Origin of the sequence: Streptomyces sp. CCM_MD2014 (genome assembly GCF_000772045.1) — a bacterium.
Taxonomy (GTDB): domain Bacteria; phylum Actinomycetota; class Actinomycetes; order Streptomycetales; family Streptomycetaceae; genus Streptomyces; species Streptomyces salinarius.
Genome location: NZ_CP009754.1, coordinates 1,196,887 through 1,254,557 on the forward strand (window position 1 = coordinate 1,196,887; position 57,671 = coordinate 1,254,557).

Here is a 57,671-nt window from a genome sequence, read left to right on the forward strand (position 1 = left end):
GAGTGACCACCGCAGATCAGTGGCTTGCTACAGCGCCCGCTCACTGGACTCGCGGGCGACTCAAGAACCTTATTGCCGTGGCGACTAACGGCACGTGGGGCAGTGATCCGGTTGAGGACGATACCGACGTCCGCTGTGTCCGAGCCGCAGATTTCGATCGTGTGACCCGACGCGCAGACCTCTCGAAGGCGCCACTGCGCTACGTTGAGCCATCTTCGCTTCGCCAGCACCTTCTGAGCAATGGTGATCTCGTCCTTGAGAAGTCGGGGGGTGGTGAGAAACAGCCTGTCGGTATGGCTGTCCTTTTCACCGGCATCGACAAAGCTGTCTGTTCCAACTTCTGTGCGCGGATCAAGCCATCCATCGACGTGGACCCCCGGTTCTTGACCTATGTTTTCGCCGCGGCATACGGGCAAGGTCTAACGCAGGCCGCGATTAAGCAGACGACGGGGATCCAGAACCTCGACACCGGAGCTTTCTTCGCCTCACGCTGGGCTTACCCAGCGGCAGAGGAGCAGCGTCGCATCGCCGACTTCCTCGACGCCGAGACCGCTCTCATCGACCGACTCCTCAGAGCACGTCAGCGCCACATTGGGCTTGTTGAAGAACGTTGGGAATCCAGTATCTATCAGGAGCTCATTCAGTCTGGAGCGCCCGAGATCGAGCTACGCAGGCTTGGTGTCGAGGTAACGACTGGACCGTTCGGTACGGTCTTCAGCGCTTCGGAGTATCAAGAGGGTGGGATCCCCATGGTGAACCCACTCCACATCAGGAATGGCGAGATCACTCCTGACTTCCACCATGCCGTGGCTCCAGAGACAGCTGCCCGCCTGACACGTCACCGGTTGCGTTCCGGCGATCTCATTGTCGGACGTAAGGGCGACTTGGGGAGAGCTGCACTCGTTCAGGCGTCTCAGGACGGATGGGTTTGCGGGAGCGACTGCATCGCCCTGCACCCTGGTGAGGGCATCCGTTCGCATTTCCTGGACTACGTCCTGCGTTCCCAGTACATCCGATCACAACTGCTCGCGAGATCGCTTGCAGCAACGATGCCAAGCCTGAACGAAGGCAACCTTCTCTCCCTTCGAATCCCATGCCTGACGCTCAACGAGCAGGACTCCATTTCCAGCCGTCTGGATCTAGCGCACGACTGGCTTGTGCGCGCCCGGCACAGCATGCGCAGGCAAGTAACCCTACTCAGGGAACGCCGCCAAGTTCTCATCACCGCGGCCGTAACCGGCCAATTCGATGTATCCACAGCCAGCGGGCGCAACGTAACCGAAGGAGTTGCTCTATGAGCCCTGTCGACGAGGCGGCCTTCGGGTCTCACATCGTTGCCTCCCTCTGCGAGCGAGGATGGCGGGAGGCGAATGCCGAGGATTACCAGCCCGACCTCGGCCTCGATACCAACGAGTTGTTCACCTTCATCGGCGCCACCCAGCCCGACGATTGGGACGAACTGCTCACCGTCTACGGCGGCAATCCCAACGAGGCCCAGCGCGGCTTCGCACAGCGCCTCGACCGGGCCATAGCCGAAGACGGCCTCCTCCACGTCCTCCGGAACGGCGTCAAGGACCGCGGAGTCCGCCTCCGCGTCGCCTATTTCAAGCCCAACCTCGTCTCCACCGACTCCGTCCTCCACGGCTACCGAGCCAACCGGCTCACCGTCGTCCGGGAACTCCCCTACGCCACCAAACAGGCCGACTGGGGCCACCGCCTTGACCTTGCCCTGTTCCTGAACGGCATCCCCGTCGCCACGGCCGAGTTGAAGAACCCGCTCACCGGGCAGGGCGTCGAGCAGGCCAAGGAGCAGTACCGGACCGACCGGGACCCCAGCGAGCTGATCTTCACGCGCCGCGTCCTCGCGAACTTCGCCGTCGACCCGGACCTGGTGTTCGTCGCGACACAACTGCGCGGCAAGAGCACCCAGTTCCTGCCCTTCAACACCGGATCGAACGGCCCCGGCCAGCCCGGTGGCGCCGGCAACCCAGCGCCCACGGCGCACGGCAAGTACGCCACCTCCTACCTATGGGAACAGGTCTGGCAGCGGGACAACTGGCTCGACCTCCTCCAGCGCTTCGTACACCAGACGAAGGAGAAGACGCCCGGCGGCGGCACCACCAAGAAGACGATCTTCCCCCGTTTCCACCAGTGGGACGTGGTCCGGAAGCTCACCGCACACGCCTCCGTCCACGGCGCCGGCCAGAACTACCTGGTCATGGCCTCCGCCGGGTCCGGCAAGTCGAACACCATCGGCTGGCTGGCCCACCGCCTCAGCGACCTGCACGCACGCATGGACCCGGCTGTTCTCCCACCCGACGCGCTGGCCGAGGGCCGTATCAAGCCCGGCGAACCCGTCTTCGACAAGGTCATCGTCATCACGGACCGACGCAACCTGGACGCCCAGCTCCGGGAGACCGTCGGCAGCTTCAGCCAGACCGACGGCCTGGTCGTGAAGGTCGACGAGAAGCACGGCGCGAAGAGCGAACAGCTCGCCCGCGCCCTCTCCCGCGACTCCGGGAAGATCGTCACCGTCACCCTGCACTCGTTCCCGGCGCTGCTGGACTACATCAAGCGCAATCCCACCGAGATCAAGGGCACCCGTTTCGCGATCATCGTCGACGAGGCACACTCGTCGCAGTCCGGCGACGCCGCCACCGCCGTGAAGTCCGCCCTGCGTGACCTCGGCCTGGACTCCGACTCGGACGACGAGGGCGCGACCACGGTCACCGTGGACGACAAGCTGAAGGCGAAGGCGGTCGAGCGCTCGCACGCCGCCAATCTCTCCTACTTCGCCTTCACCGCAACGCCCAAGTCCAAGACTCTGGAACTCTTCGGCACGGAAGGCGTGGAGAACGGCAAGTCCGTCTACCGGCCCTTCCACACCTACTCCATGCGCCAGGCCATCGAGGAAGGCTTCATCCTCGACCCACTGCGCAACTACGTCACGTACAACACGTACTGGAAGCTCGCGAACCTCAACCGCGACGAGAAGGAGGTCGACCCCTCCAAGGCGAACAGCCTGCTCGCCCGGTTCGCGCTCATGCACGAGCACACGGTGTCCCAGCACGCCCAGGTGATCGTCGAGCACTTCGTCGCGCACACCCGCGGCCGGCTCGGTGGCCGGGCCAAGGCCATGGTGGTCACGGCTTCCCGCCACTCCGCCGTGCAGATGGCCCGTGCCATCAAGAGCTACATCGCCGACCGCGACTACGACACCAAGTACCCGGACCTCGGTGTCCTGGTCGCGATCTCCGGCTCCCTCACCATCGACGGTGAAGAGACCACCGAGGTGAAAGAGAACGGCGGTCTGTCCGAGAGCGCACTGCCCAAAGCCTTCGCCTACACGCGCGCCGACGACAAGGCCGTGAAGGCCGGCGGCAAGGGACAGCAGGAGTACCGGATCCTGGTCGTCGCCGAGAAGTACCAGACCGGCTTCGACCAGCCGCTCCTCACGACGATGTACGTCAACAAGACGCTGACCGGCATCGCCGCGGTGCAGACCCTCTCCCGCCTCAACCGCACCGCCGAGCGCAAGACCCAGGCCGACCTGGCCGTCCTGGACTTCGTCAACGAGGCCGAGGACATCCAGGACGCCTTCCGCCCGTACTTCGAGGAGGCGCACACCCTGCCCTCCGACCCGAACCTCCTCTACACGGCCCAGAGCCGCGTCATGTCCGCACCGATCATCTCGGAGCAGGACATGGACGAGTTCGTCGCCGCGTACTTCGAGGCGCAGGAGAAGGCGGGCGGCTCCCAGTCCAAGTGGGAGAAGCTGCACGCCGAGCTGTACCGGCTCCTCTCCCCCGCCGTCACTCGCTTCACCGCCCTCCTGGAGAGCGAGGAGGAGGACGACGTCGAGACGGCCGAGGAGTTCCGGGCCAACCTCAACGACTACGTCCGCAAGTACGGCTTCCTCGCGCAGATCGTGCCGTACCGCGACGCCGAGTTGGAGCGCCTGTACCTCTACGGGCGTTACCTGCTCAACCGTCTTCCCCGCCTCGCCGACGGCGGAGTCGACATAGGCGAGGTCGACCTCAGCCATCTGCGGGTCGAGAAGACCGGCGAGCACGACGTGTCCCTCAACCCCGAGGGTGCCGCCGAGCTCAAGGGCTTCGGTGACGGGGTCGGTGGTGCCACGGACGCCGAGAAGTCACTGCTGTCGGCGCTGATCGAGAAGTTCAACGCCAAGTTCGGCACGGAGTTCACCGAGGAGGACGTCCTCCCGGCCTTCAACGCGACGAAGGACGACCCGAAGGTCCGCGCCGCCGCCGTCGTCAACGACGAAGAGAACTTCGGCATCGTCTTCGACAAGAAGTTCGAGGAGAACATGATGGATCATGTCTCCACGATCGACACGCTCGGAAAGCGGTACTTCGGTACCGACCGTGACTTCAAGTCCAACCTCGACCGCAGCGCGCGTCGTGCCGCCTGGCGGATGATCCGTCGGGAGGAAGGGCTGGACGACATCTGACGCGATCGGGGCGCGGTGCGCACCTCGCGCATCGCGCCCCGCCGGTCTTCGATCAGTTCAGCGCCCTGCGGTCATCCGCACGAACCCGTCCCAGGCATCAGAGCCGAAGGCGATCCTGGCTACTGCGGGTCGCTTCGAGTCCCTGACGAGAATGGCTCCGGAGACTGCGGCGACCTCGACGCATTCACCACCGTTGCCCGTGCTGTAGCTGCTCTTGATCCAAGCGGCCTCGGGCACAGCCGCCTTGCTGTGCTGCACGCTCATGTGTCTCCCATCAGTTGCTCAATGAACGACACTGACTCGCTCGGTGTCAGCGCCTGTGATCGGAGGATGCCATAGCGCGCTTCCAGGGTGCGCACATAGGCAGCGTCGGTGTAGAGCCGACTGTGGTCCTGTACCTCCGCGTAGGCAAGGCGCTTTCCGTTGTCGGTGTCGATCAGCGAGAAGGGGCCGCCCAATGCCGCGTTGTCCTCTCGGTCGATCGGCATGACTTGCACCTCGACGTTCCTCGACTGGCCCGTGAGGAGGACTTGTTCCAGCGCCTCACGCATGACCTTCCGGCCGCCGATCGGCCTGCGCAGCACCGCTTCTTCGATCACGAAGCTCATCAACGGAGCAGGGCGCCGACGAAAGATCTCCTGCCGCACCATACGCGCCTCGAGCCGCTGTTCGATCACATCGTCCTCCAGCAGCGGCCGCTGCATGTGGAATACGGCTCGGGCGTAGTCCTCCGTCTGCAACAGACCCGGCACTGCGTACAGGGCGTACACGTTCAACGCTGTCGCTCTCGCCTCAAGCCGAGCCATGTCCCGGAAGAACGCCGGATACTGAGCCCGCCCCACCTCCTCCTTCAGCGCCGTGAGCACACCCCCCGCCTCCAACACCTCGTCCGCCTTCTCGATAAACCGAGCCTGCGGAATTCGCCGCCCCTGCTCGATCGACGCCACCGTGTCCGCCGAGTAGCCAAGCCTCTTGCCGAACTCGGCCCGCTCCAGTCCCGCCCGCACGCGCAGCAGCTTCAGCTGCCGTCCGAACGCGGTCACCACGCCCGTCCCCGGCTCGTCCTCCGGCCGCTGCTGCCGCTGCGCCGTCGGCTCCTCGTCCCTCACGGTCACCGCCCCGCCTCCTGTCCTCTCCCCGCGTACCACCACGTACAGCGCCCGCGTCCGCGCCGTACGACGACCCGACGTCAGCGCGTCACCACTGGTCACGCTAGGCCACGAAGCGCCACCGTGAGTGCATGACCGCAACACAACCACCCCTGACGGTGCACAGGTTCGCGATGTGCTTCAGCTCCACCCCGCGGGGCGCCCGCCTGGCCCGGCGCCTGTGCGCGCACCGTCTGGACGCCTGGGGGATCCCGTACGGCACCGACGCGCACGACGTCGTCACGCTCATCGCGTCGGAGCTATGCGCGAACGCCGTACGGCACGGGCACGTCGCCGGCCGGGACTTCCACCTCTCGCTCACCGCCGACCCGGCCACCGGCACCGTACGCATCGAGGTGACCGACACGCGGGGCGAGCGTCTCCCCCGCCTCCCCGCCGACGTACCGGAGGACAGCGACGGCGGGCGCGGACTGTTGCTCGTCGAGGCGCTCGCCGACCGCTGGGGATACTCGCCCCGCGCCGAGGGCGGCCCTGGCAAGACCGTCTGGGCGGAGTGCGCCACGCCCGGCCTGACCTGATCGTGTAGCTCCCCGGCGACCTGGCTGGACGCACGCAGACACGCCCGCGAGACTGATCTCTTCGGACACTCGACGGGGCGGGAGCGGGGACCAGGTGCCGGACGTACGACGGGTCGCGGGGCGTTACGAGCTGCTGGAGCAGTTCAACAACGGGGGCATGGGGGACGTCTGGCGCGGTTACGACGCCGTACTGGACCGGCCGGTCGCCGTGAAGCTGATCCGCCCGCAGGTCGTGACGTCACCGCACCTGGCGGAGGAGTTCGAGAAGCGGTTCCGTCGCGAGGCACGGGTCACCGCCCGGATCCAGCACCCGGGCGTACCGCAGGTGTACGACGCGGTGCTGGACGAGTCGTACGAGCAGCTGTTCCTGGTGATGGAGCTGGTCGACGGCGTTCCGCTCACCGCGTACGTGCACCCGGACCACCCGCTTCCCGTCAGCTGGGCGGTGGCCGTGGCGGCGCAGGTGGCGACCGTCCTCTCGCACGCGCACGACGTGCCCGTCGTCCACCGTGACCTGAAGCCGGGCAACATCCTCGTCGCCCGGGACGGCACGGTGAAGGTGCTGGACTTCGGCATCGCGGCGATCCTCCAGACGGACGTCACCAAGCTGACCGCGACGGGCAGTCCGATCGGCACGCACCAGTACATGGCGCCGGAGCAGGTGCGCGGCGCGCGGGTCACGCCGCGCACCGACCTGTACGCCCTGGGGTGCGTGCTGCACGAACTGCTCTGCGGACGGACGTTGTTCAGCGGGGACAGCGAGTGGCAGCTGATGACCCAGCACGTCAACGCGACCCCGACCCCGCTGCGGCAACTGCGCGACGACGTACCGGCGGGTCTGGAGGAGCTCGTCCTGCACCTGCTCCTGAAGGCACCCGAGGCGCGTCCGGCGGACGTGCAGGAGGTGTACGAGCGGTTGCGGCCCTTCCTGCCGGGGCCTGGCGATGAGTCCGCGCCGGAGGAGGCAGGGCCCGCCGGGGCGCCCGACCCTACGGGGATCTTCCGTCGGCCGTACGCGCCCCGCTCGCGCACCGGTGCCGCGGGCGGCACGCGGGCCGCCGCCCCAGTCGTCGGCCCGGACGCACCGCCCGTCGTGCCCGCGGCCGAGCGGGAGGCGTTGCGGGAGCAGATCCGCGAGGTCCACGCGCACTACGTGGCCCTGATGGAGGAGGAACGGTACGCACAGGCCGCCGACGTGGTCGGTGAGCTGATCGAGCCAGCCGCACGGTCCCTCGGCTCGGAGAACAGGGCGGTGCTGCGGCTGCGTTCGTGGCGGGCGCTCAGCCGGCAGTTGGCCGGCGACCATCGCGCCGCGCTGCCGGAGTTCGAGACGCTGGCCGACGCCTACGGGCGGGTGAGCGGACCGAGCAGCGAAGAGGCGTTGGAATGCCGGGCTCAGGCGGCCCGCTGCCGCGGCGAACTCGGCCAGGTGACCGAGGCACTGGCCGGGCTGAACGGCGTCCTCGAGACCGTCCGCGCCATCGACGGAGACGTCAGCGAGAACGCGGTGGAGCTGCGCCGCGACATCGGCATGCTGCTCCTCGCACAGCAACGGGCTGCCGAGGCCTTCGACGTCCTGGAGCCGCTGCACGAGGACCTGTGCGTGGTGTTCGGGCCTCACGACGAACTGAGCGCCGAGGTGGCCGAGACCCTGGCGGTGATCCGCCTCGATCTCGACGGCGGCCCCTCCCCCTCGCCCTCCTGAGACAGCGGCTCCGCGTGACGGGTGTGGGGCGTGCCGGAGGCCATGAGGCTGGGCGGTCGGCCGACTGCCGACAGTGACCTCATCCCGTCAGCACGGCGCCCAGGCCGGTAAGCCGCAGGACGAACCAGTGCTCGCGCACCAGGACGTGCACGCGGTCGGGGGCGGAGGTCGTCAGGTCGTCGGGCGACCCCGGCAGCGGAATGGTGATCGGTGCGCGGCCGGGCCGGGTCGGGTTCCACACACGCAGGGTGTCGTCCGAACACGTGGCCACGACGAGGTCCTGGTCGGCACGGGCCAGCCGAGCCAGGTGGGTGAGCGGCGTGCCGTCGTGGTTCAGTTCGTGGACGGCGTTCTTGCCGTCGTCGCCTTGCAGGTCCCAGATCTCCAGCGCGGTCCGGAAGTCGTCCGGGTCCTGTACCGGCACCGCCAACTGCCAGTGCCCGGAGGGTGTGCTCACCGCCGCGGGAGGCAGGCCCGGTACCGTCGGGCGGCTGGTCTTGCCCACGCCGTCCGCCCAGTCGGCGGACGAACCGTGCAGCAGGATCAGTCCGTCGTCGGTCATCGCCGCCAGGAGCGCCTTGGCCTGTGGTCGGACACACGGCACCGCGGTCATGGCCGGCCCCTTCCCCAACGCGTCGAGGAGGTGAGTCCGGTCGCCCGGCAGCCACAGCAGCGCCTTCGGCGCGGACTTGTCGTAGTTCACGACAAGCGCCGTCATCCAGCCGGGTGCCGTGGCGGTCCGCAACGAGGCCACGTGCCCGTCGAGTCGGCGCAAGGCCTCCACGGTGTCGCCCGAGGTGATCTCCTCCCGGGTCCCGGCATCGACGAGGTGCAGCCGCCGACGTTCGTGCTCCACCACGACGACGACAGGCCGGCCGTCCGGCAGTACCAACGGAGCGACGTGGTCGACCAGCCGATGGGGCGGCCACAGCCCGGCCCTTTCCCGCCCCCTCGTGTCGGCGAGCCACGCCCCGCCCGTGGCGCCCGCGACCGCCAGGCCCCAGGGCAGGCCGTCGGGTTGCTGCGCGAAGGCAGCGACACGGCGTGCCCGCCTGCTGTCGTAGTCCGGTTGCGTGGGAGATCCACCGCTGTCGGAGGTCCACAGGCGCACCGCGCCGTCCCACCCTGCGGAGGCGAACAGGTCGGGGCCCCGGCCGGGCCGCACCGGGGTGAGCGTGTACGACCCGCCGACGTACGGGGAGTCGCGCCGCCCGCCCGACGACTGCCCTTCCAGGTCCACGGGCACGACCTGAGTCCCGGAAGCGCCCCGGGAGCCCGGCTCCTCGGGCAGGGCGGACATACGGTTCGTGAGCAGGCGCCGTACGGAGCCGGTGTGGGGGTCGAGGACCGTGATCCGCGATCCCCCACCGGCCACCGCGAGGAGGGTGCGGCCGTCCGGCCCGGTGAACGGCGACAGGGCCCGGACTCCACGCACCTTGCCGGGAAGCACGTGACGGAGGGCGAGCCGCTCCACGTCCCACAGCCGCACCGTGCCGTCGTCCCCGCCGGAAGCGGCGAACGTCCCCTCGTCCGAGGTGCCCAGGGACGCGAGCGCGTAGACGGTGCCGGTGTGCCCGCGCAGCACACCGGCGGCCTCCGGCCCCTGCTGCCTGCCCAGGTCCCAGCGGCGGACGGAGCAGTCGGCGCCGGCCGACAGCAGGTACCGGCGTCCGTCGGCGAGCGGTACCGCGGCCACGGCGGTCACTCGTCCCACGTGTCCCGTCAGCACGGTCGAACTCCAGTCGTCCGTGCGCCACAGCCGTACGGACCGGTCTTCGCCCGCGGAGACCAGCACGGTGTCAGGCCCGTCGTCGAACGCGGTGAGGCACAGCACCGTGTCGGCGTGGCCGCTCAGCACGAAGGGGGTCCCGCCGCCGTCCACGTCCCACACGTACAGGTCGCGTCCGGCCGCGGCGACGAGGAGCGATCGTCCGTCGGAACCGGTGAGGCCGGTCAGTGCCGTCACGGTCTCCGTTGGACCGGTCAGCACCATCCTCGTCTCGCCCGTGTCCGGTTCCCACAGCCGTACCGTCCCGTCCCCGCCGGCCGAGGCGACCACGGCCCGCCCGTCAGCGGTGGGGAGCGCCTGGAGGGCCAGCACCGGTCCCGCGTGCCCGTGCAGCACCACGCTGAAGTCGTCGGGGGGCGTGGAGGCGCCCTCCAGCATCGCCTGCACGGGGGTGTGACCCCGTAACCAGCCGATGAGGGCGGGCTCCTCGAACGTGGCTGTCATCAGCAGCACGCGCAGCCGGCCTCGCGGTGACAGCGGATGGAGACGGTGCGCGGCCCGGAGATACAGCCTGGCCACGGGCAGGGTGAACCGTTCGGGCAGAACTCGGACGGCCGCGGCCAGGCGCGTGGGATCGGCACAGACGAGGAAGCCGGGATCCCGCATCACCTCTGGCAGTCGGCGCGCCGCGAGCGCGTGTGCCGGGAGGTGTCTGCGCAGGTAGGGGTGGGCGGACTCCCAGACGGCCGGCCCGCGTCCGGGAAGCGTGGCCAGCAGGGCACGGGTGATCCTGGCGTGCGCGTCCCAGGGTGAGGTGCGGCGGACGTGGTCGATGAGCGCCTGATGATGGAGGCGGTATACGGTCTGGCCGGATTCTCCGGACTCCACCACGTGGAACCCGGCGTGTTCCAGCACCCAGGCGATGTCCCCGTCCCCGTAGCGCGCGCTCCGGTCGGACAGTGCTTCGGCGACTTTCGGCCACAGATCCCGGCGGGGCATCCCGGCGCCCTCCGCCCAGGCGAGGGGGCGAAGGAGGTCACGCAGTCGTTCCGGGTCCGGAGAGCGCTCGAACTCCTCGTCCAGGACGGCTGTCAGATTGCCGGCCAACAGCCGGTTGAGGTCCGGGCTTTCGTCCGGACCCGTGCGGGCCAGCACGCGCAGCAGGGCGCCGGTGGCGACCCGTGCGTAGAGGAAGATCCCGCCGCTGGCGTCGGCGATCCGCTGTGCCCATGCGGCGGCGAGTTCCTCCCGACCGCGGAGCGGGGAGTGCTCGGCGCCCAGCAGGCGCCGCCGTGCGTACGCGGCGAGGTCGGCGCGGGTCTCCGGCTCGTCGTCGAGTACGACCGTCTCGTCGGGTGCGAGTGCCTGCAACAGCGGGCCGGCGCCCGCCGTGACCGCCTTGCCGCCCGCTCGGTACGGACGCGTGCCGACCAGGACGCGTACGCCGGGGAGGTCCGCGAGCGGGCGCAGCAGGTCGGCGGCGATCGGGACCGCCTCGGCCGGTTTCGCCTCGTCGAGCCCGTCGAGGACGACCGTCACCCGTCGGCCGAGTTCACCGACCTGCCGCACCACCTGCACGGCCGGCAGCCAACCGTTCCCGTGCCTGGGCAGGTCCAAGGCGTCGGCGACGGCGCGCAAACAGTCGTCCAGGGTCTTGTTCCGGCAGGACAGCGCCAGATCGACGGAGCCCAGCGGCGGGAGTGCCGAGGTGGGCGTGTCGTGGAGCGCGCCTTCCTCCTCGGCGGCGGCGCGCAACGCGGGCACCGACAGTGTGGCGATCCGGCCGAGCAGCGCGGACTTGCCCGTGCCGGGCGATCCGGTGATCGCGAACAGACCGCGCTCGGCGTCCTCCAGGTAGGCGATGACGCGCCGCAGCAGCTGCTCACGGCCGCAGAAGTACCAGCCGGTTTCCCCCACTTCGATGCCTCGGGCGGAGAGCACGAGGTGCTGGTCCACGTCGGCCGAGCGCAGTCGGCGCAGGCGTTTGGTCTCCACGTCCTCGTCGGGGACGATCGCCGACGGGTGCAGAGGATTGCGCAGTACGGGGACGGGTGCGCCCAGCGCGCGGAACGTCGTCGCGGCGTCGTGGACCGACAGGACCCCGGTGATCGCGTCGGCGAGTTCGTCGGAGCGGATGGTCTCGTCGTGTTCCGTCCAGCGCCGGTCCTCCGGCCCGTGTCGTACGACGTGCTCCAGTGTCTCCGCGAACAGCCCGTCCTCGGCGGTGTCGTAGCCGCGGGCCGACGCGATCACCGCGAAGCGCCGCTCCGGTCCGGCGGCGGTGGTGCGGTCCAGTACTTCGCAGATCTCCGCCGCGACCCTCGAAGCAGCGGTTCCGCCGGCACAGCAGTCGAGGAGGATCAGGACCTCGTGGAACTCCCGGTGGGCCAGGAAACGGGCCAGGGCCCTCGCGGTGATCGCGGTCAGCTCGTCCAGGCGCGCACCCGGGGAGTCGGCGGCGACCAGGAAGTACTCACCCGCGTCGACGCAGCCGTGTCCCGTCCAGTACAGAACCAGCCGTGAGCCGCCGGCGTCCCAGGCGCGCAACCGCTGGGTGATGGTGGCGAAGTCGCCGCCGACCGCGAGATCCGGCAGCTCGTGACCGTAGCCGAGGCCGCGGAACAGCCGGTAGAGGCGTTCCACACTGGATGGCACATGGCTCAGCCTCGGCCAGCTCGTGTCCTGATAGTCACCGATGCCGACCAGGACGAAACGGCCGTCGTCCGTCATTCACGCCACCGCACTTGCCGCTCCCCGTCGCTGTCCCCCTGGTTCCCGACGGCGTCCGTGCGCCGCTGAACGGGGCGGACCCGTGGGCGCGGTCGTAGCATGGGCCTGCCGTCGGCCAGCCGCATGGTAAGGCCGAATGAACAGCGGGGGGAATCGGTGCCGACACTTCCGGTGACGGACCTGGTCGTGGTCCTGCCCGGCATCATGGGCAGTGTCCTGGCCAAGGACGGGCGCGAGGTGTGGAACCACACGCTCGCGGTGGCCGGACGGCACGCGCTGAGCCGGTTGGACGAGGTGCGGGCACTGACCCTGCCGCGCGACATCGGGGACGCCGACCCCGAGGACGGGGTCGAGGCGGTGGGGCTGCTCAAAGGGCTGCACATCCTGCCGGGTGTCTCCGCGATCGACGGCTACGGCACGCTCCTGGCCTTCCTGGAAAGGCGGTTGCGCGTGTCCGAGCGGGACGGCAACCTCCTGCCCTTTCCCTACGACTGGCGGCTCTCGGTCCGGCTGAACGCGCGCAGACTCGCCGCCGACGTGGAACCGGCACTCGCCGCGTGGCGCGAGCGTATCGGCGACCCGACTGCGCGAGCCGTCTTCGTCGCTCACTCGATGGGGGGTCTGGTGGCCCGCTACTACCTGGATGTCCTCGGCGGCAGCCGGCACGCCCGCGGTCTCGTCACCATCGGCACCCCCTACCGCGGTTCGGTGAACGCACTCACCTCGCTCCACGGGGGTGTGGCACCGCGTCTGGGCCGGCTCTCCGAGCCGTTCACCGGGCTGGCACGTTCCCTGCCGTCGCTGCACCAGCTGTTGCCGACCTGGCGGTGCCTGGTCGGCGCGGACGGTACGCGATCCGCCTTGGACGGCGTCCACGTCGACGGCGTGGACGGGTACCTGGCCGTCGACGCGCTGCGGTTCCACAAGGAGCTGGACCGTGCCGGCGGTGACGGCTACGCGCTGCACGTCTTCGGGGGCTGTCGTCAGCCCACGCGCCAGTCCGCGCGGCTCGGCGACGGTCACCTCGACGGCTTGCGGGACGTGGACGGCACCGACCATTTCGGTGACGGCACGGTCCCCCGGTTCTCCTGCTTCCCGGCCCAGTCGCCCGACGACTCAGCCGTACGCTTCTTCGCCCAGAAACACGGGGCGCTGCAGAACGAACGGGCACTGCTCAACCAGGTGGAAGCCCTGCTCACCGCGCGCGATCCGCGCGAATTTCTCGGCGGTGGGGTGGAGTTGACGGTCGACGTGCCCGAGGTCGTCGACGGGCCGGACTGTCCCGTGGAGGTGACTGCCGACGACGACCGGCTGCTGCTGTCCGTCGCGGCCGAGGACGTCGAGACGGGCCGGACCGGCGCACGCAAGACCCTGCGCAACCATGGGGACGGCCGCTACAGCACCCGTCTCGAACTACCCGCCCCCGGAACCTGGCGGGTGGGCGTGGGAGACCCGGTGAACAGCGGACGGGTGCACGACGTGAGCAGCGTGGTGCTGGCAATCCAGCCATGACATGTGCCAACGGGGTCCGATTTTCCTTCACTAGGATTCACCCATGCCGCAGCTCGCCTTCGACATCGGTTTCTTCGCCGAGCTTCCCAAGCTCCAGCCCCCGGTCAGGAAGGGCGTCCTCGACGCCTGGGAGAAGTTCAACCGGCTCAGTCTCGATCAGCTCTTCAAGGATCAGGGGCTGAAGCTGGAGAGCCTCGTGAAGGCGAAGGACAAGCAGATCCGGACGATCCGCATCGACCAGTTCTGGCGCGGTGTGGTGCTCGCGCCGCCCACCGGGGACACCTTCGTCCTGCTGCGGGTGATGCAGCACGACAAGGCCATCGCCTGGGCGATGAAGCAGAAGTCCAGCATCAACGAGGTGACGCGGGCCGTCGAGATCAGGGACGCGGCGACCCTCGACGAGATCACACCCGCCTACGAACGGGTCGCGGACCACTCGTCGAAGGTACGGCTCTTCGCGAAGTTCTCCGACGGGGACCTCAAAGCCCTGGGCATCGACGACGAGACGCTTCGGCAGGCGCGGTCGCTCGTCGACCAGGAACAGCTGGACGTCTTCGCTCCCCTGCTGCCGCAGGACCAGCGGGAGGTGCTGCAGTACCTCGCCTCGGGCTGCACGGTGGAGGAGGTCTGGCAGGACATCGTGGCGCCGGCGCTTCAGGCGTCCACGAAGCCGGTGGACACGGGGGACTACGAGACCGCGATCCAGCACACCCGGGCACGGATCGCGCTGGTGACGGCTCCCGAGGAGCTGCGGGACATCCTGGAGAAGCCCTTCGCCGCTTGGCGGGTCTTCTTGCACCCTTCGCAGCGGAAGGTGGCCTACCGGGCCTCCTACTCCGGCCCCGCTCAGGTCACGGGCGGGCCGGGCACGGGCAAGACCGTGGTCGCACTGCACCGGGTCAAGCATCTGCTCGGGTATCTGCGGGACGGCGACCGAATCCTGCTCACCACGTACACCAACGCGCTCGTCAACGCGCTCCGTTCGGGTCTGGAGTCCCTGGTGGAGGATCCGGAGCTGCGCGAGCGGGTCGACATCTCGACCGTGGACGGCTTCGCGGGCCGGGTCGTCGCGGAGGCTCCGGGCGCGGTGACGCTGCGGCCGCTGATGAGCAACGAGGAGGTCAGCCGCTGGGGCAAGGCCGCCAAGGCGACGGGCTTCACGGGCAGCGCGCAGTTCCTGGCGCAGGAGTACCGGCATGTCGTCCTGGCCCAGGGCATCGGCAGCCTGGCCGAGTATGAGGCGGCTGACCGGCGGGGCCGGGGCAGCAGGCTGACGGCGGCCGAACGGCCGCTGGTGTGGGAGACGGTGGAACGGTTCACGGCCGGTCTCGCGGCGGACGGGTGCCGGACCTGGCTGCAGACGTGCGTGGAGGCGGCGGGGCTGTTGGAGGCAAAGGGGCCGCCGTACCGGCATGTGGTGGTGGACGAGGCGCAGGACCTGCATCCGGCGCAGTGGCGGCTGCTGCGCGCGGCCGTTCCGGCCCGCCCTGACGACTTGTTCATCGCGGGCGACCCGCATCAGCGCATCTACGACTCGAAGGTCTCGCTCAAGTCCCTCGGCATCAGAGTGACGGGGCGGTCGGTGAAGCTGCGGAAGAACTACCGCAGTACGCAGGAGATCCTGCGCTGGTCCACGGCCCTGCTGATCGGCCGGCCGATCGCCCAGCTCGAGGACGAGGGCCGCAACGAGACCCTGCTCGGCTACCGCTCCGCTCTCCACGGCGACGGGCCCGCCGTACGGGGCGCGGTGAGTGAAGAGGCCGAACTGGACGCTCTGGTCGACCAGGTGCGGGCGTGGATGGACGCGGGCGTGGGTGCCGGGGAGATCGGGGTGAGCGCCCGGTTCAACAAGACGTGCGCGAAGGCCGTGGCGCACCTGAAGGACGCGGGTGTCCCCGCAGTGTCCTTGCGCAACGCTTCGGGCGACTCCGCAGCGGGCGAGGGGGCGGCTGTGCGGGTCGGAACCATGCACTCGTTCAAGGGGCTGGAGTTCCGCTGCGTCGCGGTCGTCGGTGTCAACGACGAGGCGCTGCCGTTCGCGAAGGCGGTCACGCCACCCGACGTGGACCCCAAGCAGCACGAGACGGACATGATGTCCGAGCGCTGCCTGCTGTTCGTGGCCTGCACGCGTGCGCGGGACAGTCTCTCCGTTTCCTGGTCAGGTGCGCCGAGCCCCTTCCTGACCGAAGCCGGCATCACCACCCTCTGACCTTCGAACCTCGGAGCATCCACCTGGAACCACTGCACGGCCACGATTAATTGATTGACACCGCTTTCACCGGCATGGTTGAGTACTCACGCTTCCGGTGGTGCCTGGGGGGACATCGCCGGAGGCACCTGACCCGCATGCCCGGAGGTCGGTCGGCGCCTCGCCGCCTCGGTTGCTCCGCATCGTCACACTTCAGGATGACCATGAAGATCAAGCGCGTTCGCATCGAGAACTTCTCCTGTCTGCGCAGCCTCGATGTCTCCTTCGACTCCATCACTTCGCTCATCGGGCCGACGGGTGTCGGCAAGTCCACCGTGCTGCGTGCGCTGGACTGGTTCTTCAATGGTGAGAAGGGCGGCATCCTCAGCGAGGAGGACGTGCACTCCGCGGCGGAGACGAAGCGGATCCGTGTGGAGGTCGAGTTCGACGGACTCACCGCTTCCGACCGTTCCATGCTCGGCCACTACGCGCCCGACGGGCTGGACACGCTGAGCATCTGGCGCACCTGGGAGAACGGAGAGGACCGGATCACGGGCAAGGCCCTGGCCTATCCGCCCTTCGAGCAGATCCGGGACGGCGGCGGCAGCCGGGAGAAGACGGCCGCGTACAAGGCGTTACGCGACCAGGACCCGGCACTCGGCCTGCCCGCCGTCCGTAGCTGGGACGCCGCCGAGACGGAGATGCGGTCCTGGGAGGCGAGGAACCGCGGCCGTCTCGCCGAGGCCGAGGTGGAGGGCACGCACTTCTTCGGCTTCGCCGGCCAGGGACTGCTCGGCAAGCTCATCGACTTCGTCTTCATCTCGGCCGATCTGCGGGCGTACGAGGAGACCGACGACAACAAGACGACCGTGGTGGGGCGGATCCTCGAGCACGCGGTCGACCGCTCGGAGGCGGAAGCCCAGTTCACGGCCATCGACGAGAATGCCCAGGCGGCCCGCGAAAAGGTGCACAGGGAGATCTACGAGCCGGTGCTCGCGAGGCTGTCCGGCGCCCTGTCCATGGAGGTCGGCCGGTTCACCACCGGTCGGGACGTCGTCGTCACCCCGACGGCCCAGGTACCCAAGCGGGCCAAGACCGCGTTCGCGGTCAACATCCGTGACGGGGCGGCTCTGACACCGGTCCGTCGTCAGGGACACGGATTCCAGCGTGCGCTGATCATCGCGGCGCTCAGGTACCTCTCGGAGTGCCGCCGCCCCGAGAACGGCACGCGCTCGCTGTGCCTGGCGATCGAGGAGCCCGAACTGTTCCAGCACCCGGCGCAGACCCGGGTCTTCGCGCAGGTGCTGCGCAGCCTGGTCGCGTCCGCCGAGGACCAGACACAGGTGATGTACGCGACGCACAGCCCGGTGTTCATCGACCCGAGCGACTACCAGCAGGTCCGCAGGCTGTATCGGGTCAGCGGTGGCGAGCATCCGGAGGTGAGCCTGCGCGCCCTCACCGAAACGGAGCTTCGGCAGTCCCTTGAGGACCACGTGTCGGAGAAGGCCATCGCACGTCGAGGCGCCACGCGGTACGTCAAGGAGCTTGCCGAGGCACTGTTCGCCGACGTCGCCGTCCTGGTCGAGGGCGCCACGGACGAGAGCGTCCTCCTGGCCTTCGCCGAGCGCCAGAGCTTGAGCCTCGGTGCCGAAGGCATCTGTGTGGTGAACGCCGAGGGCAAGGGCAACATGATCCTCTGCCACGCCATCCTCACCGGGTTCGGCGTACGCTGCCACCTCGTCTTCGACGCGGACACCGGGCCGAGGAAGGTGGCCGACGCGGACACCGAGAAGAAGACGGCAAGTCTTCGGGACAACATCGCGAAGAACGCGAAGATCCTCAGCTATCTGCGGGCCACGGGCGCAGCCAGCCCCGCGAGCGCGAGCGAGGCGACGCACACCGTCTTCGAGGACGACCTCGACAGCTACCTCAAGGACGACTGGCCCGCCTGGAACGCCCGCCGCCTTGAACTGATCGCGCGGGGCGAGGGCTACGTGGACGGCAAGCACGGGCCGACGTACGCGGAGGCCGCACGCACCGCCGACGGTGAGCCGAAGTTGTTGCACGAACTGATGGAAAACGTGAGGGCCATGACGGGACCGCCGACGCCTCACGCCTAGCACGTACGCACAAGGTTCATGCCCTTCCGGTCGGCCTCCGACCGTAGGCTGTCGCTGGAGAAAAAGGGGAGACGATGACTGACGACCGCAAGGGGATCGTTCCGGTGTGGACGCTGGCGACCGGTGATGTCCGGGTGCCCGCATTGACCGGGGACGGGCCTATGACGGCTGAGCGCCTGGCTGAACTGCGCGGGGCACTGGCCGCCCTGGCCGACGAGCCGATCGCCACACTTGAGGCATATCCGCTGCCCGACAAGCTCGACCGCGGCCGCGGCATCCCGCTCGATGCCGCGAGCCCTTTGGCGCAGCACCTGTCGCAGCTCATCACGCAATCGGCGCGGAGTTCCTCGTCGGCTACGGCGACAGCGGCCGGCGAAGGCCTCTACCGCATGGTGATCCCGGCGAAGCTCGCCGCCCAGGTCGGCCAGGGCTGTCTCAGCCCGATGGTGGCGAAGGGCACGTCCGGTGCCCTCCGAAGCGCGCTCGTGGACTCTTCGGGGAAGATCGCCGGCGCCGCGACGTTCGTGCCGGTCGGTCAAGCGGCAACGGCGGGCGCGGTCGGTGGAGCCGGTGCGACGGCGGGCGTGGCGGTCGGCGGCAGTGCGATGCTCACCGTGGCCGCGCCGCTCGTGCTCATGGCCGTGGCGGTGGGGGTGAGCGCACACGCCGACGGCAAGCGTCAGCAGGCCATCGAGCACATCACGGAAATGCTGGAGCAACTGCAGGAGCAGGAGCTCGAACAAGAGCACAGCACACTCGACGGCTGCCGGGACGCCATCGACAAGGCCACCGCCATCCTGCTCGACCAGGGCAGGCCCGGGGTCTCGCTGGGCCTGGACTCGGCGGTGCACGCCATCAACTCCGCGCTGGGCGCCGTCGATCGCCGCCTTGCCAAGTGGCAGAGCGCACTCGACAAGCTACCCGAGGGCCAAGCCGTCGATCTCGGCACGCTGACCAAGTCGTTCCCCGGAATCGACGACCAGGGTGGCATCTTCCGCGCCCACCTGGAACTGGCCACCCTCGCCATCGCGTTGAAGCGGCGAGTCGTCGTCCTGCAGGCCGTCGAGCACGCCCAGGGCGACCCCAACAACCTGTTCCAGAGCTTCACCCGTGTCCTCAAGCGCGACCAGCAACGCCTCGACGCCCTGGAGACGGGCCTTGCCGGCGTCCTGGTCCGCCTGTCGACGCTGGAGCTGGCCCGCCCGCACGGACTGCGACCCGTCTTCACGAACGCGGAAGTCGATCGTCTGATGCGCGCTGCGCATCGGGTTCGTCAGTTGGGTGACGGCGTCGTGGTCGACAGTCGCCCGACGGACGTGGCGATCGAAATCGCTCGCGAGGAGAACGGTTCGGTAGTCGTGTTCCCTGCGCTTCCCGCTTCGGCGTAGGCGCGACGGACTTCACTGTCCGGCGAAGTACTGGGCCTTCCTGATTCAGGCCTTTGTGATGCGTGGCGAGCACCACCGCCGGGCAGCGCGACCGCTAGGTTTTCGCGCTGCCCGGATTGCCCGCAACGGGTGGTCGGCACTTGTATCCCTGGCCACTCCAGCCGTCCGCCCTACGGGTACTACACCGCCAGCGCGTGCAGCTTCTTGCCGTGCAGGGCGAAGACGTGCTTGCCGTCGGTTGCCACCAGCCAGGCGTGGTAGTCGCCCGTCCTGTCGTTGAACGTCCAGCGCACCGCGCCGGTCCTCGCGTCGATGGCGATGATGCCGCCCTGCTTGTCCAGGTCCGTGGCGCCGTAGAGGGTGTCGCCCGCCTTGACATACTGCCGCGGCACCTGGAGTCCCGCGTCCGCGAGAGCCTCGGACTTCCAGAGCTGTCTGCCGGTGCTCGGGTCCACGGCCCACATGGTCCTGGCGCTGTCGGCGACGTAGAGCACGTCCGCCAGTGCGGCCGGTTCCCGGAAGAGGGCCGTGTCCGACGCTTCCAAGGACCACTTCTCCTTGCCGTCGGCCAGGTTGAAGGCCTGGAGCACGTTCCCTTGGGGGACGATGACCAGGTCCTGGTGGACGGTGAAGAAGCCGTAGTTCGTCTTGGTCGTCTTGTGCGTCCACACCTGCCCGCCGCTCACGGTGTCGCGCACGGTGAGGTTCTTCTTGAAGTCGGTGTAGACGAGGTGGCGGCCCCGGACCGCGGCGTGGATGCCGTTCTGCTCGGTGCCGACGTCGCGCTGTTCCTTCCAGGCGATCCTGCCCGTGGTGCTGTTGAGGGCGGCGATGACGTTGGTCTTGGACGAGCCGTCCTTCTCGAGGATCTCGGCGACGACGTACACCTGCTCCTCGTCCACCGCGATCGGTCGCGGCTGCCGGTACTCCTTGCCCAGCCGGCTGCGCCAGGTCTCCTTGCCGGAGGCCGGGGCGTATCCGATGACGGAGCCGTCGTAGTCGCTGCTGGCCAGGTACAGGGTGTCTTCGCTGAGCAGCAGGGGTGCGCCGGGGATCGCTCCGCCCGGCAGGGACCACTTCTGCCCGCCGGTCGCGGCGTCGAGGGCGGCCAGCGGGCTGCCACTGGCGATCACGACGCCGCCCGCGGCCACCAGTTCGTCGTTGTCCCCGTAGGTCTCGGCCGAGGTCGGCTTCGTCCACAGCGGTTTCGGAGCCTGGCCCTTCTCGCCGGCACCGGCGCCCGCACCGCCACCGTCTCCGGAGCCCTCGCCGCCGCCCTTCGGCGCGTCGCCGCCGGCGTTTGCCGGCTCCTCGACCTCCACGGCGTCCTCGTCGCACCCGACCGTACCGGTGGTCAGCGCCGCCAGCGCGAGACCGCTGCCGGCCAATCGCAGTACCCGCCGCCGGGAAGGTGGACCGGACGCCTCCGGTGTTCTGTCGTCCGACGTGCTGTCTCGCCCGGCCATGTGCCGTACCCCCGTGATGCGTCAGTGCAGGAACCCGAACCGGAAGGCCCACGCCGTACCGAACATACGGACGTGGGCCTCCGCGACCAGGAACGTTAGCCGGGCTACCGTGCCGCCCACACCGCCAGATCCCAACCGCGACAGCACCGTGAAGCAATCGAGACAACTCGTCGCCGATCACCCCACGTGCCTCACGACGGTGCTTCGGGCGGCCGCGCCGCCTGGTCTCAGGCCTTCTCCTCAGCCGGGTCGAGGGCTTTCCCCAGGAGATGCACCAGCATGCGCAGCTCCTCGTCCCCAAGCCGTGCGAAGGGCGTCAGCGCCAGCGTCGCCTGGATGACCGCCGCCCGCACGCGGCGCCCGTCCTCCGTCAGGACCACGACGCGTGAGCGGCGGTCGGCAGGGTCGGCGGAGCGTTCGACGAGGCCGCGGTGGGTGAGCTGGTTGATGACGAAGCTGAGGTTGGGCGCGTTGCAGTACAGGCGGCCGGCCAGTGTCTTCATCGAGGGCGGTGCCTCGTCCGGGTCGATGGCCCACAGGGCCTGGGCGGTCGCGGGGGTCAGGCCGTGCTCCGCCAGGACGCCCTCGATCCGGTCGCCGGTCCGCATGAAGAGCTCGTGGTTCGCCGCCACCGCCGCCTCGAGGGTGCTTCGCGTCATGGGCCCATCGTACGCCTATTTACTTCGAGACTCGAAGTGTATGTTGGGGGTCAAGGGATTGCTTCGAGGCTCGAAGTACCTGTCCACGGGCCGCGCCATGCCTTCTTGCGGTCGCACTGCCTTCAGTCGCACCGCCTTCAGTCGCACTGGCTTCAGCCGCACTCCCACCAGCCGTACTTCCTCCAGCCGCACAGAAAGCACTCGCGCATGTACGACTACACGAACACCACTGCCCTGGTCACCGGCGCGTCCAAAGGGCTGGGCGAGGCCTACGCACGGGAACTCGCGTCCCGAGGAGCGCACTTGGTTCTCGTCGCCCGCTCGGCCGACGCGCTGCACGCCCTCGCCGACGAGATCCGGGCCACGCATTCCGTCCGCGCCGACGTGATCGCCGCGGACCTGTCCGACCGGCGGTCGCCGCAGCGGATCCTCGATGCCCTCGACGGGCTCGGCCTCGACGTGGATCTCCTGGTCAACAACGCCGGGATGGGGGCCGTAGGGCCCTTCCTCGGCCGGCCCCTCGAACCCAATCTCCAGTCCGTCGACGTGAACGTCACCGCCCTGGTCGGACTGGTCCACCTCCTGGGTGCCCGCATGGTCGCACGCGGCCGCGGCGGCATCGTCAACATCGCGTCCACCGCCGCCTTCCAGCCCATGCCGTACCAGGCGAGCTACGCCGCCACCAAGGCGTTCGTGCTCTCGTTCACCGAGGCGGTCGCCGAGGAGGTCCGCGGCACCGGCGTACGCGTGATGGCGGCCCACCCGGGAGCCACCGCCACGGAGTTCTTCGACCGGACGACCGCCTCCATGAACCCCAGGTTCACGGATGCTCCCGCCGACGTGGCCGTCAGGACGCTCGACGACTTCGCCCGGGGCCGGGCCGTCTCCTTCCCCGGGCGGGCGTCCCAGCGCGTCGGGGTGTGGGCGTCGAGGGTGCTGCCTCGCACCACGGTCACGCGTGTCACGGGCGCCCTCAATCGCCGACTGGGGTTCCACGACGTCAGCGATCGCGACCCCGCCGCCGCACCGGGGCAGTGATGATCCTGGGGGGCATTCGGCGCGCGGAGCCAGGGGTGAGCGGCGCGCAGTGCCTGTGTGCCCCGTTGCCCCCGGCCTTCGCCGACGCGACCACGGAGCGAGACGTGTGGTACCGGATGGCGAAGACGTCACCGCGCGCCCGATCCGGACAAGCATCGGTGATCCGGACTCAACGACCGTTGCCTCTCGGCGCGTTCATCACATAGGGTCCCGTCAGCGACACCGGGCGTCAGCCCCCGAACCGGGAGTGCAACGGTGGCATCACCCTCTCCCCTCTCCGAAACCCTGCGTCGTCTCGACGGGGTCGTGCAGGAGAAGGAAGTCCGCTCGAAGCTGCTGGACGCGGCGGAGCTCGCCCGCCGGACGGCGCTGCCGGTGTCCACCGTCCGCACCCTGCTCCGGGGCGGCACACCACCGGACGACTCCGTCAACGACCGGGTACGGACGCGGATCGCCGCGCTCGCCGAAGCCGAGATGGCCGCGACCGGCAAGCGCATGTCCGACCTCGCCGCGGACATCTCCGAGCGGCTCGGTGTCTCCGGGTACTGGGCCCGGCAGGTCTGCGGCGGCAAGAAGGTGCCCAGTGTCGAGCTTCTGCACGGGCTCGTCGAGTACTTCGGGGTCGAGGACGGAGAGGCGTTCTTCACCGCGTCGGCCGCCGACGCGCTCAACCGCGTCCTGCTCCCCGCCCTGCACGCGCTGGAACACCCCGAGAACGATCCCGTGCTCGCCCTGATGGACCGGTACGGGGTGAGGTCCGCCGACCTGCGCGCCCACGGCTCCCTGACACGTGAGCAGTTGGAACGCCTTCTCGAAGGAGTCCTGCGGTCCGTCGTACCCCCGGACGGAGGTCGCGAGCGGTGAGCACCAAGGCGATGAAGTCCTTACTCTCCGTCCTGGGCCGGCACACGGCGGGGGCCATTCAGCGGCCGGCCGAGCCACGGGAGGTCATGGAAGCCTTCTGCGCGGCCATGAGCGCACGCACCGGTCGGCCGATCCGCCTTGTCTTCCGGGGGTTCCCGCCGGACATTCCCGTCTCCGGCATGCGCCTGGACTGCGGGGACCACTCCATCATCGTGGTAGAGGAACACACTGTTCCCGAGGCGCAGTTGGTCATCCTGGGGCATGAGCTGTGGCACGAGGAGCAGGGGGACTGCGGACACCACGTGGCGGGGATGCCGGCCGCCGCCCGGGCGCTGCCCACCGAGCAGGCCGGGGAAGTGGTCGAGCGGGCCGTCGAGCGGATCCTCGCAGCGCACGAGGTGCCCCCGGACGCGCTCCTCGCCGTCGCGGCCCGAGCCGGGTCCCGCGACGACCACGAGGCGGACGCCGAGACGTTCGGGCTCCTCTTCGGCCGGGAGGTCCGCACCTGGGTGAAAGGCCGTTACGCGCAGGGCCCGGTCAGTGCGGACACCGTGGAAGGCCGCATCAATCTGTCCCTGAGCAGCCGCGGCGGGCACCTGCGGTCATGAGCCCGTCCTTCCACATTCCCTACATCCTGCCCACCGCTCTGCTGGCGCTGGCCCTCGTGCTGAAGCTCCCCACGTTCGTGCGGGCCTCGCGCGACCCGGACGTCAGGGCGACCACGCTCCTGCTGATCTGGGCCACCGCGGTTCTGGTCGTGATCACCCCGGTCAACATAGAGCGGCTCAACGACCTCACGGGTGTACCGAACATCGCCTCCCCTTGGGCCTACTCCTTCCTGACCGCTTTCTGCGCCACCGGCCTGACCATGATCGTGCGTTGGCGCGAGGCACCGTCGGTGAGACGGCGGCGGAGGATCCGCCGCATCTACTGGATCTACGCGGGGATCGTCGCCGTCCTGTGGCTGACGTTCATCCTGGCCGACGTCCCCACGGCGCGCGTCTACGACCTGGACACCTACTACGCCGGCACCCCCTGGATGCGCGAGCACATCCTCCTCTACATCGCCGCGCACACGGTGTCGTCGCTCGTGGCGGTCTCCATGCTGTGGAAGTGGTTCCCCGAAGTGGCCAACCGCTGGCTGAGGGCAGGAGTGGTGTTCCTGCAACTGGGCTTCGCGTCGGGGCTCGTCTTCGATGTCGCGAAGACGGCCGCGATCGGCGCCCGATGGTCGGGGCACGACTGGGACGTGCTGAGCACCCAGGCCGCTCCCCCGTTCGCGCTCCTGGAAGCCGTCTTCGTCGCGCTCGGCTTCATCGTGCCCCAGGCCGGGCCCTTCCTGCAGAAGTGGATCCGGGACCAGAGCGAATACCGTCGGCTCGGCCCGCTGTGGCACGCGCTGCGCGGCCTCGCCCCGGCGGCGGCCGAGGCGCGCTTCGGCCCCTGGACCCCGCTCGACCTGCGCCTGCTGCAACGCCGGCAGCGGATTCACGACGCCCTGCGTCTGCTCGGCCCCTACGTCGACCCGGCGCTGTACCGGCGGGCATACGAGGCCGCGCGGTGCGGGGACGGGGTCCCGGACGCGGACGGTGTTGCCGGGGCTCTCACGATCAGTGCCGCCATCGGCGCCTACCAGCGGGGCGGGCCTTCCGTCGCGGACCCGCGGGAGCCGCAGGCAGGGGTGGTCGTGAGCGGTCGTATCGAAGGCATCGCCTCCGCCCTGCACCGGCCCCGCATCCTCGAAGACGTCCGCCGACGCATGACCAGCACAGAAAGCGCTCATCACCATGGCTGAAGCACTCGTCACCCGCCGGCCCACCGCAGTGGTCATCGGCGCCGGCGCCTCCGGCCTCTTCGCGGCGGCGGCCCTCACGGACTTCGCCGACGTCACGATTGTCGAACGCGACCGTCTCCCCGGCGGACCCGAACCGCGCAGGGGCGTGCCCCAGGCCCGTCACGCCCACCTGGTGTGGAGTGGAGGGGTCAAGGCCTTCGACGATCTCGTCCCCGGCCTCACCGGTGACATCGTGGCACGCGGCGGGCGCCTGGTTCACATCATGGGCGACATGGTGTCCCGGGCGCCCAACGAAGTGTGGTTCCGCCGTTTCACCACCACCCATCACCGCAACCTGGTCTGCTCCCGCGACCTCCTCGACTTCGTCCTGCGCCATCGCGTCCTGGCCGACGAGCGGATCACACTCCGCGAGGGGACCACCGTGCTCGGCCTGGAAGGCGACGCCGCGGCGGTCACGGGTGTCCGCATACGCACCGACGGCGAGGAGAGCGTCCTGCGCGCGGACCTGGTCGTCGACGCCTCGGGCCGGGGGTCCCGTGCCCCGCAGTGGCTCACCGGCCTGGGAGCGCCGAGCGTCACGGAGCGCGAGGTCAACGCCGGTGTCGTCTACGCCACCCGCCTCTTCCACGCCCCCGAGGCGACCCGGGGCGTCGGGTTTCCCCTCGTCAACGTGCAGGCGACCCCGGCCAAGGCGCCGGGGCGAGGGGGCATCATCCTGCCCGTCGAGGGGAACCGCTGGATCGTCACGCTCGCCGGCACCCGCGGTGGTGAGCCCACCGACGATCCCGATGCCTTCGTCGACTTCGCGCTCGCACTCGACGATCCCGTCATCGGCGAACTCGTCAAGGGCCTCGAGCCGCTCGGAGACGTCATGACCACTCGTGCCACGGCCAACCGTCGTCGCTACTACGAGCAGGTCAAGCGCTGGCCGGACGGCTTCCTCGTCCTCGGCGACGCCGTCGCCGGCTACAACCCGGTCTACGGCCATGGCCTGACCGTCGCCGCCCAGTGCGCGCTCGCCGTCCGCGACACGCTCAGCGCCACAGGGCTGGGGCAGCCGGGCCTCGCACGCCGGCTTCAGCGCGTCGCCGCACGGCCGGTGGCCGGCGCATGGGATTTGGCGGTTGGCCAGGACGCGCTGTATCCGGGAGCGACCGACACCCGGCCCAACGCCGTCGAACGGCTTCTCGCCCGCTTCGTCGACAAGGCCGTGGAGACCGGCGCACGCAATCCGCGCGCCATGGGTGCCCTGCTGGACGTCATGAGCCTGGAGCGACCTGCCACTCGGCTGTTCTCGCCCGACATGCTCATCCCCATGGTCATCGGTCCCCGAAGGCCGCATCTGCAAGGCCCGCCCCTCACCGACGCAGAGCGAAAGAGCGCCATGCCGTAGCGCCGGACTACGAGGGGCTTCGCGCCTGGTGTGGTGGGACGAGCGGACGACACGGCACGGCTCGCTCCTCGGCACCGCCCTGCCCGTCCGGTTCCACCCGGTACAACCGGGCACGAGGCAGGCGCGTCACGGAATCCGTCAGCCGGCCCTCGGTGAAGAGGGCGCCGACGCCGTCCTCCAGGGCCCAGCCGGAGGGAAGCGCTCGGCTCGCCACGGCCGCGCGATAGGACGCGCGCCTCCCCTGCTCACTGTCATAGTGCGGACAGACCGAACCGGGCAGCAGACCGAGCCCGTCGGCGAGGTGGGTCAGCGGCCCGAAGGAGTCGGTGTGCGAGCCCTCGGCCCAGCAGTTGGCGCCCGCGCTGATGCCGCAGAGCAGGGTCCCGCGGGCGAAGGCCTCGCGCAGGAGCCGGTCCACTCCGTGCGCGCGCCAGACGGCGAGCAGGTTCGCCGTGTTGCCGCCGCCCACGTAGATCACATCCTGGCCGAGCAGGAACGTGCGCAAGGCGTCGTCGTCGAGTTCCCGGCGAAACATGGGCAGGACACCGGGCTCACACGAACGTGGCTGGAAGGCGGCGAGGAATCGCTCCACACAGGCCGGGGCGTCGCCGCTCGCCGTCGGAACGAAGCACACCCTGGGCCTGGGGACCCGCACCTGAGCGAGCAGCCAGTCGTCCAGCAGGCCGTCCTCGTCGTCGGAGAATCCGCCCCCGAGGAGGGCCAGACGGGGTTTCGGGGCGATGGTCACGGGGGTGCCTCCTCAGTCAAGGAGAGCGCAGCCAGTCCAGGCGCTCCTCGGCGGCCCGCAGCCGGGGGTGTCCCGGGCCGTGCAAGCGGCGGTAGTCGCGTACGCAGCGGTCGAGCAGTTCGGCGGCCTCCGCATGGTGGCCCGCGTCGATCAGCACGTTGGCGAGGTTGTCCCGGGTGCCGACCGTGATCGGATGGTCGTCGCCGTGGAGTGCGGCATGCCCGGCCAGGATCGCGCGCAGGATCGGCACCGCGTCGTCGTAGCGTTCCTGGGCGTGCAGGACGGCTGCGAGGTTGTTCCGCGCGGCGAGAGTGGTTTCGTGGTCCGGCCCGAGGGTGGCCTCCGTCGACCGCACGAGGGCACGGATCTGCTCTTCCGCCTCGGTGTGGCGCTCCAGTCGGACCAGGACGGCGCCGAGGTTGCTCCGGGCCGCGACCGTCTTCTCGTGGTCGGGTCCGTACCGGTCCTCCAGTCGGGGCACGAGGGCGCGCAGGACGCGCTCGGCCTCCTGGTGACGGCCGCACTTGAGCAGGGACGCGGCGTGCGCGTTGGTGGCGGAGAGGACCTCGGGGTGGTCGTGGCCGAGCTGCCGGATACGGCGTTCCAGGACGTCCCGCACGAGCGGCTCGGCCTCCGGGGCACGGCCGAGGTCCTCCAGGACCGCCGCGAGTCCGGTGGCGCTGCGCAGCGCGTCCGGGTGGTCGCGGCCGAGTGTCTCCCGCTGGGCGCGGAAGGTGTCGCGCCACGCTGTTTCCGCGAGGCGCAGTTGACCGGTGGTGTGGAGGGCGTCGGCCAACTCGGCGGAGACGCGCAGGGTGTCCTCGTGGCGGTCGCCGAGGGTGGTCCACCGGGTGCGGGCCACGTGCTGGAGAAGCTCGACGGCCTCCTCGCCCCGTCCGGGGACCGACAGCAGGACGTGGGCGAGTTCGCGCAGGGCGGTGAGGGCGTCCGGGTGCTCGGGGCCCAGGCTGTCGAGGGCGGACCGGGCCCGCATGGTGTGGATCTCCTCGGCGGAGAGCCGCACGCGGGCGATCTCCCGCCCCGGCCCGCCCTCTGTGACCTCCGTGATGGTGAGGTGTCCCCCGACCAGTTGTCGCCCGGTCCCGGAACCTCCCGGGGGCTGTTCCTGCGCGTCCGGGCCCGGTTGCGGCTGTTCGGCGCCCTCGGCGGGGCGGCCCCGGTGTCCCTGCCGGGCTTCATGTACCTGCCCGCTCGCTTGTTCCTGTCGGGGCCCCCGCGGCTGAGCGTCGGCGGCCTCTCCGTCTTCCGGGGTTCGTCGCCGCCACCATCGGACCATCGTGACCGCCTCCTCGTCGCTACCGGTGTCGTCAGGCGCCCGCGTGCACGTGTGCCGCCCACAGACTGGGACTGGCCGCGAAGGCGGCACGGCATCCGCGGACCGCCTGGTGCAGGGCGTGGGCCGTCCTCGTGTCGTCCAGCTCGGGACCGCCGTCGGCTCCTTCGGCGCACAGCTCCCGGTAGAGGAGGCGTGTGACGCGGACGGCCACCGCGTCGTGCACCGGCCAGAGTGTTCCGACGGCGTTGGCGTACCCCGCGAGCTGGAAGGCGGAGGTGATGTGGATGGACTCGTCGGCCAGTTGGCCGCCTCCCCGCGCCGTCTCGCAGGCCGACATCACGGCGAGTCGTGCCGCCGGCAGCTCCAGCCGGGAGATCGCGCTCACCGTGAGGGGCCGGGTCGCGTGGTCGTGCACCAGGAGACGGCCGTTCGAAGGGTCGGCGGGCTCGCTGACGCCGTGGCAGGCGAAGTGCACGCACGGGTGACGGGGCAGCGCGTCCATCACCCGTTCGAAGGTGGCACGTTCCTCGGACAGTACCTCGGTGGGGAGGAGCCCGCGCAGGACCTCGACCTCGCGCCGTGCGCCGCCGAGCGGCCGGGCACCGGGCGTGTCGGGCAGCGCCACGGCGAGCACCGGGCCGTGCGGGCGGGGGGCGGCGGCGCGGGTCCGGGCGTACCGGAGAGCACCGACGGTCGGCGTGTACGACGAGACCACCCGGTCCATGACCGTCCGTGGTCCCGGTACGGCCGCCAACCGAGCCGGCACCCGAGCCGGCACCCGAGCCGCCGCCCGAGCAGGACCCGGAGCCGGCTCCGGCGCGGGTCGGCCGTCCGGTTCCGCTGCCGGGGCGGTGTCGTGGTGGCCGGCCGCGTGCAGTGGCAGCGAGGCCAGCGCGCCTCCCGGAGACCACCACAACCGCTGCCACTCGCCGTCGGACGTGGGCCCGTGCACGCCGAGCCGGTCGAGCACGGGCCCGGTGACGTGATCCCACGTCCAGGCCAGCACCTCACCGACGGTCTGCTGGGCCGCCCGGTCGCGGGCGGGGTCGGCCGCGTCGGCGAGCGCCCGTTCGAGCCGGTCCGCCTGTTCGCCGACGGCCTGCGGGGTGGCGTGCGGCAGGGGGACGAGGAGGACTTCGCCGTCCCTCAGCACCAGGGCGTCGCTGCGGAACTCGCTGCAGTAGGCGAGCACCACCGGGCCGTGGTCGGCGCAGGACAGCACCGCCCGCAGGTCCGGCAGGCCGAGGAAGTCGGCGAAGCCGGGGCGGGTGCGGATCTCGGCGACCAGGTGTTCCAGCGCGGCCGCGAGGGTGTGCCGCAGATCGGTGGTGCCGGTCGGGAGCCCGCCCCGGTCGGCGTCCGCGGTGTCGGTGGCCTCCAGCGCGTCGAGCCGTTGCCGCAGGCCGGAGAAGCGGTCGGCGAGGTCCGGGTGGGCACGGCGCAGTCGTCCGAGCCCGTCGCGGGTGGCCATGGCCCGGCCCAGCAGGACGCCCCGGCCCTGTTCCAGCAGCAGTACCGCGTGCTCCGGACGGCCGGCGTTGACCGCGCAGGCGGCGGCTTCGGCGGCCAGGCCCCGGACGCGCGACAGGCCGCGTTCCTGGTCGCCGCGGACCAGTCGGCCCGAAGTGGCGAACGGCAGGAGCTCCAGGGCCAGTTCGTAGCCCGGCAGGGCGTCGTCCCAGCGGTGGTCCGTTCCGGCGGCGGCGCCCCACTCCCAGGCCGCGAGGACCCGTTCGTAGGCGGGCAGGGACCTGGTCCCGGCGGCCTGCCGGTAGGCGTCCTCGGCGGCACGGAGCACTCCCGGGTCACCGTCTCGGTGATGCAGGGCGCGCAGCGCGTCGCCGTACGACTTCAGGTAGGTGCCGTGGGACGACGTTCCCTCGGTGACGGCCCATACGGCGCGGCCCAGTTCGCTGACGGCCTGCTCCAGTTCGCCGGGTTCTCCGGTGGCGTGGTGGTGCCTGGTGAGGCGGGCGGAGCCGAGGTTGGAGAGGATCACCGCGAGCGACGGGTCTCCGTAGGGAACCTGCCGGGCGGCTGCCTCCAGCAGTCCGATGGCCTCGTCGAGGTCTGTCACCTCCGCGGTGGACGTGAACCGGGCCCGCAGCGCGTTGGCGAGGTGGTTCAGCCGGTCGGCGCGCGGCTGACCGGCCGCGGGCGCCAGTGCCAGCGCCCGACGCGCGACGTCGATCGCCTCGTCGGCGGCCGTGGTGTCGCCGGTCACGCCGTGCCAGCTCTGCAGGACCACTCCCAGATTGGCGAGCCGCACGGCGTGGCCTGGTGGCGAGTTCCGTGTCGCGTGGAGCGCCTCCCGGGCCAGTCGGGAAGCCTCGCGCAGGGAGGTCACGTCGTCTGTCTGGATGGCGCGCTCCCGCAGGGTGACGGCGAGGTTCGCCAGGGCCCCGGCGTGGGAGTCCGTGCCGGGGCGCTCCTCGGCGAGGGCGGCGCGGCGGGTGGCGACGGCCTCGTCCAGCACCGCCGTGTCACCGGTCCGCTGCGCCAGCCTGTGCAGGGTGTTCCCGAGGCTGTTCAGCCTCCTGGCGCGTTGCGGGGTGCCGGGGCGGAAGAACCGCGCGGCCTCGCGCAGCAGCGTCGCGGACTCCTCGAGCCATGCCACTTCGTCGGTGTCCTCGGCGGCCAGGCGGAGGGCGACTCCGAGGCCGGCGAGCAACTCGGCGCGGTCCGGGTGACCGGGCGGGCATTCGGCCAGGGCCGTGCGGTGAACGCGCAGCATCTCCACCCGGTGGGCGTCGTCGGAGGCGTGCTCGTGCCACTCGCGGTGGGCCTGGGAGAGGTTGCGCAGGAGGAGGGCGCGGGTCGCCCCTCTCCGTGGGACGGCCGTCAGTGCGGTGCTCCACAGGTCGAGGGCCTCACGCAGGGCGCCGACGTCCCCCTCGTACACATACGCGTCGTGGCGCATCGAGGCCAGGTTGCTCAGGTAGGCGGGTCGGTCCTCCGCCCCGTCCGGCAGGACGCGGAGCGCGTGCCGCTGGGCCTCCGTCGCGCGCAGAAGGTCCGGCAGAAGGTCCGGGGCGGTGGGTGCGGCGGAGTCGTCGGGGGACGCGGGTCGCGTGGCGCGGGTTCCCTCCCGCGCCGTGCCGCGGTCGACGGCGATCCGCTGCCGCGTCCGCAGCGTCTGTGCGAGGGCGCCGAACGACTGCGCCGCGGTCTCGGCCTCCTGGGGGAGGCGGGAGGCCCGGTCGAACGCGTCCACCGCCCGGTCCAGGTCGTCGGACCGCTCGTACAGCGCGAACCTCTGCTGGTACGCGAGGCCCAGGAGCCGTACGTCCTGCGGGCGGACCGGCTCGCACTGCGCCCGTTCACGGCCCAGCTCGACCAGTGCGTCCAGGTCGTCCGGGCTTCCCCGCAGTTGGTAGCGAATCTGGAGGGCGGCCATGAGGTTCGCGGCGGTCCGGGCGACGTTCCGCCCGGTGTCCGGCGCCGCGGAGTCGAGCAACTGCCGGTAGAGGGCGATCGCCTGGTCGAGGGCGGGCTCGTCGCCCGTGGTGAGGTGGTGGGACAGCAGCCGATCGGCGCGCTCTTCCTCGTCTCGTCCGTCCGCCGCTCGAGCGCGACCCCCGTTGAACACGCCCACCCCCGTGTCACACCGCCGGACCGAGTTCTCCCGGCCTTCCGCGGCCGCCCGTCCTCACGATAGCGAACCGGCCGTGGGCGCGACGGTGTACGGAGAACGAACGACGTCGTACGGAGGGAGACGTCACCCGGCGAACCACTCGTGGTGGAGCGGGAGCCGGCCGGCAGCCAAGGCTGACGCCCGACAGCCGACAGCCGACAGCCGACGTACAATCGCGGCCGACCGGCATCCTGCGTCCGAGGGGGAACGGTGGAGATGGAGACTGACGGGCGAAGCGCGCCGCGAGGCGGACACGCCCGGCTGGGCGAGCTCTGCCGGCGGTTGACGGACGCGTCGGGGTCGCTGCTGCTCGGTGAGCGAGGCCTGCGGCTCGTCGAGTTCATCACCTCGGAACTGCGCGACGGCCGGACCCCGGACGAACTCGACCACGTCTTCGACGAGTTGGAGGAGGAGTTGCTCGCGGCCGGGCACAGCGCCGGTCTGGGCTCCTACCGCAGCACGCCGACACCGTTCACACCCGCTTTCCAGCCGCTCCCGGTCGCCGGGCAGCGGCACCCGGCGCTGCACGTGCTCGCCTGCCCGCGGGGGCACTGCGAACGCGTGGAGGCGCCGGACGACGATTCCCCGCCCCCCGGGTGCCGGGTCTTCGACCAGCCGCTGCGTACGGTGCCCCTCCGGTGACCAGCGGCTTCCTCAGCGCGCTGGGCGGCCGGATCGCCGAACGGTGGCTGGCCGCGCTGGCCCTGCCGGGGCTGCTCTTCCTCTCGGCCGTCACCACCGCCGTGGTCCTCGGTCACGAACACTGGTCTGATGTCGCGCGGTTGCGGGACTGGGTCGACACGGTGGCCGCATCCCCCGCGTCCGGCAGCGCGGGCACCGTCGTCCTGGTGGCGGCGGGCGTGCTGGCCGGTGCCGCGGCGGCCGGCGCGGCCGCGCAGTCGCTGGGTACGGGCGTGGAGCTTCTGTGGTGCGCGGAGCCGCACGGGCCGGTGCTGCGGCGCCTCGCCGACCGCCGGTCACGCCGGTGGCGCGCGGCCGACGCGGCCTTCCGTACGGCGCTGGTGGCGGCCGGCCGGGCCCGTATCGCGGGAACGGACGACGCCGACCGGCTCGCCGACGTCGCCGAACGCCGTCACGCAGTCCGGGACCGCATCGCCCCGGTACCGCCCCGCCACCCCTTCTGGACCGGCGACCGTCTGGCCGCGCCCGCGCAACGGCTGTGGCGCGCGAGCCGGTTGGACCTGGCGGCCGCCTGGCCCCATCTGTGGCTCCTGGCCTCCGACGGCACGCGTGCCGAACTGCAGGCCGCCCGCCTCAGGCTGACCGCGGCGGCGCGCCTGTGTGCCTGGGGCGCGGGGTATCTGGCGCTGGCGTTGTGGTGGTGGCCCGCTGGACTGGCCGGGGTCGTCGCCGTCGCCTCGGGCGTGCGGCGCGGCCGCGCGGCCGCGGACGCCTTCGCCGAACTCACCGAGGCCCTGGCCGACCTCCATGTACGCGACTTGGCGACCGCGCTGGGCGTCGAGTGCGCGGGCGTCGACGCCCCGGGGCTCGGTGAACGCCTCACCCGGCTGCTGAGCAAGGAGACGCGAGCAGCGTAGGCCGACCCGTCCCGGCGCCGCGCGGAGCGGCGGAGACCAGTCGGAGGAGGCGGCGCCCGGACCGTTCCTCGCCTCCGTGCCCTCGGTGCTTGCCTCCCAGGGGCTGAGGAGCCCGGGTTCGGCCCCGGAGGCGTTGAGTTCGTGCCGGACCCGCGAGAGGAAGGCGCCCACCGCGTCCGCCTGTGTGCCCTGCCGGAACGGCTGCCGCCCCTGGTGCCGGCCCCGCTGTTCAACGTCCTGGCCCTGCTGGCCGGCGTGCACGCGTTCCTGCCGTTCGACGGCGCTCCGCGTGCGGTTCCTCCTTCGGGTGCCCGACGTATGACAGCGACCTCGCCGGGGGCGGGCGGCGGGGCACCGTCAGTGCGGTGCGCGGATGCTGTCGATGATGCGTGTCCAGTTGTCGCCGCCGTGGCCGTTCTCGATCGCCCGGCGGTAGTGACCCTGGACGGCCGCCGGCAGGGCGAGGTCGAGGCCGAGTGCCGTGCTGGTGTCGACGATGTGGTCGGACGTCGCGCCCATCATGGTGACCGTGCTGAGGTGGCCGGGGTGTTCACCGGCGTCGAGGGCGGCGCCGGGGTGTTCCTCGCCCGCCCGCAGGATGTCGCCGATGGAGTCGGCGGAGGAGAGCAGTTCCGGCAGCGCCTCCTGGGCCTTCAGACCCGCGGTGCCCAGCATCGCGGTGGCGTGCATCAGGCCGGACAGGGTGGTGAGGAAGACGGCGAGTTGGGCCTGGTACATCAGCTGGGCGAGGCCCGGGTCCTCACCCAGGTGCCTCGGGGTGCCCAGCAGGGTCAGCACGTCCCGGTGGCTCTCCAGCAGTTCCCCGGGGCCGCTGTAGTAGATGTGGGCAGCGTTCGTGCCGACCATGGGTGCGGGGACCATGACGCCTCCGGTGAGGAAGGCGGCGCCGTGGCGGGCGGCCCACGCTGCCGCCTCGCGCGTGCGGTCGGGGGTGTCGGAGCTGAGGTTGACCAGTGTGCGCCCGGCCAGCGCTTCGGCGGCGTCGTCCAGGATGTCGTACATCGCCTGGTAGTCGGTGAGGCTGAGCAGCACCAGTTCGCTCGCCTCGGCCGCCTCGCGGGGTGTCGGCACGTGTGTCGCGCCGGCGCCGACGACGCCGTCGGCGCGACTCTTCGTGCGGTTCCAGACGGTGACCGGGTGGCCCGAGGCGAGGAGGGTGTGTGCGATGGCCTGGCCCATGGGGCCCAGTCCGATCACGGAAACGGGGGCGGCGGGGCTGGTGGTGCGGTCCTTGTGTTCGTTCACCCCTTCATCCTCGGCGGGCACGGGTAACCTCGGAAGTACCCACTTCTTTCTGCGGTACTTACCATTTCGTAAGGGGCTGAGTGATGGCCAAGGGGTCGAGGTCCGGGCCGTACGTCTGCGGCATCGACGCCGCGCTCGACGTGGTGAGCGGCAAGTGGAAGGGCCTGATCCTCTGGGAGCTCGACGCCCACGGCGTACGCCGCTTCGCCGAGCTCCGCCGGGGGCTGCCGGGCGTGAGCGAGAAGATGCTCACCCAGCACCTGCGGGAGATGGAGACGGACGGGCTCGTCCACCGGAAGGTGTACGCCGAGGTGCCGCCGCGCGTGGAGTACTCCCTGACCGAGCACGGCCGCACACTCAACCAGGCCCTCGCACCGCTCGGCGCGTGGGGCACCGAGCGGATACGTCGCGAGGGGTGCGAGCAGAGGCAGCCGGTTACGCCTACCTCGCCGCGCTGATCGGGTCGGTGTCCCCCGCCAGGCGCACCGATGATGCCCGGGCCGGCCGGCAGTCGTTAGGGGGACGAGGGGGCCGAGAGCGAGGAGAACTGCCATGTCCATGGAACAACCCGCCGTACAGCGACCCACGACCGAGCTCGACGCCCGCTACAGCTCCGCGCTCAATCCCCGTCCGGGCGCCGCGGACGTCACGGCCACCGAGTGGGCCGAAGCCCAACGGCGCGTGGCGGCCGCCGAGATCTTCTGGGTGGTCACGGTGCGACCCGGGGGCGGGCCGCACATCACGCCGGTGATCGCCGCCTGGCACGACGGTGTGCCGTACTTCTCCACCGGACCGGGTGAGCAGAAGGCCCGGAACCTGGCCCATGACGCGCACTGCGCACTGCTCACGGGTACGAACTCGCTCACCGACGGGTTCGACCTGGTGGTCGAGGGCGTGGCGGCGCCGGTCGGTGATCCGGCGGTGCTGGAGGAGGTGATCGCGGCGTACGAGGCGAAGTACGGGGAGCACATCACGTCGGCCGGGGGCACCTTCCACGGGATCGGGGACGCCATGCGGAGCGGGGCCGCGGTGCTGTTCGCCGTAACTCCTGTCACCGCGTACGGGTTCGGCCGGGACGAAGGGGTCTACAGCCATACGCGGTGGTCGTTCTGAGGAGCGGCAGTCCGCCGCCGGGGGCGGGGTTCGCCTCGGTCGAGTACGGGATCAGCCGCCGTCGGTGCCCAGCGCCCCCAGCAGCATCGGCAGCGACGCGTGCAGCTCGCGCTCCCAGTAGGCCCAGCCGTGGGTTCCCGGGCCGTAGAAATGGGTCGTCACGTGCCTCGCGCCGACGCGCTCCAGCTCGGCCGCGAGCGCGTGGTTCTGGCGGTTGAAGTCGGCCTCCAGGGCGCTCGTGGCACCCGGTGGATCCAGGGGGCCGGTGGTGCCGTCGCCGCAGGAGAGATAGACGGGGATCGACCTCAGGCGCTTGGCGAGGTGGAAGGGGTCGTGGGCCTGCCAGATGCCGCGTTGGGCGACCGGGTCGCCCCAGACGCGGAGCGGGTCGTTGCCCTGGCCGGCGAAGAAGCCCATGATGCGGTCGATCGACTCGTCGTTCAGGAGGGGGTGGGCGGAGCCGGAGAAGGCGGCCGTCGCCCTGAACATCCCGGGATGCCTGGCTGCGTACATCAGGGCTCCCTGGCCGCCCATGGACAGGCCGGCGACCACGCGGTCGCTGCCCGCGCCCCAGTCGCGTTCCAGGAGGTGGCGCAGTTCCTTCGTGTGGAACGTCTCCCAAGCCGGGTCGCCGCCCCGACCGTGGTTCCACCAGTCGTTGTACCAGCCGTTCCAGCCGGCCTCGGGCATCACGACGAGGACGTCGCGCAGGCTGTCCGTCTCCGCCACGTCCGTCATGCTCGTCCACGACGTGTAGTCGCCGCAGCAGCCGTGCAGGAGCCAGAGGGTGGGCCAGTGCTGCCGGTGGCGTCGGTCGTGCGGGTTCCAGCCGTCGGGGGTGAGCAGCCGGACTTCGACCGTACGGCCGCCCAGGGCCGTCGAACGTACCGACAGGTCGACCTGCCGGTCCGCGACCCGGGTGACGGCGACGACCTCCGCGCCGGGGCGGGTGGCCCCGGTTTCCGCTCTGCCGGCGGCCAGGGCCCCTGGAGCGGTCGGCGTCAGGACGGACAGCAGGACGGCGAGGACCAGGAGGAGTCTCGCTCGCAGCGGGGTGCGGACAGTGGGCACGTTCGCGAACACGGCGGCTCCCTGGGTGGGTTGCTGTGTGTGGTGCGTGGTGCGTCCGGCCGGCGGGCTGTCGTGGCGGACCGGGTCAGGTGTCGTGCCGGTGCGGCAGGATCAACAGGGCGTCGCCGACCGGGCGTTCGCCGGCGGCGTCCGACGGGGAGTTGAGTACGGCGCCCTCCGCCACCATCGTCGTCGAGCCTCCCCCGTCCAGGTTGACGGCGTCCCGCAGGCCCAGTGACCTCGCGACCGCCGCGCTCTCGCCGATGCTGAGTCCGAGGGAGTCCGTGCTGCGGCCGTCGGCGGTGACGAGGACGGTGCGGCCCGCGCCGTCCACCCCGGCCAGGGTGCGCGGATTGCGTTTGTGGACCCAGCCGTAGTACCAGCTCGGGTCGCCGGGGTGCACCATGCCGTCGGTGGCGGGGGTGACGTGGACACGGCCGTCGCGGACCAGCTCGGGTCCCGCGTTCACGATGTCGGTGCGGGGCGAGGGGGACATCCGGCGACCTCGGTCGTCGAGCAGGGTCGTGCTCACGCGCAGGCGGTCGCCCACGTGGGCCACGGCGGCCAGGTCGGCGACGCGTGCGCCCGTCGCCTGGACCGAGCTGCCGCCCCGGGGGATCGTTCCCCCGCGGGGTGAGCGCAGTTCCACGACTCGTCCGTGGGCGTCCAGCACGGCCTCCAGACCTTCGCCCCCGGGCGTCCGGTCGCCGTAGTCCGGGGTGAAGGCGACCAGCTCGTCGGGGTTGGTGCAGGTGACGTCGTGCAGCGGGAGCGGCGTCGGGGCGTCGCCCGCGCCGCCGCCGCAGTTCCTGATCAGGCCGGGTACGCGGTTGACGCCGTTCAAGGGGAGGGAGCCGGCCCGGGTGGTGATCCGGCCCCGCCAGGTGAGCCGGGCGATCTCGGTGCGGCGGCCGTTGTCGTGGACGACGAGGGCCGGGCGTCCGGCCACCGGTTCGCTCAGCAGGCGGCCGTCGTACACGCCCACTCCGGCGGGGTCGCCCGGTGCGCCCGCCTTGGGGTCGAGGACGAAGAAGCCGGCGTTGACCGCGGCCGTCGCGGCGGCCGACGCCGAGAGCGCGCCGGTCGTCTCGCGGTTCTCCAGGTCGGGGCCGTAGGACGCGTCGAGCGTGCCGCGGAACCTGCGCGGGTCGATGGTGAGGACGTCGACGTGCCACGGGCCCCGGTCCGTCGCCTCGCCGTCCCAGCCGGTGTAGACGGCGGAGCCCGAGTAGCCGGCCGCTCTCAGGCGGGTGCGTTCGGCCGTCGCCGCGGTCTGCGCGTCGAAGGTGCCGATGCGGACCCGCCAGCCGAGGGAGCCGCCCGGGTAGTCGGCCGTCGCGGGTGTCGTCACCTCCTCCACCCGGGCGTCGAAGCCGTCCCGCCGCAGTTCGGCGGCCAGTTCGTCGGCGCTCGCCCGGTCCTTGAGCGCCGTCGGCGGCGCGTCGGGGTCCGGGGAGGTGTCGCCGCCGGGGATGGAGACCTCAACCGTCCAGTGGAGTGCGGGGTCTTCGGCGTTTCCGCGCACGATGCGGGTCAGGGTGACACCCGGCTGGAGGGTGGTCGTGGTGCGTGTCTCGGGGAGGTCGGCGGGGCCCAGGGGGAGCGTGTGCCGGGGGGCCGACGGATGCCCGCCGGGGTGCGGGGACGCCCCGGCGGCCGGGGGAAGGGCGGCCAGGGTGGTGAGGATGCCCAGCACGGCACCCGTGGCACACAGTCTCTTCTTCATCTGTCCCGCCTCGCGCCGACCACGGACACCGACCGACCCATGCTGCGCACAAGTATCGGCCGGTTCCGGCGCGCGTCAAGGTCGCCCGGCGGGCGCGTGCCGTCCCTCCGGGCGGCCCGAGCCGCTCGGGGCGCCCGCGCGACGCGTACGGAGAATCCGCCGCGTTCCTGCACCGGCGCCGGTTCCCCCGGCACCAGTGCGTCGCGGACACCGGGCCGGGCGCGACGAGTTCGAGTCCCGCGAAGAAGGGTTCGACCTCGCTGCGGGGCGGACGGGCTCCGCGGGCGGGGCGAGCCGGCCCGGGCGCGGTGTCCATCCGTGGAACCGTGCTGACTGACCGTCACCCGGCAGGGGCGCGGCGGCGTGGGAGGCCGTACCGGCGCAGGTGTGAATGCGCGGGGCGGGCTGCGGCACGGCCGGGGCCCGCCGACACCCGCCCCCGTGCCAAGATGATGTTCCGACCGCCGCTCACCCGGGTGCTCGTCGCCCTGGTGCCTTGGGTGGCCCACGAGTTGAGGACGGAGTCAGGCCGTATGACCTCCCTGAGCAGTGGCGAGAGCGCCGCCCACCCCGACCGGATCGACACGAGCAGGCCCCATCCCGCGCGGATGTACGACTACTTCCTCGGCGGGAAGGACAACTACGAGGTCGATCAGAGGGCCGCCGAGCAGTTCATGAAGGCGGCGCCCGAGGTGCGTGAGGGTGTTCTCGCCAACCGGCACTTCATGCACCGGGCGGTGCGGCACGTGGTGGCCGAGGGCGGCGTCCGCCAGATTCTCGACGTGGGCACCGGCCTGCCCACCGAACCCAACGTGCACCAGATCGCGCGGTCCGCCGCGCCGGGGACCCGGGTCGCGTACGTCGACAACGATCCCATCGTCGCCACCCACTCCAGGGCCCTTGCGGACGATCCTGACACCGCGGTCGTCCTGGCCGACCTTCGGGACCCCCGTGCGATCCTCGACCATCCCGAGGTGCGCTCGGTCATCGACTTCGACCGGCCGGTGGCACTGCTGCTGGTCGCCGTCGTGCATTTCGTGGCCGACGCGCAGGACCCGGCGGGCGTCGTCGCCACCCTGCGCGACGCACTGCCCGCCGGTTCCTACCTCGTTCTGTCGCACGCGACGGGCGACGTCCACGAGGACCGGCGTCAGGACGCGGCGGCCGTCTACGACAAGGCCACCGCGTCCCTCAACCTGCGTTCGCACGCGCAGGTCCTCGACTTCTTCGGGGACTTCGCGCTGGTGGAGCCGGGACTGGTCCGGGTCACCGACTGGCGCCCGGAGGAGGCACGGCGCCCCGACGCCCCGCCGATCGGCATCTACGGCGGAGTGGCGCGGAAGGGCGCCTGACGCACGGCGGCGGTCCAGCCCCGCCCGGTGGGCCGGCTACCCCTTCTGTTCCACCCGCACCCAGTCCACCTCGGCCTGCACTCCCCCGGCCGCGATGCGGTCCACGCTGGACTGCGGCAGCCCCCAGTACGGGCTGGTGGCCTGGTTCCAGCCGGCCGGGTAGGCGCCGCCGAGGGCGAGGTTCAGGATGACGTACTGGTCGTGGTCGAAGACCCAGGCGCCGCGCGTCGACTCCAGTTTGTTGCGGGTCGTCTCCTGGACGACGCGGTCGTCGACGGAGAACTTCATGCCGGTCGGCGTCCACTCCACCGCGTAGGTGTGCCACTGGTCGGCGCGGCCGCCGCCCGGGTACACCTGGCGGGCGCCGACGTTGCCGTCGGCCGAGTAGCCGGGGCCGTGCAGGGCGCTGCTGGTCCAGTCGCCGTAGCCGATGTTCTCCATGATGTCGGTCTCGCCGGAGGCCGGCCAGGACACGGACGGGTCGTCGACGTTGCTGCCGAGCAGCCAGAAGGCGGGCCAGAAGCCGTCGCCGACGGGGAGTTTCATACGGGCGCTGACCCGGCCGTAGGTGAAGTCGAACTTGGTGTTGGTGTCGATGCGGCCGGACGTGAAGTCGTAGGTGCCGCCACCTGCCTTGGTGCAGCCCTTGCAGTGCTCGGCGCGCAGGATCAGGGCGCCGTTCTCCAGGCGGATGTTGTCGGCCGAGTCGACGTAGGCCTGCGCCTCGCCGTTGACGGAGCCCATCTCGGTGCCGGTGCGGACGACGCGCCACTTGCCGCGGTCCAGCGACTGCGCGGTGAAGTCGTCGAAGAACGTGGTCCGGTAGGTGCCGGACTGTTCGCCGGGCAGTGCCGGGTAGGCGGCGGCCGCGCTGCCTCCGGTGCCCCAGACCTCGAACTCGTAGAGGGAGTAGCCGAACTGGGCGGTGGCCGGGGCCGGGTTGTAGAAGGAGCGGCGTTCCTTGCCGAGCATGCGGACGTAGCGGCCGGTCACGGGCTGGGGAAGGCGGACGTTGTCGTGGCGGCCGGTGGCCTCACCCGGGGGCTTGACGTCGGCACGGCGGGCGGCGACCTGGTCGGCGGAGGGCCGGTACACCGTGCGCCAGGTGCGGTTGTCGTCGGAGACCTGGAGTTCGTAGTCGACGGCGTAGGCCGCCTCCCAGTACAGGTCGACGGTGTCGATCGTGGAGGTGGCGCCGAGGTCGACGGAGACCCAGCGGTCGGCGTTCCAGTCGCTGGACCAGCGGGTGGCGTCGCCCTTGCGGTCGGCGGGGCGGCCGCCGTCGGTGACGAACGCCGGTGAGGTGCCCGCGTGCTGGTAGACGTTCGAGTACGCCGGATGGTTCAGGGCGAGGTTGGTGCGGGTGGTGGACGCGGGGGCGGGTTCGCCTCCGTAGACCTTGAAGGAGTAGAGGGAGTAGCCGTAGGGGGTGGCGCGTTCGATGCCGCGCATGCGGACGTAGCGAGCCCGCACCTCCTGGGGGTAGGTGTGCACGGTGACCGATCCGCCGGTGCCGGCGGTCTCCGTGTAGAAGGGCGTCCAGTCGGTGCCGTTGGCGGACGCCTCCAGGACGTATCTCTTGCCGTAGGCCGCCTCCCAGTCCAGCGTCACCCGGTCGACGCGGATCGTCGTGCCGAGGTCGACGCGGATCCAGGCGTCGTCGGTGAAGTCGCTGGACCAGCGGGTGCCGCCGTCGCCGTCGAAGGCGAGGCCGGGCGCGGTGCCGGGGTTCTCGCTCGCCGAGGCGGTGACCGCGGCCGGGTCGGCGGCGTAGGCGGAGGCCGCGCGGTCGGTGTCCCAGGCCGCCGCGGCGGAGGCCGGCGGTGCGGCGGCGGCCGGGGTGGCGGCGGTGAGGGACGGGACCGCGGCCAGCAGGGCGAGGGCGGTCAGGGCGGTGAGGAGAGTGCGGGGGGTACGGGACGGCATGCGGCTTCTTCTCCTTGGGACGATGCGGTGATGTCGTGAACCTGACAGAACCGTTCGTGCGCGTGAACCGTGCACCGTGGTGGGCGCGGACTCCCGCATCCGCACCCACCACGGGATCCGTAGGCGGCTCTCAGGCGGCCTTGCGCTCCCTCCCCCGTGCCCGGCCGATGAGGTCCGCGTAATGGTGTCCGCTGCCCTTGATGGTGCGGACCTGGGTGGCGTAGTCGACGTGGACCAGGCCGAAGCGCTTGTCGTAGCCGTACGCCCACTCGAAGTTGTCCAGCAGCGACCAGGCGAAGTAGCCGGCCAGCGGGGCTCCCCTGCGGGCGGCGGAGGCGCAGGCCGCGAGGTGGGCCGTCAGGTACTCCTGGCGCTCGGGGTCGTCGATGGTGCCGTCGGGGCGGATCACGTCGGGGAAGGCGGAGCCGTTCTCGGTGACGTACAGCTTGCGCGCCCCGTACTCCTCGGTCAGGCGCAGCAGCAGGTCCTCGATGCCCCCGGCGTCGATCTCCCAGTCCATGCCGGTGCGCGGTACGCCGACGCGGCGGACGGTGCGCACGTGCGGGGCGGGTCCGGTGGGATCGTCGGCGACGGTCTGGGGGAAGTAGTAGTTCAGGCCCAGCCAGTCGAGCGGGGCTCCGATGAGTTCCATGTCGCCGGGGTGCTCGGGGAGTTCGACGCCGTAGACCTCGCGCATGTCCTCGGGGAAGCCGCGTCCGTGGACGGGGTCCAGCCACCAGCGGTTGGTGTGGCCGTCCATGCGGCGGGCGGCGGCCAGGTCCTCGGCGCGGTCGGTGGCCGCGTGGATGGTGGAGAGGTTGTTGACGATGCCCACCTGGGCGTCCGGGGCCGCCGCCCGGATGGCCTCCATCGCCAGTCCGTGGCCGAGGAGCAGGTGGTAGGAGGCGCGGACCGCCGCGGTCAGGTCGGTCCAGCCGGGGGCCATCTTGCCCTCCAGGTGACCGATCCAGGCCGAGCACAGCGGCTCGTTGAGCGTGGCCCAGTGGCCGACGCGGTCACCGAGGCGTTCGGCGACCACGGAGGCGTAGGACGCGAAGTGCTCGGCGGTGGCGCGCTCCGGCCAGCCGCCCCGGTCCTGGAGCGTCTGGGGCAGGTCCCAGTGGTAGAGGGTGACGGACGGGGTGATGCCGGCGGCCAGCAGGTCGTCGACGAGGCGGTCGTAGAAGGCCAGGCCCTTGGCGTTGACCGGGCCGTCGCCGCCCGGCACGACGCGCGGCCAGGCGACGGAGAGGCGGTAGGCGTTGGTGCCCAGGCGCCGCATCAGCTCGATGTCCTCGTGCGTGCGGTGGTAGTGGTCGCAGGCGACGTCGCCGTGGTCGTTGTTGTCGATCTTTCCGGGGGTGTGCGAGAAGGTGTCCCAGATCGACGGCGCACGTCCGTCCTCCGCCACGGCTCCCTCGATCTGGTACGCCGATGTGGCCGTGCCCCACAGGAAGTCGTCCGGGAGTGCGGCGAAGTCGATGGTCACGAAGGTCCTTTCGGGTCGGGGGTGGGAGTGCTGGGGCGTGCCGGTCACTTGACGGCTCCGGCCGTCAGGCCCGCCACCAGGTAGCGCTGGAGGAGCAGGAAGCCCGCGACCACGGGCACGCTCACGACCAGCGAGGCGGCCATGATCTGGTTCCAGTACACGTCGTTCTGCGTGGAGTAGCCCTGGAGGCCGACGGCGAGGGTGCGGGTGGCGTCGTTGGTCATGACGGAGGCGAACAGGACTTCGCCCCAGGCGGTCATGAAGGCGTAGACGGCGACCGCGACGATGCCGGGGATCGCGGCGGGCACCACGACCTTGAACAGGGCGCGCAGCGGCCCGCAGCCGTCCACGAGGGCCGCCTCGTCCAGGTCGCGGGGGACCGAGTCGAAGTACCCGATCAGCATCCAGATGGAGAAGGGCAGGGAGAAGGTCAGGTAGGTGAGGATGAGACCGCCGCGGGAGCCGAACAGGGCGATGCCGGTGGCGTTGCCGATGTTGACGTAGATGAGGAACAGGGGCAGCAGGAAGAGGATGCCCGGGAACATCTGGGTGGACAGGACGGTCACCGAGAAGACGCGCTTGCCGCGGAACTCGTAGCGGCTGACGGCGTAGGCGGCGAACACGGCGATGACGACGGAGCAGACGGTCGCCGCGCCGGCCACGATCAGCGAGTTCATGAAGTACTTCGCCAGCGGGACCGTCGACCAGATGTCGATGTACGGGCGGACGGTCAGGCCGCTCGGCAGCCAGTGGAACTGGCTGGACACGTCCTCGAGCGGCTTGAGCGAGCTGGAGACCATGACGTACACCGGCAGCAGGACGAAGCCGGTGAGCAGGGTGAGGAAGACGCGGCGGGTCCATGTGAAGGAGCGCGGCGCCGCCATCGGGGACCTAGACATCGGCCGTCTTCCTCTCCTGGGAGTTGCGGGAGGACCGCGCGGTCCTGGAGGTCAGGAACAGGTACACGCCCGTCACCAGCAGCAGGAAGAGCAGCAGCAGGACCGACATGGCGGAGCCGGTGCCGAAGTTCCAGGTGACGAACGACGACTGGTAGATGTGGATGGAGATCAGGTCGGCGGCCTCCGGCGCCGCCTTGCCGAACAGGACGAACGGCGTGTTGAAGTCGTTGAACGTCCACAGGAACAGCACCAGGACGAGGACCTGGTTGACGGGACGCAGCGACGGCAGGGTGATGCGGCGGATCTGCTGCCAGACACCGGCGCCGTCGAGCGCGGCGGCCTCGTACAGCTCCCTGGGGATGTTCTGCAGGCCCGCCATGACGATGAGGAAGGCGAACGGCCAGCCCTTCCACACCGAGACGACGAGCAGCGCGACGAAGCTGTTGTCGCCGATCAGCCAGAAGGAGGGCTTGTCGGTGAGGCCGAGCTGGTCGTGCAGGACGTGGTTCACCAGGCCGTTGTCGTGCTGGAACATGAACGCCCAGGTGATGACGGCCGCGTAGACCGGCAGTGCGTACGGCACCAGGAAGATCGCGCGGAGCAGGCCCCGGCCGCGGAAGGCGTCCTGCATGCAGATCGCGGCGGCGGTGCCGATCAGCCAGCACAGGCCGACGGAGAGGATCGTGAAGGCGCAGGTGACCAGGAAGGAGTGGAGCAGCGCCTCGCCGACGGGGGCGTCGAAGTCCACCGACATGGTGAAGTTGTCGAGGCCGGTCCACGGGGCGGTGGTCCAGTCGCGGATGTAGAACTGGGTGAGCTCCTTGAAGCTCATCACGATGCCGATGACCATCGGCACCAGGTGGACGAGGAGTTCGAGGAGCAGGGCCGGCAGGAGCAGCAGGTAGGGCAGGCCGATGCGGCGGATCCGCCCGGGGCGGCGGCGGGGTCCGCGCGCCGTCCCGGGGGAGCTCTTGCCGACCGTCCGCTCGCCGGGCTGCGCCGAGGCGGTCGTGGTGGTCATGGCGAGGTCCGTGTCCGTGTCGGTGGGGCTGGGTTCCGGGTCGGGATGCTCACTTGTTCGGCATCTGCTGCTGTGCCTTGGCGAGCTTCTCCTTGACGGACTCGGTGGTCACCTCGCGTCCGTTCGCGGCGTCGGCGAACAGTTCCTTGACGGCGGTGCCGACCGCGGTCTCGAACTGCGACTCGTCGGGCACCTGGGGCAGGGCGGCCGCGCTGGTGGCGAGGGTCTCGCGCAGGACCGCGGTGGCCTGGGTGTTGAACGCGGGGTCGGACTGGGCGGCCTTGACCGGCGGGATGGAGCCGTAGGCCTTGTTGAGGAGCTTCTGCTCGGCGTCGCTGGTCATGAACTTCACGAACTTCGTGGCGCCGTCGAGGTTGTCGCTGTTCTTGAAGACGGCCATGTTGATGCCGGCGACCATGGAGTTGGTGGCCTTGCCCGTGCCGGGGGTGCCGGACGGGACGGGGGCGGGGGCGACGCCCCACTCGTCGTCCTTCATGCCCATGGTCTTGAAGGTGGCGGAGGCGGTCTGCCAGAGCACCATCGCGGTCTTGCCCTTGGCGAAGTCGCTGAGGGACTGGTTCTGCGCGTACTCGGCGTTGCCGGGCGCGATGACCTTGTCCTTCGCCATCAGGTCGACGTACTGCTTGACCGCGGCGACCGCGCCGTCGGAGGTGAAGTCGGGCTTGCCGTCGGCGGTGAAGAAGTCGGCGCCGTGCTGCTTGGCGAGGACGAAGACCTGGTGGATGTTGTTGGACAGGTTGGACCCCTCGGCGCCCAGGCCCCACTTGCCGTCCTTGGACATCTTCTTGCCCACCTCCACCAGCTCGTCCCAGGTGGCCGGGGGCTTGGTGATGCCGGCGTCGGCGAACATCTGCTTGTTGTAGTAGAGGGCGTACGCCATCGAGTACAGCGGGACCGCGGCCGGGTCCTGGCCCTCGACGCCGGTCGAGCCCAGCGCCGAGTCGACGAAGCGGTCCTTGCCGCCGATCTTCTCGAAGTTCTTCGCGTCCCACGGCAGCAGGGCGCCGGTTGCCTGGAGGGAGGCGCTCCAGGTGTTGCCGATGTTCAGGACGTCGGGGCCCTGTCCCGAGGTGGTGGCGGTGAGGATCCGGTTCAGCAGGTCGGACCAGGGCACGACCTCCAGCTTCACCTTGATGCCGGTCTCCTTCTCGAACTTGTCCAGTTCGGGCTGGAGGACCTTCTTGTCGACCTCGACGCTGGCGCCCTGGTTGGAGGCCCAGTAGGTGAGTTCCTTCGGCGAGTCGTTGGATCCGCCGCCCGAGGAGGAGCCTCCTCCGCAGGCCGTGGCGGCGAGTGCGAGAGACAGGGTGACGGCGCCTACGGCCGCGGCTCGGATGCTGCGCATGGCTCCTGGGTTCCTTCCGGGAGTCGGTCGGGACGTTCCCCGACGGCGGCCTCGGTTGTTTCCCTCCCGAAGCCCCTCATGGCTTAATTTAGGGCGTGAGTTAATCTCCGAGAGAACGACTCGTCAAGGGCTCGCGCACGTTCGAGCGGCGCGCGGCGGCGGGAAAAGGAGGGGCCCGATGGCCATGCAGGGCAAGCGCACGGTCCGTGACCTGCGACGGGAGAGCCGCAGCGCCGTTCTGCAACGGTTGTATTTCGACGGGCCGATGAGCCGGCTCGCGCTGGGCTCGGCGGCGGGCCTGAGTTCGGGATCCGTCAGCAACGTGGTCGCCGAGCTGATGGCCGACGGGCTGGTGGAGGAGGCGGGCAGCCTCGGCACGGACGGCGGCCGACCGCGCACCCTCGTCCGCGTCGCGGCCGGCCGGGGGCGCCTCGTCGGCGTGGACGTGGGCGAGACCCGCGTACGGGTCGAGCTGTTCGACCTGTCGATGTCCGAACTGGCCAGGACGGAGCGCGTACTTCCCGGGCACGGATCCCGTTCGTACGACGTCGAGTCGGTCGCCGGGCACATCCTCGACGGCGTCGCGGAGGTGCTCGGCGCGGACGGCTGTGCACGGGACCCCGGTGAGCTGCTGGGCGTCGGCATCGGTGTGCCCGGCATCGTCGAGCGCACCGCCGCGGGAACCGTGGTGCACGGGCAGACCGTCGGATGGGACGCGGTACCGCTGGAGGCTCTGCTGCGCGACTCGGGCCGGCTGCCCGCGCACGCGCCGCTGTTCATCGAGAACGGTGCCCGGACACTGGGGCAGGCCGAGATGTGGTTCGGCGGCGGACGCGGCGCCCGCAACGCCGTGGTCGTGCTCTTCGGCTCCGGCGTCGGCGCGTGCGTCGTCACCGACGACGTGGAGCAGGGGCGGGCGGTGGAGTGGGGCCATCTGACCGTGCGGGTGCGGGGGCGCCGGTGCCGGTGCGGGGCGCGGGGGTGCCTGGAGGCGTACGCCGGTGCGGAGGCGCTGCTGGCGCGGTGGCGGGAGGCGGGGGGTCAGCCGCCGCCCGGCGCCGACGAGGAGGCGGCGCTCACCGCGCTGCTGTCCGCCGCCCGGCCCGGCGACGGGGGCGAGGCCGATCCGGTGGCGGCGGAGGTTCTCGCGGAGACCGCCGAGTACCTGGGCGCGGGGCTGGCCGACCTCGTCAACCTCTTCCAGCCCGAGCGGATCCTGGTGGGCGGGTGGGCCGGGCTCCAGCTCGGCCCGGCCTTCCTGGAGTCCGTGCGGGACCACACCCTGGCCCACGCCCTGCGGCACCCCGCCGGACGGGTGGGCATCGCGCTGGGTCGTCTCGGTCCCGACGCGGTGACGGTGGGCGCCGCGATCCTGCCCCTGGCGGCGTTCTTCGCCCGCGGCGGCCGGCGGGTGCAGGTGGACTCGCCCGCGCCGGTCCCGGCCTGGCGGGCGGCGCTCGGGGGACGGCTGGCGGGGCAACGGGGCGGAGGGTGACCGGGAGAAGGCGGACGGCCATCGGGCCATCGGGCCATCGGGCCATCGGGCCATCGGGATGGAGCATGACGGCGTGTGCGCGGTGCGTGCGGTGACGGGTGCGAGGATGGGGCCCGGCCGGGCAAGCCCCGAGCGGAAAAGGCCGGCGGGGCGGGGCGGCCGGGAGCGAGAGGGAGAACGACGAGATGGCGGGCCGAAGGCGTTGGTCTACCGAGCAGATCCTGGACGCGGCGGCGGAACTGCTGCTGACGGGCGACGCCGAGACGTTCAGCGTGCGCAAGCTCGCGGCGGCGCTGGGAACCGACTCCTCCAGTCTCTACCGGCACTTCCGCAACAAGACCGAGCTGCTGCGCGCGGTCGCCGACCGGATCCTGCTGTCCGCCATGGACGGCTACCGGCCCGAGGGTGACTGGAAGCAGCGCCTCACCGCCGTGGCCCTGCGGCTGCGCGCGGCCTTCGGGCAGCAGCCCCAGCTCGCCGCCGTGTGGGGGCGGCACGGCTCGGGCGGTGCCGGTTCCCGGCTGGTGATGGAGGAGGTGCTGCGGGCGCTGCGCGCCTCGGGCCTGCCCGACGAGGAGATTCCCGCGCGCTACCACCGGCTCGTCGTTCTGATCGCCTCGCTGATCACCGCCGAGGGCGGGTTCGGTGCCGTCGGCGCCGAGGAGAACGAGCAGGGCATGGAGCAGTTCCGGGTCGCGGTCCTGGGCGCCGATCCGGACCGATTCCCCACCCTGGCCCACTTCGCCCGCGAGATCCGCCCCCTGGGTGCGGACCGCCGCGCCGCCTTCGAGGAGATCCTCGCGGCCCACCTCGCCCACATCGAGGCCGCGAGCCCCCGGCCGCGGTCCTGAGGCGAGCCCCGGACCGCTACGCCGAGTCCCGGACCACCAGTTCCGGGTCGAAGATCACCGACGTCGGTTCGGTGCGCGCGCCCTTGATGTGGTCGTCGAGGAGGCGTGCCATCGTGGCCGCCATCTCCTCGACGGGCTGGCGGACCGTGGTCAGCCGGGGCCGGCAGGTGACGGCCACGCTGGAGTCGTCGAAGCCGACGACCGCGACGTCCTGCGGCACCCGGCGTCCGTGGTCGCGCAGCACCTGGACGGCGCCCTGGGCCATCAGGTCGTTGGCGGTGAACACGCCGTCGGTGTCGGGGTGTTCGGCGAGCAGTGAGGCCATCGCGGCCATGCCGCTGTCCACCGTGAAGCCGCCCTCGGCCACCGGTACGTGGGGGTGCCCGTGCCGGGCCAGGGTGTCCCGGAACCCGGCCAGGCGCTCCTGGCTGGCGGCGACCGCCAGCGGCCCGGTGACGGTGGCCGGCCGGCGGCACCCCCGTTCCAGCAGGTGCTCGGCGGCGAGCCGGCCGCCGTCGCGGTGGGCGAGGTCGACGTAGCTGAGCGGCACCGGGCGGCCTGGACGGGCGAACAGCACCGCCGGCATCCCGGCGCCGGCGAGCAGCGCGGGCAGCGGGTCGTCGGGGTGGGTGGACACCACCAGGGCACCGTCCGCGCCGCCCTGCCGGAGGTAGGCCACGACCTCCCGCCGGGCCTCGGGGGTCTCGGCGAACATGAGCACCGGGTGCATCCTGCGCGGCCTGAGGTGACCGACCACGCCGCCGACGACGCGGCCGAAGAACGGGTCGGCGAACACCCGTGTGGCGAACGCGTTCTGCTCCGTGTCCGAGGCGTCGCCCGCGCCCGAGACGACCAGGGCGACGGTCGTGGTGCGCCGGGTGACCAGTTGCCTGGCGGCCTGGTTGGGTGCGTACCCGGTGCGTTCGATGGCCCGGCGGACCAGGTCCTGGATGGCCGGGTCGACGTTGCGGACGCCGTTGACCACCCGGGAGACGGTGGCCCGGGAGACGCCAGCCTCCCGGGCCACGTCCTCGAGGGTCGGGGCCTGTCTGCTCATGCCCGCACCCTAACCGGCGGGGTCCGGCGCGTGGTAGAGCGCTCTCCTGCCGTGTGCTGCCCCGCCTCACGCGCCGGGCGCGGGTACGACCTCCAGGTCCGCGGCCAGCGGCACGTCCCCCGCCGATCTGCCGGCCAGCACTCTCCAGGCCCCCGTCTCCGTGCGCCAGGCGTGCTCCGCCACCGACCAGTGGCACAGCGCCCGCGCCGGGACCCGCACCGCCGCCGTCGCCGTCTCCCCCGGGCGCGCCCGCACCGCCGCGTACCCGGCGAGCCACCGTACGGGACGGTCGAGCGCCGACGCGGGCCGCGCGAGGTACACCTGCACGACCTCCCGGCCCTCCCGCACACCGGTGTTGCGCACCTGTACGCGCACGGTGAGGTCCTCGCCCGCCCGGGCCTCCTCCGGGACGGTCAGCTCGTCGTAGGACCAGGTGGTGTAGCCGAGTCCGTGGCCGAACCAGTAGGCGGGCGTGCGGTGGTGGCGCAGCCAGCCCCGGTGGCCGACGTGCAGGCCCTCGTCGTAGTCGAGGCGGCCCGCGCCGTCCGGGCGGGTGCGGGTGACCGGGGCGTCGGTGAGCGCGGCCGGCCAGGTGGTGGGCAGCCGTCCGCCGGGCTCGGCGCGCCCGAAGATCACGTCGGCGAGTCCGGCGCCGCCCTCCTGGCCGGGGAACCAGGCCAGCAGGACCGCGCCCGCCTGCTCCCGCCAGGGCAGTTCCACCGGGCCGCCGCTGTTGACGACGGCGACGGTGCGCCGGTTGGCGGCCGTGACGGCGCGGACCAGCGCGTCCTGGGTGGCGCCGAGCGCCAGGTCCGTGCGGTCGTGGCCCTCCGACTCCCCGTGCTCGGTGGTGCCGACGACCACGATCGCCGCGTCCGCCTCGGCTGCCGCGCGGGCCGCCTCGGAGAGCGACGCGGCGACGTCCGGAGCCGGCGGGGCCGCGACGAGGACGGTCGCCCGGCCGGTGCCGGGCGCCAGTTCGCGGCGGGCCACCAGCAGGGCGTCCCGGCCCACCGTGAGATCCGCGGTGGCGTACTGGGCGGGCGGGTTGACGTGCACCACCGCCGGATCGTCGGTGAGCGGCGGGAAGTCGCCCTCCAGGAGGGTGCGCCCGTCCAGGGTCAGGCTCATGCGGCCGAAGCCGGCCACGCCCAGGGTCCAGCGGCCGGCGGTACGGGGACGCAGCCGGGCGCCGATCTCGACGGTGTGCGCGCCCGGCACCGGGCGGGGCTCGAGCAGCCGTCCGCCCGGACGCCGTTCGGCGTACAGCTCGCGGCCGTCGGCGTCGAGCATCCGCAGCAGAACACCGGGCTGGCCGGAGCGCGGGTCGGTGCAGTCGTCCGGGTCCAGTGGAGGTGCGGGGCCGTCCGGTCGGGGGCCCGGGACGTGGACGACGCGTGCCCGGCCGTGCAGTCCGGCCCGGATGCCGTCGAGGACGGACACCTCTTCCCCCGGGAAGACACCCGCGCTGCCGCCGCCCTGGGTGCGGGTCCGCGCGGCGTGCGCGCCGATCACGGCGACCGTTGCGAGGTGCTCCGGGTCCAGGGGGAGCACGTCCCTGTTGGCCAGCAGAACCGCCCCGGCGGCGACGGCCCGGCGGGCCAGGGCCCGGACCCGGGCCGGGTCGTCACGGGTGGGCGACGGCGCGGGGACCGACAGGTGCTCCGCACCACCCGGGCCGTCCGTCGGCACCGGCCCGAACGCGCCACGGGCGTCCGACGACGCACGGACCGCCGGCCGCTCCCCGCCAGGCGACTCCCCCGTCGGCCGCAACCGGTGCGAGTCGGGTGCGTCCAGCGCGTCCGACCAGGCCGCGAGGCGCAGCAAGCGCCGTGCCTTGTCGTCGACGGTCGCCTCGGGCACGTCGCCGTCGGCCGCCGCCCGTGCCAGCGCCTCGCCCCACGGGCCCTCGGGCCCCGGCATGGCGAGGTCGAGACCGGCGCGGGCCGTGTCCACGGTGCCGCGCACGGCTCCCCAGTCGGAGACGACGACGCCGTCGAAGCCCCACTCGCTCTTCAGCGGGTCGGTGAGCAGGGCGCTCGCGGTCATGGTGGTGCCGTTGACCGCATTGTACCCCGCCATGACGAGTCGCACCCCGGCCGCCACCGCCGCCTCGAAGGGCGCGAGGTAGACCTCCCGCAGCACCCGTTCGCCCACCCGCACGTCGACGGTGAGGCGGTCGGTCTCGGAGTCGTTGGCCACGTAGTGCTTGGCGGTGGCGGCCACGCCGTGGGCCTGGACACCCCGGATCAGCGCGGCGCCGATGCGGCCGGTCAGCTCGGGGTCCTCGGAGAGGCACTCGAAGTGCCGGCCGCCCAGCGGACTGCGGTGCAGGTTCAGGGTCGGGGCCAGGAGGACGTCCACCCCCTTGCGCCGGGCCTCGGCGGCGAGCAGTCCGCCGAGGCGTTCGACGAGGCCCTCGTCCCAGGTGGCGGCGAGTGCCGAGGCCGAGGGCAGCAGGACGGAGGTGCTCAGCTCGTCCCAGGCCTCGCCCCGTACGCCCGCCGGGCCGTCCGACATCACCAACTCCCGCAGCCCCACGGCGGGTTCCGCCTTCGTGCGCCAGGTCGTGGCGCCGGTCAGCAGCAGTGCGCGGGCGCGCGGTGTCAATGTGCCGAGCAGCCGGTCGATCTCTTCGTCACTCGTCCCCACCCGGGCTCCCCTCCGTGTCGTTCCGCGACGTCAGCTGTAGACGCCGAACTCGTACAGCGAGTAGCCGTAACCCGTGCCGCGTGCGGTGCCGTTGACGCGTACGTAGCGGCCGGTGCCGGTCACATCGAGGGTGTCGACGCCGCCGTTGCCGTCGGTCACCGTGGACACGGTCCGCCAGGTCCGGCCGTCGTCGGAGGTCTGGACGGTGTAGGCCTTGGCGTACGACGCCTCCCAGTACAGCTGGACGTGCCGGAACGTGGTGCGCGTGCCCAGGTCCACCTGGAGCCACTGCGGGTCGCTCCAGTCGCTGGCCCAGCGTGTGTCCGGGTTGCCGTCGACGGCGTTGGCGGCGGTGCAGGGGCAGTCGCCGTAGCCCGGCTGGAAGGAGGAGGCGGTGGCCGGCCTGCCGAGGGCGACGTTGGTGCCGTCCACGGCCGGCGGCACGACCCGCGCCGAGAGGGTCTCGACGCCGACGTTGCCCCTGCCGTCGGTGGCCTTGACGTACAGCTTCCAGACGCCGGGCCGGTCGGGGGCGGTCACCGAGAGCCGTCCGCCGCCGAGGTCGGTGAAGGGCATCGGGGTCAGCTGCTTGCTCTGGTCGATGTAGTTGCTGTTGGAGAGCACCTCGTACGCGATCGGGTCGCCGTCGGGGTCGGAGGCGCGCACGGTCAGGACCAGGGCCTTGCCGGCCTGCACCCGGCCCGCGTCGCCCTCGACGCCGAACCCGGAGACGACGGGCGGGGTGTTGTCGCGCGAGGTGTCGCCGCCGTAGGCCCGCTTCACGGCGTAGTACGACAGGCGTTTCTGCCCTGCCGGGAGCAGGTTGAACCAGATGCCGCCGAAGTCGTACTCGGTGCCGTAGTGGAAGAGGGTCGCGCCCAGGGCGACGCCCCGGTGCCCGGTGACGCAGTTCCAGGCGTCCGTGTAACCCTGCGCCTTGGCCTGGTCGGTGGGTTCCTTCGGTACGCCGTTGGCGTCGTCCGGCACCTCCCACTCGCCGGCCGGTCCGGACTCGGTGACGATGTACGGCTTGGTGTAGCCGCCCTGTTCCCACGCGGAGCGCACGTCGCACACGGCGTCGTAGGAGTTGACGGCGTACAGGTCGAGGTCGGGGGCGTTCTTCTTGTAGTAGGGCCAGGCGCCGACCCAGGCGTCGGTGGAGGTGACCGGGTGGTTCGGGTCGACGGCGTGGATCTTCTTGGTGACGTCGTTGACGAAGGTCGTGTAGGCGTCGCGCTGGCGCTCCAGCTCGTCGCCGCCGTAGCAGTTCTGCAGGCCGAGCACCGACTCGTTGCCGACGTTCCACATCAGGACGCCGGGGTGGTCCTTGTACTCCTGCACCCAGCGCGGGAACTCGGCGAGCATCCGGTCCTTGTACGCGGTGTCGGTCAGGTAGTCGACGCAGCCGCCGCTGCCCGGGCCGCCGCCGGGCTGGAGCCAGAAGCCCGCGATGACCTTGACGCCGTGGGCGGCGGCGGAGTCGAGGAGCGGGCGGCTGCTCGCGTCGGTGCCCCAGGTGCGGATGGTGTTGACGCCCATGGAGCGCAGGTCGGGCATGTACCGGTCGGCGTCGGCGGGGGACGGGCCCCAGGTCAGCCCCTTGACGGTGTACGGGCTGCCGTCCACGGTCAGTTGCCAGTTGCCCTGGTTTCCGGTGACCTGCACGACGCTGCCGGCGGCGTGCGCCTGAGTCGCGGGCAGGGCGGTGAGTGCGCCGACGGTGAGCAGGCCGGCGGTGAGGGGGGCGGTGAGTCTGCGGGGTGGGGAGAGTCTGCGGGTGGGGGTGCGGGGTCGGCTCATGGGGGTCTCTCCGGTCTGCGGGATACGGGGGGGGGCGGCCCGGCCGTCGCGGGGACGGACGTGGACGGCCGGGCCGGTCGTTGGGGGCGCGCGCCGGGTCAGGGCAGTTCGTAGTCGTCGTTCAGCGCGGCGCCCGCCTCCGGGTGGGTCTGGTCGTAACCGCGCGCGTCGCACTGCAGTCCGCCGACGATGCAGTGGCCGACCATGGCGTCGAGGGTCGCCTCGTCCCAGGCGTTGAAGAAGTCGTAGTGGAACGAGTAACTCGCACCGCTGGCCAGTCGTACGCGGGAGAGGTCGCCGTTGACCGGGAACGCCATCTTGAACTCGATCATCGGCAGGGCGACGGGGTGGTCGGCCGGGCAGATGTTGTTGTTGGTCCCGGGGTTGACCACCGGATACGCCATGTGGCTCTTGTGGTCAGGTGTGTCCAGGTTCTTGCCGTCCCAGCAACTGGGCGCCTGGAAACGGATGTTGACCTGAACCTCCGGCCGCTCCGGGCAGTCGGTCGGGAAGCCGACGTTGAAGAAGCTGTCGCCGCACTCCCAGCCCTCGACGAAGCCGGGGTGGTCGCGGAACTCCCGGGCGCTCTGCATCGGGTCGGCGACGACGTAGCGCAGTCCCTTCGGGAAGGGCCGCACACTGGTGTAGTCGGTGACGCCGGCCTTGTAGTAGATGGTCTGCGGGCCGACCGGGAGCACGGGGCGGTCGCCGTCGTACATCGTCGGCATCCAGTAGGCCGAGCGGTCGCCGGGTGCCAGGCAGGTGGTGGACCCGGCGTCGAGCGAGGCCGTGGTGCTGTTGGCGTCGGTCGTCGTGTTGCCCATGAACGTGTGGTCGTGCGACGTGCCGGGCTGCTGCGGGAAGACGATCGGGTCGTCGGGTGCCGTGTGGGTGACCGAGCAGTTGGCCTGGAACTCGTGGAAGTAGCGGTGCGGCGGCTCCTTCGTGGACGGGGTGACGCCGGTGACCGGCGGGTTCGCGGGGATGTAGCCGTCACCGTCCGGGTCCTCGGGCGAGGCGGCCGTCGAGACCGCCATGGTGTGCCCGGCGGGCGCCGCCGGGGCGGCGGCCGGGGCCGGCGCCGGGGCGTCCGCGTTGGCGGCGACCGTGCCGATGCCGATCGAGGTCAGCAGTATCGCGCTCGCGACGAGGGTGCCGGACAGAACTTTCGATCTCCGTGGCATGGAGACCTCCTGAGAAGGTCGGGGAAAATCTCGGAGAGCGCTCTCCCGACTCGGAGTGTTGAGGGCGCAAGGGAGGGTGTCAAGGGATTCGACGGGCTGGGCGGCGGTGGCGGCAACTTCCGCAGTGCTCCTACTTGTTGAACACAGAGCACAAGAAGCGGTCGCAACTCTTGACGTGTCCGTGCCGACAGATGAAGAGTGCACTCCCAGAGAGCGCTCCCCCACCTCCACTGCGTTCACTTCCCGAACAAGGAGAGCCCCCCACATGCCCTCTTCCCCCACGCACTCTCCCCTGCCCGAACCCCCCGGACCGCGTCGCCGCAGCCTCCTCGCGGCGGCCGCCGCGGCCCCCGTGCTGACCTCCCTCGCCGGTGCGGGAGCCGCCCGGGCCGTCGACTCCCCCGACGGCCCCCGCGCGCTGCCCGGCGGCGGTGACCTCGGGCCCAACGTCATCGTCTTCGACCCGTCCACGGCGGACATCCAGGGCCGGCTGGACGAGATCTTCAAGCAGCAGGAGTCGGCCCAGTTCGGCACCGGCCGCTACGCGCTGCTGTTCAAACCCGGCACCTACCACGGGCTCAACGCCCAGCTCGGCTTCTACACCTCGATCGCGGGCCTCGGCCTCTCCCCCGACGACACCACCATCAACGGCGACGTCACGGTCGACGCCGGCTGGTTCGACGGCAACGCCACGCAGAACTTCTGGCGTTCGGCGGAGAACCTCGCCCTGGTCCCGGTCAGCGGCACCAACCGCTGGGCGGTCTCGCAGGCGGCGCCCTTCCGGCGCATGCACGTGCGCGGCGGCCTCAACCTCGCCCCCGACGGCTACGGCTGGGCCAGCGGCGGCTACATCGCCGACAGCCGGATCGACGGTGAGGTCGGCCCGTACTCGCAGCAGCAGTGGTACACCCGGGACAGCTCGGTCGGCGGCTGGCTCAACGCCGTGTGGAACATGGTGTTCTCCGGCGTGGAGGGCGCGCCCGCGCAGAGCTTCCCCGAGCCGCCGTACACCACGCTGGAGACCACGCCCGTCTCCCGTGAGAAGCCGTTCCTGTACCTCGAGGGCGACGAGTACCGCGTCTTCCTCCCGGACAAGCGCACCGACGCCCGGGGCGTCTCCTGGGGCAACGGCACCCCGCGCGGCACCTCGCTCCCCCTGTCCGGCTTCTACGTCGCCAAGCCCGGCGACTCGGCGGCCACCCTCAACCAGGCGCTGGAGCAGGGCCTGCACCTGCTGCTGACGCCGGGCATCTACCACCTCGACCAGACCGTAGACGTCAAGCGCGCGGGCACGGTCGTCCTGGGCCTCGGCTACGCCACCCTCGTCCCCGACAACGGCGTCACCGCGCTGAGGGTCGCCGACGTGGACGGCGTACGGCTGGCCGGGTTCCTCGTGGACGCCGGTCCGGTCAACTCC

General features: G+C 71.3%; 42 protein-coding genes (2 of these 42 only partly in view). 22 read left to right on the forward strand and 20 right to left on the reverse strand.

From position 1 onward, the window contains the following. The 3 genes in view from NI25_RS05245 to NI25_RS05255 are tightly spaced (each overlapping or abutting the next) and all read left to right on the forward strand, a layout consistent with a single transcriptional unit that may run on beyond the window. A protein-coding gene (locus NI25_RS05245) for a type I restriction-modification system subunit M (protein ID WP_061441320.1) crosses the window boundary here: on the forward strand, nucleotides 1-6 show its 3' end. 1,986 nt of this gene lie to the left of the window's left edge; the window shows 6 of its 1,992 coding nt (coding positions 1,987-1,992); the start codon falls outside the window, past its left edge; it ends in the stop codon at nucleotides 4-6. Next, the gene (locus NI25_RS05250) at nucleotides 3-1,298 is read left to right on the forward strand and encodes a restriction endonuclease subunit S (protein WP_148315105.1); all 1,296 of its coding nucleotides are present in this window, start codon (nucleotides 3-5) and stop codon (nucleotides 1,296-1,298) included. Before NI25_RS05245 ends, NI25_RS05250 begins: the two co-directional genes overlap by 4 nt. Beyond that, entirely contained in the window at nucleotides 1,295-4,474 is a 3,180-nt protein-coding gene (locus NI25_RS05255; protein ID WP_061441322.1) for a type I restriction endonuclease subunit R, read from the forward strand. The genes NI25_RS05250 and NI25_RS05255 overlap by 4 nt, the downstream gene beginning before the upstream one ends. Before the next feature lie 57 nt (nucleotides 4,475-4,531). Here the strand turns inward: NI25_RS05255 and NI25_RS37250 are convergent, their stop codons facing one another. Both NI25_RS37250 and NI25_RS05260 read right to left on the reverse strand, forming a co-directional pair. After that, nucleotides 4,532-4,738, reverse strand: coding sequence for a DUF397 domain-containing protein (locus tag NI25_RS37250; protein WP_078884512.1), 207 nt, complete (start codon nucleotides 4,736-4,738; stop codon nucleotides 4,532-4,534). Beyond that, a complete protein-coding gene (locus NI25_RS05260; RefSeq protein WP_061441323.1) occupies nucleotides 4,735-5,589 on the reverse strand; it encodes a helix-turn-helix domain-containing protein in 855 nt (284 codons plus the stop codon). The genes NI25_RS37250 and NI25_RS05260 overlap by 4 nt, the downstream gene beginning before the upstream one ends. Before the next feature lie 125 nt (nucleotides 5,590-5,714). Here NI25_RS05260 and NI25_RS05265 point away from each other — a divergent pair, with 125 nt between their 5' ends. Further along, the gene (locus NI25_RS05265; protein WP_078884513.1) at nucleotides 5,715-6,161 is read left to right on the forward strand and encodes an ATP-binding protein; all 447 of its coding nucleotides are present in this window, start codon (nucleotides 5,715-5,717) and stop codon (nucleotides 6,159-6,161) included. A gap of 157 nt (nucleotides 6,162-6,318) precedes the next feature. Then, nucleotides 6,319-7,866: a protein kinase domain-containing protein gene (locus NI25_RS05270; RefSeq protein WP_420710805.1), complete on the forward strand. Its 1,548-nt coding sequence runs from the start codon at nucleotides 6,319-6,321 to the stop codon at nucleotides 7,864-7,866. Nucleotides 7,867-7,945: 79 nt separating this feature from the next. Here NI25_RS05270 and NI25_RS05275 read toward each other — a convergent pair whose 3' ends face one another. Then, nucleotides 7,946-12,325 (reverse strand): WD40 repeat domain-containing protein, encoded by a 4,380-nt coding sequence (locus NI25_RS05275; RefSeq protein WP_061441326.1) that lies wholly within the window; start codon nucleotides 12,323-12,325, stop codon nucleotides 7,946-7,948. 171 nt (nucleotides 12,326-12,496) lie between these two features. On the opposite strand from NI25_RS05275, the gene NI25_RS05280 reads away from it, so the two are divergent. From NI25_RS05280 to NI25_RS05295, 4 genes are all read left to right on the forward strand, one after another. Further along, a complete protein-coding gene (locus tag NI25_RS05280; RefSeq protein ID WP_061441327.1) occupies nucleotides 12,497-13,837 on the forward strand; it encodes a lipase/acyltransferase domain-containing protein in 1,341 nt (446 codons plus the stop codon). Nucleotides 13,838-13,880: 43 nt separating this feature from the next. Then, entirely contained in the window at nucleotides 13,881-16,046 is a 2,166-nt protein-coding gene (locus NI25_RS05285) for a DEAD/DEAH box helicase (RefSeq protein ID WP_061441328.1), read from the forward strand. 203 nt (nucleotides 16,047-16,249) lie between these two features. Then, nucleotides 16,250-18,145, forward strand: coding sequence for an ATP-dependent nuclease (locus NI25_RS05290; RefSeq protein ID WP_078884515.1), 1,896 nt, complete (start codon nucleotides 16,250-16,252; stop codon nucleotides 18,143-18,145). Nucleotides 18,146-18,219: 74 nt separating this feature from the next. Further along, a complete protein-coding gene (locus NI25_RS05295) occupies nucleotides 18,220-19,533 on the forward strand; it encodes a hypothetical protein (RefSeq protein ID WP_061441329.1) in 1,314 nt (437 codons plus the stop codon). A gap of 179 nt (nucleotides 19,534-19,712) precedes the next feature. On the opposite strand, the gene NI25_RS05300 is transcribed toward NI25_RS05295, so the two are convergent. Both NI25_RS05300 and NI25_RS05305 read right to left on the reverse strand, forming a co-directional pair. After that, on the reverse strand, nucleotides 19,713-20,999 hold the full coding sequence (locus NI25_RS05300) for a PQQ-binding-like beta-propeller repeat protein (RefSeq protein ID WP_061441330.1): 1,287 nt from the start codon (nucleotides 20,997-20,999) through the stop codon (nucleotides 19,713-19,715). Between the two features lie 227 nt (nucleotides 21,000-21,226). Next, a complete protein-coding gene (locus NI25_RS05305; RefSeq protein WP_061441331.1) occupies nucleotides 21,227-21,658 on the reverse strand; it encodes a MarR family winged helix-turn-helix transcriptional regulator in 432 nt (143 codons plus the stop codon). Between the two features lie 207 nt (nucleotides 21,659-21,865). Between NI25_RS05305 and NI25_RS05310 the strand changes: the two genes are divergently transcribed. The 5 genes from NI25_RS05310 (at nucleotide 21,866) to NI25_RS05330 (ending at nucleotide 26,748) form a co-directional block, all read left to right on the forward strand. After that, nucleotides 21,866-22,696, forward strand: coding sequence for an SDR family NAD(P)-dependent oxidoreductase (locus tag NI25_RS05310; RefSeq protein ID WP_061441332.1), 831 nt, complete (start codon nucleotides 21,866-21,868; stop codon nucleotides 22,694-22,696). A gap of 255 nt (nucleotides 22,697-22,951) precedes the next feature. Continuing rightward, nucleotides 22,952-23,560, forward strand: a complete 609-nt coding sequence (locus NI25_RS05315; RefSeq protein ID WP_061441333.1) for a hypothetical protein — start codon at nucleotides 22,952-22,954, stop codon at nucleotides 23,558-23,560. Then, nucleotides 23,557-24,168 (forward strand): hypothetical protein, encoded by a 612-nt coding sequence (locus NI25_RS05320; protein WP_061441334.1) that lies wholly within the window; start codon nucleotides 23,557-23,559, stop codon nucleotides 24,166-24,168. Before NI25_RS05315 ends, NI25_RS05320 begins: the two co-directional genes overlap by 4 nt. Then, nucleotides 24,165-25,355, forward strand: a complete 1,191-nt coding sequence (locus NI25_RS37255) for an MAB_1171c family putative transporter (RefSeq protein ID WP_078884516.1) — start codon at nucleotides 24,165-24,167, stop codon at nucleotides 25,353-25,355. Before NI25_RS05320 ends, NI25_RS37255 begins: the two co-directional genes overlap by 4 nt. Further along, nucleotides 25,348-26,748, forward strand: coding sequence for an FAD-dependent monooxygenase (locus NI25_RS05330; protein WP_061441335.1), 1,401 nt, complete (start codon nucleotides 25,348-25,350; stop codon nucleotides 26,746-26,748). The genes NI25_RS37255 and NI25_RS05330 overlap by 8 nt, the downstream gene beginning before the upstream one ends. A 7-nt stretch (nucleotides 26,749-26,755) precedes the next feature. Here NI25_RS05330 and NI25_RS05335 read toward each other — a convergent pair whose 3' ends face one another. From NI25_RS05335 to NI25_RS05345, 3 genes are all read right to left on the reverse strand, one after another. Next, nucleotides 26,756-27,496, reverse strand: coding sequence for a peptidase E (locus tag NI25_RS05335; RefSeq protein WP_061441336.1), 741 nt, complete (start codon nucleotides 27,494-27,496; stop codon nucleotides 26,756-26,758). A gap of 16 nt (nucleotides 27,497-27,512) precedes the next feature. Further along, a complete protein-coding gene (locus NI25_RS05340) occupies nucleotides 27,513-28,520 on the reverse strand; it encodes a tetratricopeptide repeat protein (RefSeq protein WP_233520680.1) in 1,008 nt (335 codons plus the stop codon). Nucleotides 28,521-28,824: 304 nt separating this feature from the next. After that, nucleotides 28,825-32,382, reverse strand: a complete 3,558-nt coding sequence (locus NI25_RS05345) for a CHAT domain-containing protein (RefSeq protein ID WP_233520681.1) — start codon at nucleotides 32,380-32,382, stop codon at nucleotides 28,825-28,827. A gap of 261 nt (nucleotides 32,383-32,643) precedes the next feature. On the opposite strand from NI25_RS05345, the gene NI25_RS05350 reads away from it, so the two are divergent. Both NI25_RS05350 and NI25_RS05355 read left to right on the forward strand, forming a co-directional pair. Next, nucleotides 32,644-33,069, forward strand: coding sequence for a hypothetical protein (locus NI25_RS05350; RefSeq protein WP_061441338.1), 426 nt, complete (start codon nucleotides 32,644-32,646; stop codon nucleotides 33,067-33,069). Then, nucleotides 33,066-33,986 carry a hypothetical protein gene (locus NI25_RS05355; RefSeq protein WP_061441339.1) on the forward strand — a complete coding sequence of 307 codons (921 nt, stop codon included), beginning with the start codon at nucleotides 33,066-33,068 and terminating at the stop codon, nucleotides 33,984-33,986. The genes NI25_RS05350 and NI25_RS05355 overlap by 4 nt, the downstream gene beginning before the upstream one ends. Nucleotides 33,987-34,343: 357 nt before the next feature. Here NI25_RS05355 and NI25_RS05360 read toward each other — a convergent pair whose 3' ends face one another. Continuing rightward, the gene (locus tag NI25_RS05360; protein ID WP_061441340.1) at nucleotides 34,344-35,252 is read right to left on the reverse strand and encodes an NAD(P)-dependent oxidoreductase; all 909 of its coding nucleotides are present in this window, start codon (nucleotides 35,250-35,252) and stop codon (nucleotides 34,344-34,346) included. Nucleotides 35,253-35,335: 83 nt separating this feature from the next. Between NI25_RS05360 and NI25_RS05365 the strand changes: the two genes are divergently transcribed. Beyond that, on the forward strand, nucleotides 35,336-35,710 hold the full coding sequence (locus NI25_RS05365) for a winged helix-turn-helix transcriptional regulator (protein WP_061441341.1): 375 nt from the start codon (nucleotides 35,336-35,338) through the stop codon (nucleotides 35,708-35,710). Nucleotides 35,711-35,804: 94 nt separating this feature from the next. Continuing rightward, nucleotides 35,805-36,365, forward strand: coding sequence for a pyridoxamine 5'-phosphate oxidase family protein (locus NI25_RS05370; RefSeq protein ID WP_061441342.1), 561 nt, complete (start codon nucleotides 35,805-35,807; stop codon nucleotides 36,363-36,365). Nucleotides 36,366-36,416: 51 nt separating this feature from the next. Here the strand turns inward: NI25_RS05370 and NI25_RS05375 are convergent, their stop codons facing one another. Beyond that, nucleotides 36,417-37,448, reverse strand: a complete 1,032-nt coding sequence (locus tag NI25_RS05375) for an alpha/beta hydrolase (RefSeq protein ID WP_061441343.1) — start codon at nucleotides 37,446-37,448, stop codon at nucleotides 36,417-36,419. A gap of 73 nt (nucleotides 37,449-37,521) precedes the next feature. Beyond that, nucleotides 37,522-39,162 (reverse strand): phosphodiester glycosidase family protein, encoded by a 1,641-nt coding sequence (locus tag NI25_RS05380; protein ID WP_061441344.1) that lies wholly within the window; start codon nucleotides 39,160-39,162, stop codon nucleotides 37,522-37,524. A gap of 533 nt (nucleotides 39,163-39,695) precedes the next feature. On the opposite strand from NI25_RS05380, the gene NI25_RS05385 reads away from it, so the two are divergent. Continuing rightward, nucleotides 39,696-40,514, forward strand: coding sequence for an SAM-dependent methyltransferase (locus tag NI25_RS05385; RefSeq protein ID WP_061441345.1), 819 nt, complete (start codon nucleotides 39,696-39,698; stop codon nucleotides 40,512-40,514). A 36-nt stretch (nucleotides 40,515-40,550) separates the two neighbouring features. On the opposite strand, the gene NI25_RS05390 is transcribed toward NI25_RS05385, so the two are convergent. From NI25_RS05390 to NI25_RS05410, 5 genes are all read right to left on the reverse strand, one after another. After that, nucleotides 40,551-42,440 carry a discoidin domain-containing protein gene (locus NI25_RS05390; RefSeq protein WP_061441346.1) on the reverse strand — a complete coding sequence of 630 codons (1,890 nt, stop codon included), beginning with the start codon at nucleotides 42,438-42,440 and terminating at the stop codon, nucleotides 40,551-40,553. A gap of 130 nt (nucleotides 42,441-42,570) precedes the next feature. Next, on the reverse strand, nucleotides 42,571-43,929 hold the full coding sequence (locus tag NI25_RS05395) for a GH1 family beta-glucosidase (RefSeq protein ID WP_061446758.1): 1,359 nt from the start codon (nucleotides 43,927-43,929) through the stop codon (nucleotides 42,571-42,573). A 44-nt stretch (nucleotides 43,930-43,973) separates the two neighbouring features. Further along, nucleotides 43,974-44,813, reverse strand: a complete 840-nt coding sequence (locus NI25_RS05400; RefSeq protein ID WP_061441347.1) for a carbohydrate ABC transporter permease — start codon at nucleotides 44,811-44,813, stop codon at nucleotides 43,974-43,976. A gap of 7 nt (nucleotides 44,814-44,820) precedes the next feature. Then, the gene (locus NI25_RS05405) at nucleotides 44,821-45,849 is read right to left on the reverse strand and encodes a carbohydrate ABC transporter permease (RefSeq protein WP_061441348.1); all 1,029 of its coding nucleotides are present in this window, start codon (nucleotides 45,847-45,849) and stop codon (nucleotides 44,821-44,823) included. Between the two features lie 49 nt (nucleotides 45,850-45,898). Then, nucleotides 45,899-47,215: an ABC transporter substrate-binding protein gene (locus tag NI25_RS05410; RefSeq protein WP_061441349.1), complete on the reverse strand. Its 1,317-nt coding sequence runs from the start codon at nucleotides 47,213-47,215 to the stop codon at nucleotides 45,899-45,901. Between the two features lie 178 nt (nucleotides 47,216-47,393). Here NI25_RS05410 and NI25_RS05415 point away from each other — a divergent pair, with 178 nt between their 5' ends. Together NI25_RS05415 and NI25_RS05420 are read left to right on the forward strand one after the other, a co-directional pair. Next, nucleotides 47,394-48,710: an ROK family transcriptional regulator gene (locus tag NI25_RS05415; RefSeq protein ID WP_061441350.1), complete on the forward strand. Its 1,317-nt coding sequence runs from the start codon at nucleotides 47,394-47,396 to the stop codon at nucleotides 48,708-48,710. A 185-nt stretch (nucleotides 48,711-48,895) separates the two neighbouring features. Next, on the forward strand, nucleotides 48,896-49,561 hold the full coding sequence (locus NI25_RS05420) for a TetR/AcrR family transcriptional regulator (RefSeq protein ID WP_061441351.1): 666 nt from the start codon (nucleotides 48,896-48,898) through the stop codon (nucleotides 49,559-49,561). A gap of 16 nt (nucleotides 49,562-49,577) precedes the next feature. Here NI25_RS05420 and NI25_RS05425 read toward each other — a convergent pair whose 3' ends face one another. The 4 genes from NI25_RS05425 to NI25_RS05440 all read right to left on the reverse strand — a co-directional run bounded on the left by NI25_RS05425 (nucleotide 49,578) and on the right by NI25_RS05440 (nucleotide 56,254). After that, the gene (locus NI25_RS05425) at nucleotides 49,578-50,618 is read right to left on the reverse strand and encodes a LacI family DNA-binding transcriptional regulator (protein WP_061441352.1); all 1,041 of its coding nucleotides are present in this window, start codon (nucleotides 50,616-50,618) and stop codon (nucleotides 49,578-49,580) included. 66 nt (nucleotides 50,619-50,684) lie between these two features. Beyond that, complete coding sequence (locus NI25_RS05430) at nucleotides 50,685-53,270, reverse strand: glycoside hydrolase family 3 C-terminal domain-containing protein (RefSeq protein ID WP_061441353.1); 2,586 nt, start codon at nucleotides 53,268-53,270, stop codon at nucleotides 50,685-50,687. A 30-nt stretch (nucleotides 53,271-53,300) separates the two neighbouring features. Then, nucleotides 53,301-55,070, reverse strand: a complete 1,770-nt coding sequence (locus NI25_RS05435; protein ID WP_061441354.1) for a discoidin domain-containing protein — start codon at nucleotides 55,068-55,070, stop codon at nucleotides 53,301-53,303. A gap of 98 nt (nucleotides 55,071-55,168) precedes the next feature. Beyond that, a complete protein-coding gene (locus NI25_RS05440; protein WP_061441355.1) occupies nucleotides 55,169-56,254 on the reverse strand; it encodes a DUF1996 domain-containing protein in 1,086 nt (361 codons plus the stop codon). 265 nt (nucleotides 56,255-56,519) lie between these two features. On the opposite strand from NI25_RS05440, the gene NI25_RS05445 reads away from it, so the two are divergent. Further along, nucleotides 56,520-57,671: the 5' portion of a hypothetical protein gene (locus NI25_RS05445; protein WP_061441356.1), read on the forward strand. The gene runs 648 nt beyond the window's last position; only the first 1,152 of its 1,800 coding nucleotides appear in the window; its start codon is at nucleotides 56,520-56,522; the stop codon falls past the right edge of the window.

Coding starts and splice junctions, on each gene's coding strand:
- NI25_RS05400 (WP_061441347.1), bottom strand. CDS start 44,813: ATGGCGGCGCCGCGCTCCTTCACATGGACCCGCCGCGTCTTCCTCACC.
- NI25_RS05405 (WP_061441348.1), bottom strand. CDS start 45,849: ATGACCACCACGACCGCCTCGGCGCAGCCCGGCGAGCGGACGGTCGGC.
- NI25_RS05270 (WP_420710805.1), top strand. CDS start 6,319: ATGGGGGACGTCTGGCGCGGTTACGACGCCGTACTGGACCGGCCGGTC.
- NI25_RS05380 (WP_061441344.1), bottom strand. CDS start 39,162: ATGAAGAAGAGACTGTGTGCCACGGGTGCCGTGCTGGGCATCCTCACC.
- NI25_RS05415 (WP_061441350.1), top strand. CDS start 47,394: ATGGCCATGCAGGGCAAGCGCACGGTCCGTGACCTGCGACGGGAGAGC.
- NI25_RS05410 (WP_061441349.1), bottom strand. CDS start 47,215: ATGCGCAGCATCCGAGCCGCGGCCGTAGGCGCCGTCACCCTGTCTCTC.
- NI25_RS05370 (WP_061441342.1), top strand. CDS start 35,805: ATGTCCATGGAACAACCCGCCGTACAGCGACCCACGACCGAGCTCGAC.
- NI25_RS05330 (WP_061441335.1), top strand. CDS start 25,348: ATGGCTGAAGCACTCGTCACCCGCCGGCCCACCGCAGTGGTCATCGGC.
- NI25_RS05275 (WP_061441326.1), bottom strand. CDS start 12,325: ATGACGGACGACGGCCGTTTCGTCCTGGTCGGCATCGGTGACTATCAG.
- NI25_RS05435 (WP_061441354.1), bottom strand. CDS start 55,070: ATGAGCCGACCCCGCACCCCCACCCGCAGACTCTCCCCACCCCGCAGA.
- NI25_RS05420 (WP_061441351.1), top strand. CDS start 48,896: ATGGCGGGCCGAAGGCGTTGGTCTACCGAGCAGATCCTGGACGCGGCG.
- NI25_RS05440 (WP_061441355.1), bottom strand. CDS start 56,254: ATGCCACGGAGATCGAAAGTTCTGTCCGGCACCCTCGTCGCGAGCGCG.
- NI25_RS05290 (WP_078884515.1), top strand. CDS start 16,250: ATGAAGATCAAGCGCGTTCGCATCGAGAACTTCTCCTGTCTGCGCAGC.
- NI25_RS05305 (WP_061441331.1), bottom strand. CDS start 21,658: ATGACGCGAAGCACCCTCGAGGCGGCGGTGGCGGCGAACCACGAGCTC.
- NI25_RS05425 (WP_061441352.1), bottom strand. CDS start 50,618: ATGAGCAGACAGGCCCCGACCCTCGAGGACGTGGCCCGGGAGGCTGGC.
- NI25_RS05350 (WP_061441338.1), top strand. CDS start 32,644: ATGGAGACTGACGGGCGAAGCGCGCCGCGAGGCGGACACGCCCGGCTG.
- NI25_RS05300 (WP_061441330.1), bottom strand. CDS start 20,999: ATGGCCGGGCGAGACAGCACGTCGGACGACAGAACACCGGAGGCGTCC.
- NI25_RS05285 (WP_061441328.1), top strand. CDS start 13,881: ATGCCGCAGCTCGCCTTCGACATCGGTTTCTTCGCCGAGCTTCCCAAG.
- NI25_RS05365 (WP_061441341.1), top strand. CDS start 35,336: ATGGCCAAGGGGTCGAGGTCCGGGCCGTACGTCTGCGGCATCGACGCC.
- NI25_RS05385 (WP_061441345.1), top strand. CDS start 39,696: ATGACCTCCCTGAGCAGTGGCGAGAGCGCCGCCCACCCCGACCGGATC.
- NI25_RS37255 (WP_078884516.1), top strand. CDS start 24,165: ATGAGCCCGTCCTTCCACATTCCCTACATCCTGCCCACCGCTCTGCTG.
- NI25_RS05255 (WP_061441322.1), top strand. CDS start 1,295: ATGAGCCCTGTCGACGAGGCGGCCTTCGGGTCTCACATCGTTGCCTCC.
- NI25_RS37250 (WP_078884512.1), bottom strand. CDS start 4,738: ATGAGCGTGCAGCACAGCAAGGCGGCTGTGCCCGAGGCCGCTTGGATC.
- NI25_RS05265 (WP_078884513.1), top strand. CDS start 5,715: ATGACCGCAACACAACCACCCCTGACGGTGCACAGGTTCGCGATGTGC.
- NI25_RS05295 (WP_061441329.1), top strand. CDS start 18,220: ATGACTGACGACCGCAAGGGGATCGTTCCGGTGTGGACGCTGGCGACC.
- NI25_RS05390 (WP_061441346.1), bottom strand. CDS start 42,440: ATGCCGTCCCGTACCCCCCGCACTCTCCTCACCGCCCTGACCGCCCTC.
- NI25_RS05310 (WP_061441332.1), top strand. CDS start 21,866: ATGTACGACTACACGAACACCACTGCCCTGGTCACCGGCGCGTCCAAA.